The 57,382-nt window shown below is 42.1% G+C and carries 66 protein-coding genes and 2 pseudogenes (1 of these 68 only partly in view); 54 read left to right on the top strand and 14 right to left on the bottom strand.

Annotation, left to right across the window (positions count from 1 at the left end):
- The 6 genes from NST34_RS19325 to NST34_RS19300 form a co-directional block, all read left to right on the top strand.
- Window positions 1-597, top strand: partial view of a glycoside hydrolase domain-containing protein gene (locus NST34_RS19325; RefSeq protein WP_341128586.1) — the 3' portion only. It extends 4,848 nt beyond the left edge of the window; the window shows 597 of its 5,445 coding nt (coding positions 4,849-5,445); its start codon lies off the left edge, out of view; the stop codon is at window positions 595-597.
- Window positions 598-693: 96 nt separating this feature from the next.
- Window positions 694-2,100 carry an alpha-L-fucosidase gene (locus NST34_RS19320; RefSeq protein ID WP_076300652.1) on the top strand — a complete coding sequence of 469 codons (1,407 nt, stop codon included), beginning with the start codon at window positions 694-696 and terminating at the stop codon, window positions 2,098-2,100.
- A gap of 400 nt (window positions 2,101-2,500) precedes the next feature.
- Window positions 2,501-3,178, top strand: coding sequence for a nicotinamide riboside transporter PnuC (pnuC, locus tag NST34_RS19315; protein ID WP_256721747.1), 678 nt, complete (start codon window positions 2,501-2,503; stop codon window positions 3,176-3,178).
- Complete coding sequence (locus tag NST34_RS19310) at window positions 3,175-4,185, top strand: AAA family ATPase (RefSeq protein ID WP_076286218.1); 1,011 nt, start codon at window positions 3,175-3,177, stop codon at window positions 4,183-4,185. Before pnuC ends, NST34_RS19310 begins: the two co-directional genes overlap by 4 nt.
- A gap of 27 nt (window positions 4,186-4,212) precedes the next feature.
- Window positions 4,213-5,106 carry an NUDIX hydrolase gene (locus tag NST34_RS19305; protein WP_341128585.1) on the top strand — a complete coding sequence of 298 codons (894 nt, stop codon included), beginning with the start codon at window positions 4,213-4,215 and terminating at the stop codon, window positions 5,104-5,106.
- Window positions 5,103-5,654 (top strand): NADAR family protein, encoded by a 552-nt coding sequence (locus NST34_RS19300; protein WP_341124818.1) that lies wholly within the window; start codon window positions 5,103-5,105, stop codon window positions 5,652-5,654. Before NST34_RS19305 ends, NST34_RS19300 begins: the two co-directional genes overlap by 4 nt.
- 49 nt (window positions 5,655-5,703) lie before the next feature.
- Here the strand turns inward: NST34_RS19300 and NST34_RS19295 are convergent, their stop codons facing one another.
- Window positions 5,704-6,474: an AraC family transcriptional regulator gene (locus tag NST34_RS19295; protein WP_256716388.1), complete on the bottom strand. Its 771-nt coding sequence runs from the start codon at window positions 6,472-6,474 to the stop codon at window positions 5,704-5,706.
- A 282-nt stretch (window positions 6,475-6,756) separates the two neighbouring features.
- On the opposite strand from NST34_RS19295, the gene NST34_RS19290 reads away from it, so the two are divergent.
- Complete coding sequence (locus NST34_RS19290) at window positions 6,757-8,832, top strand: beta-galactosidase (RefSeq protein WP_341128584.1); 2,076 nt, start codon at window positions 6,757-6,759, stop codon at window positions 8,830-8,832.
- 44 nt (window positions 8,833-8,876) lie between these two features.
- On the opposite strand, the gene NST34_RS19285 is transcribed toward NST34_RS19290, so the two are convergent.
- Entirely contained in the window at window positions 8,877-9,422 is a 546-nt protein-coding gene (locus tag NST34_RS19285) for a GNAT family N-acetyltransferase (RefSeq protein ID WP_339796583.1), read from the bottom strand.
- Window positions 9,419-10,069 carry an NUDIX hydrolase gene (locus NST34_RS19280; protein ID WP_341128583.1) on the bottom strand — a complete coding sequence of 217 codons (651 nt, stop codon included), beginning with the start codon at window positions 10,067-10,069 and terminating at the stop codon, window positions 9,419-9,421. Before NST34_RS19280 ends, NST34_RS19285 begins: the two co-directional genes overlap by 4 nt.
- A gap of 142 nt (window positions 10,070-10,211) precedes the next feature.
- Between NST34_RS19280 and NST34_RS19275 the strand changes: the two genes are divergently transcribed.
- Both NST34_RS19275 and NST34_RS19270 read left to right on the top strand, forming a co-directional pair.
- Window positions 10,212-10,733 carry a hypothetical protein gene (locus NST34_RS19275; RefSeq protein WP_341062067.1) on the top strand — a complete coding sequence of 174 codons (522 nt, stop codon included), beginning with the start codon at window positions 10,212-10,214 and terminating at the stop codon, window positions 10,731-10,733.
- Window positions 10,734-10,738: 5 nt separating this feature from the next.
- Window positions 10,739-11,173 carry a DUF5301 domain-containing protein gene (locus tag NST34_RS19270; RefSeq protein ID WP_341128582.1) on the top strand — a complete coding sequence of 145 codons (435 nt, stop codon included), beginning with the start codon at window positions 10,739-10,741 and terminating at the stop codon, window positions 11,171-11,173.
- A gap of 45 nt (window positions 11,174-11,218) precedes the next feature.
- Here the strand turns inward: NST34_RS19270 and kduD are convergent, their stop codons facing one another.
- From kduD to kduI, 3 genes are all read right to left on the bottom strand, one after another.
- Window positions 11,219-11,977 (bottom strand): 2-dehydro-3-deoxy-D-gluconate 5-dehydrogenase KduD, encoded by a 759-nt coding sequence (gene kduD / locus NST34_RS19265; protein WP_042189303.1) that lies wholly within the window; start codon window positions 11,975-11,977, stop codon window positions 11,219-11,221.
- A 43-nt stretch (window positions 11,978-12,020) separates the two neighbouring features.
- Window positions 12,021-12,776 carry a DeoR/GlpR family DNA-binding transcription regulator gene (locus tag NST34_RS19260; RefSeq protein WP_076286209.1) on the bottom strand — a complete coding sequence of 252 codons (756 nt, stop codon included), beginning with the start codon at window positions 12,774-12,776 and terminating at the stop codon, window positions 12,021-12,023.
- A 132-nt stretch (window positions 12,777-12,908) separates the two neighbouring features.
- Window positions 12,909-13,742, bottom strand: a complete 834-nt coding sequence (kduI, locus tag NST34_RS19255; RefSeq protein WP_076300614.1) for a 5-dehydro-4-deoxy-D-glucuronate isomerase — start codon at window positions 13,740-13,742, stop codon at window positions 12,909-12,911.
- Between the two features lie 235 nt (window positions 13,743-13,977).
- On the opposite strand from kduI, the gene NST34_RS19250 reads away from it, so the two are divergent.
- Together NST34_RS19250 and aspA are read left to right on the top strand one after the other, a co-directional pair.
- A complete protein-coding gene (locus NST34_RS19250; RefSeq protein WP_341128581.1) occupies window positions 13,978-15,654 on the top strand; it encodes a hypothetical protein in 1,677 nt (558 codons plus the stop codon).
- A 297-nt stretch (window positions 15,655-15,951) separates the two neighbouring features.
- A complete protein-coding gene (aspA, locus tag NST34_RS19245; RefSeq protein ID WP_042128747.1) occupies window positions 15,952-17,376 on the top strand; it encodes an aspartate ammonia-lyase in 1,425 nt (474 codons plus the stop codon).
- A 107-nt stretch (window positions 17,377-17,483) separates the two neighbouring features.
- Here the strand turns inward: aspA and NST34_RS19240 are convergent, their stop codons facing one another.
- Entirely contained in the window at window positions 17,484-18,023 is a 540-nt protein-coding gene (locus NST34_RS19240) for a MerR family transcriptional regulator (RefSeq protein WP_076286206.1), read from the bottom strand.
- A gap of 212 nt (window positions 18,024-18,235) precedes the next feature.
- Between NST34_RS19240 and NST34_RS19235 the strand changes: the two genes are divergently transcribed.
- The 5 genes from NST34_RS19235 to ybaK all read left to right on the top strand — a co-directional run bounded on the left by NST34_RS19235 (window position 18,236) and on the right by ybaK (window position 21,102).
- The gene (locus tag NST34_RS19235) at window positions 18,236-18,856 is read left to right on the top strand and encodes a bifunctional transcriptional activator/DNA repair enzyme AdaA (protein WP_341128580.1); all 621 of its coding nucleotides are present in this window, start codon (window positions 18,236-18,238) and stop codon (window positions 18,854-18,856) included.
- Window positions 18,846-19,379, top strand: coding sequence for a methylated-DNA--[protein]-cysteine S-methyltransferase (locus NST34_RS19230; RefSeq protein WP_341128579.1), 534 nt, complete (start codon window positions 18,846-18,848; stop codon window positions 19,377-19,379). Before NST34_RS19235 ends, NST34_RS19230 begins: the two co-directional genes overlap by 11 nt.
- Window positions 19,376-20,194: an SPL family radical SAM protein gene (locus NST34_RS19225; RefSeq protein WP_341062070.1), complete on the top strand. Its 819-nt coding sequence runs from the start codon at window positions 19,376-19,378 to the stop codon at window positions 20,192-20,194. The genes NST34_RS19230 and NST34_RS19225 overlap by 4 nt, the downstream gene beginning before the upstream one ends.
- An 86-nt stretch (window positions 20,195-20,280) precedes the next feature.
- Window positions 20,281-20,532 (top strand): YolD-like family protein, encoded by a 252-nt coding sequence (locus tag NST34_RS19220; RefSeq protein ID WP_042189285.1) that lies wholly within the window; start codon window positions 20,281-20,283, stop codon window positions 20,530-20,532.
- 96 nt (window positions 20,533-20,628) lie between these two features.
- On the top strand, window positions 20,629-21,102 hold the full coding sequence (gene ybaK, locus NST34_RS19215) for a Cys-tRNA(Pro) deacylase (RefSeq protein WP_341128578.1): 474 nt from the start codon (window positions 20,629-20,631) through the stop codon (window positions 21,100-21,102).
- Here ybaK and NST34_RS19210 read toward each other — a convergent pair.
- Window positions 21,091-21,843, bottom strand: coding sequence for a YdcF family protein (locus NST34_RS19210; protein ID WP_341128577.1), 753 nt, complete (start codon window positions 21,841-21,843; stop codon window positions 21,091-21,093). The two genes, ybaK and NST34_RS19210, sit on opposite strands and share 12 nt — an antisense overlap.
- Window positions 21,844-22,210: 367 nt before the next feature.
- Here NST34_RS19210 and NST34_RS19205 point away from each other — a divergent pair, with 367 nt between their 5' ends.
- From NST34_RS19205 to NST34_RS19160, 10 genes are all read left to right on the top strand, one after another.
- Complete coding sequence (locus tag NST34_RS19205; protein ID WP_339241986.1) at window positions 22,211-22,780, top strand: RNA polymerase sigma factor; 570 nt, start codon at window positions 22,211-22,213, stop codon at window positions 22,778-22,780.
- The gene (locus NST34_RS19200) at window positions 22,773-24,254 is read left to right on the top strand and encodes a DUF4179 domain-containing protein (protein WP_341128576.1); all 1,482 of its coding nucleotides are present in this window, start codon (window positions 22,773-22,775) and stop codon (window positions 24,252-24,254) included. Before NST34_RS19205 ends, NST34_RS19200 begins: the two co-directional genes overlap by 8 nt.
- Window positions 24,255-24,423: 169 nt before the next feature.
- Window positions 24,424-24,678 carry a hypothetical protein gene (locus tag NST34_RS19195; RefSeq protein ID WP_341128575.1) on the top strand — a complete coding sequence of 85 codons (255 nt, stop codon included), beginning with the start codon at window positions 24,424-24,426 and terminating at the stop codon, window positions 24,676-24,678.
- Window positions 24,679-24,785: 107 nt separating this feature from the next.
- Window positions 24,786-25,196, top strand: coding sequence for a hypothetical protein (locus NST34_RS19190; protein WP_218640896.1), 411 nt, complete (start codon window positions 24,786-24,788; stop codon window positions 25,194-25,196).
- A gap of 241 nt (window positions 25,197-25,437) precedes the next feature.
- The gene (locus NST34_RS19185) at window positions 25,438-25,887 is read left to right on the top strand and encodes a DUF1569 domain-containing protein (RefSeq protein WP_042189271.1); all 450 of its coding nucleotides are present in this window, start codon (window positions 25,438-25,440) and stop codon (window positions 25,885-25,887) included.
- Window positions 25,888-26,103: 216 nt separating this feature from the next.
- Window positions 26,104-26,625 carry a phosphotransferase-like protein gene (locus tag NST34_RS19180; protein ID WP_341128574.1) on the top strand — a complete coding sequence of 174 codons (522 nt, stop codon included), beginning with the start codon at window positions 26,104-26,106 and terminating at the stop codon, window positions 26,623-26,625.
- 124 nt (window positions 26,626-26,749) lie between these two features.
- A complete protein-coding gene (locus NST34_RS19175) occupies window positions 26,750-27,607 on the top strand; it encodes a GNAT family N-acetyltransferase (protein ID WP_341128573.1) in 858 nt (285 codons plus the stop codon).
- 92 nt (window positions 27,608-27,699) lie between these two features.
- Window positions 27,700-28,500, top strand: a complete 801-nt coding sequence (locus NST34_RS19170) for an aminoglycoside 6-adenylyltransferase (protein ID WP_341128572.1) — start codon at window positions 27,700-27,702, stop codon at window positions 28,498-28,500.
- 16 nt (window positions 28,501-28,516) lie between these two features.
- Entirely contained in the window at window positions 28,517-28,657 is a 141-nt protein-coding gene (locus NST34_RS19165; RefSeq protein WP_341128571.1) for a hypothetical protein, read from the top strand.
- Between the two features lie 131 nt (window positions 28,658-28,788).
- Window positions 28,789-29,316 carry an aminoglycoside adenylyltransferase domain-containing protein gene (locus tag NST34_RS19160; protein WP_341128570.1) on the top strand — a complete coding sequence of 176 codons (528 nt, stop codon included), beginning with the start codon at window positions 28,789-28,791 and terminating at the stop codon, window positions 29,314-29,316.
- A gap of 188 nt (window positions 29,317-29,504) precedes the next feature.
- Here NST34_RS19160 and NST34_RS19155 read toward each other — a convergent pair whose 3' ends face one another.
- The gene (locus tag NST34_RS19155; RefSeq protein WP_341062081.1) at window positions 29,505-30,521 is read right to left on the bottom strand and encodes a phosphotransferase; all 1,017 of its coding nucleotides are present in this window, start codon (window positions 30,519-30,521) and stop codon (window positions 29,505-29,507) included.
- Window positions 30,518-31,591 (bottom strand): ribosome small subunit-dependent GTPase A, encoded by a 1,074-nt coding sequence (rsgA, locus tag NST34_RS19150; RefSeq protein WP_341062082.1) that lies wholly within the window; start codon window positions 31,589-31,591, stop codon window positions 30,518-30,520. The genes NST34_RS19155 and rsgA overlap by 4 nt, the downstream gene beginning before the upstream one ends.
- A 667-nt stretch (window positions 31,592-32,258) precedes the next feature.
- Here rsgA and NST34_RS19145 point away from each other — a divergent pair.
- The 9 genes and pseudogenes from NST34_RS19145 (at window position 32,259) to NST34_RS19105 (ending at window position 39,582) form a co-directional block, all read left to right on the top strand.
- Window positions 32,259-33,251: a phosphotransferase enzyme family protein gene (locus NST34_RS19145; protein WP_341128569.1), complete on the top strand. Its 993-nt coding sequence runs from the start codon at window positions 32,259-32,261 to the stop codon at window positions 33,249-33,251.
- A gap of 126 nt (window positions 33,252-33,377) precedes the next feature.
- Entirely contained in the window at window positions 33,378-33,860 is a 483-nt protein-coding gene (locus tag NST34_RS19140) for an NUDIX hydrolase (RefSeq protein WP_076286190.1), read from the top strand.
- Between the two features lie 243 nt (window positions 33,861-34,103).
- A complete protein-coding gene (locus NST34_RS19135; RefSeq protein ID WP_341128568.1) occupies window positions 34,104-34,553 on the top strand; it encodes a hypothetical protein in 450 nt (149 codons plus the stop codon).
- 234 nt (window positions 34,554-34,787) lie between these two features.
- A complete protein-coding gene (locus tag NST34_RS19130) occupies window positions 34,788-36,254 on the top strand; it encodes an amidase family protein (RefSeq protein WP_341129572.1) in 1,467 nt (488 codons plus the stop codon).
- 25 nt (window positions 36,255-36,279) lie between these two features.
- Window positions 36,280-36,459: a hypothetical protein gene (locus NST34_RS19125; protein WP_076286188.1), complete on the top strand. Its 180-nt coding sequence runs from the start codon at window positions 36,280-36,282 to the stop codon at window positions 36,457-36,459.
- Window positions 36,460-36,603: 144 nt separating this feature from the next.
- Entirely contained in the window at window positions 36,604-37,518 is a 915-nt protein-coding gene (locus NST34_RS19120) for a phosphotransferase (RefSeq protein WP_076286187.1), read from the top strand.
- 21 nt (window positions 37,519-37,539) lie between these two features.
- A pseudogene (locus NST34_RS32165) lies at window positions 37,540-37,934 on the top strand (DUF6678 family protein).
- Between the two features lie 163 nt (window positions 37,935-38,097).
- Complete coding sequence (locus NST34_RS19110) at window positions 38,098-38,556, top strand: NUDIX domain-containing protein (protein WP_076286185.1); 459 nt, start codon at window positions 38,098-38,100, stop codon at window positions 38,554-38,556.
- Window positions 38,557-38,706: 150 nt separating this feature from the next.
- Entirely contained in the window at window positions 38,707-39,582 is an 876-nt protein-coding gene (locus NST34_RS19105) for an aldose 1-epimerase family protein (RefSeq protein WP_042189247.1), read from the top strand.
- 208 nt (window positions 39,583-39,790) lie between these two features.
- Here the strand turns inward: NST34_RS19105 and NST34_RS19100 are convergent.
- Window positions 39,791-40,147 (bottom strand): annotated as a pseudogene (locus NST34_RS19100) (transposase); the annotation flags it as partial.
- Window positions 40,148-40,300: 153 nt separating this feature from the next.
- On the opposite strand from NST34_RS19100, the gene NST34_RS19095 reads away from it, so the two are divergent.
- From NST34_RS19095 to NST34_RS19085, 3 genes are all read left to right on the top strand, one after another.
- A complete protein-coding gene (locus NST34_RS19095; RefSeq protein ID WP_341061118.1) occupies window positions 40,301-41,068 on the top strand; it encodes a nucleotidyltransferase domain-containing protein in 768 nt (255 codons plus the stop codon).
- A gap of 651 nt (window positions 41,069-41,719) precedes the next feature.
- Window positions 41,720-41,968, top strand: coding sequence for a hypothetical protein (locus tag NST34_RS19090; RefSeq protein ID WP_076287095.1), 249 nt, complete (start codon window positions 41,720-41,722; stop codon window positions 41,966-41,968).
- A 71-nt stretch (window positions 41,969-42,039) separates the two neighbouring features.
- A complete protein-coding gene (locus NST34_RS19085) occupies window positions 42,040-42,291 on the top strand; it encodes a cold-shock protein (RefSeq protein ID WP_340970662.1) in 252 nt (83 codons plus the stop codon).
- Window positions 42,292-42,447: 156 nt separating this feature from the next.
- Here NST34_RS19085 and NST34_RS19080 read toward each other — a convergent pair whose 3' ends face one another.
- On the bottom strand, window positions 42,448-43,260 hold the full coding sequence (locus tag NST34_RS19080; RefSeq protein ID WP_340970660.1) for a class I SAM-dependent methyltransferase: 813 nt from the start codon (window positions 43,258-43,260) through the stop codon (window positions 42,448-42,450).
- Between the two features lie 311 nt (window positions 43,261-43,571).
- Here NST34_RS19080 and NST34_RS19075 point away from each other — a divergent pair, with 311 nt between their 5' ends.
- From NST34_RS19075 to NST34_RS19005, 15 genes are all read left to right on the top strand, one after another.
- Window positions 43,572-43,919 (top strand): VOC family protein, encoded by a 348-nt coding sequence (locus tag NST34_RS19075; RefSeq protein WP_341128566.1) that lies wholly within the window; start codon window positions 43,572-43,574, stop codon window positions 43,917-43,919.
- A 57-nt stretch (window positions 43,920-43,976) separates the two neighbouring features.
- Window positions 43,977-44,543, top strand: coding sequence for a MarR family winged helix-turn-helix transcriptional regulator (locus NST34_RS19070; RefSeq protein WP_340970658.1), 567 nt, complete (start codon window positions 43,977-43,979; stop codon window positions 44,541-44,543).
- A 108-nt stretch (window positions 44,544-44,651) separates the two neighbouring features.
- Window positions 44,652-45,155: a hypothetical protein gene (locus tag NST34_RS19065; protein WP_341128565.1), complete on the top strand. Its 504-nt coding sequence runs from the start codon at window positions 44,652-44,654 to the stop codon at window positions 45,153-45,155.
- A 3-nt stretch (window positions 45,156-45,158) separates the two neighbouring features.
- Window positions 45,159-46,025 carry an SDR family oxidoreductase gene (locus tag NST34_RS19060; RefSeq protein ID WP_341128564.1) on the top strand — a complete coding sequence of 289 codons (867 nt, stop codon included), beginning with the start codon at window positions 45,159-45,161 and terminating at the stop codon, window positions 46,023-46,025.
- 590 nt (window positions 46,026-46,615) lie between these two features.
- Window positions 46,616-47,356 (top strand): class I SAM-dependent DNA methyltransferase, encoded by a 741-nt coding sequence (locus NST34_RS19055; RefSeq protein WP_341128563.1) that lies wholly within the window; start codon window positions 46,616-46,618, stop codon window positions 47,354-47,356.
- 172 nt (window positions 47,357-47,528) lie between these two features.
- Window positions 47,529-48,146, top strand: coding sequence for a hypothetical protein (locus tag NST34_RS19050; RefSeq protein WP_341128562.1), 618 nt, complete (start codon window positions 47,529-47,531; stop codon window positions 48,144-48,146).
- Window positions 48,147-48,353: 207 nt separating this feature from the next.
- A complete protein-coding gene (locus NST34_RS19045) occupies window positions 48,354-48,662 on the top strand; it encodes a GNAT family N-acetyltransferase (RefSeq protein ID WP_341128561.1) in 309 nt (102 codons plus the stop codon).
- Window positions 48,643-48,990 (top strand): GNAT family N-acetyltransferase, encoded by a 348-nt coding sequence (locus NST34_RS19040; protein ID WP_341128560.1) that lies wholly within the window; start codon window positions 48,643-48,645, stop codon window positions 48,988-48,990. Before NST34_RS19045 ends, NST34_RS19040 begins: the two co-directional genes overlap by 20 nt.
- Before the next feature lie 72 nt (window positions 48,991-49,062).
- Window positions 49,063-49,356, top strand: a complete 294-nt coding sequence (locus tag NST34_RS19035) for a hypothetical protein (protein ID WP_341128559.1) — start codon at window positions 49,063-49,065, stop codon at window positions 49,354-49,356.
- 384 nt (window positions 49,357-49,740) lie between these two features.
- Window positions 49,741-50,679 carry a CHAP domain-containing protein gene (locus NST34_RS19030; RefSeq protein WP_341128558.1) on the top strand — a complete coding sequence of 313 codons (939 nt, stop codon included), beginning with the start codon at window positions 49,741-49,743 and terminating at the stop codon, window positions 50,677-50,679.
- Window positions 50,680-50,800: 121 nt separating this feature from the next.
- On the top strand, window positions 50,801-51,229 hold the full coding sequence (gene fabZ, locus NST34_RS19025) for a 3-hydroxyacyl-ACP dehydratase FabZ (protein ID WP_076287072.1): 429 nt from the start codon (window positions 50,801-50,803) through the stop codon (window positions 51,227-51,229).
- Between the two features lie 277 nt (window positions 51,230-51,506).
- Window positions 51,507-52,010 carry a DinB family protein gene (locus tag NST34_RS19020; RefSeq protein ID WP_341128557.1) on the top strand — a complete coding sequence of 168 codons (504 nt, stop codon included), beginning with the start codon at window positions 51,507-51,509 and terminating at the stop codon, window positions 52,008-52,010.
- A gap of 334 nt (window positions 52,011-52,344) precedes the next feature.
- The gene (locus NST34_RS19015) at window positions 52,345-52,635 is read left to right on the top strand and encodes a hypothetical protein (RefSeq protein WP_341128556.1); all 291 of its coding nucleotides are present in this window, start codon (window positions 52,345-52,347) and stop codon (window positions 52,633-52,635) included.
- Window positions 52,636-52,792: 157 nt separating this feature from the next.
- On the top strand, window positions 52,793-53,770 hold the full coding sequence (locus NST34_RS19010; RefSeq protein ID WP_076300859.1) for a phosphotransferase enzyme family protein: 978 nt from the start codon (window positions 52,793-52,795) through the stop codon (window positions 53,768-53,770).
- A 128-nt stretch (window positions 53,771-53,898) separates the two neighbouring features.
- A complete protein-coding gene (locus NST34_RS19005; RefSeq protein WP_076300860.1) occupies window positions 53,899-54,393 on the top strand; it encodes a GNAT family N-acetyltransferase in 495 nt (164 codons plus the stop codon).
- A 125-nt stretch (window positions 54,394-54,518) separates the two neighbouring features.
- Here the strand turns inward: NST34_RS19005 and NST34_RS19000 are convergent, their stop codons facing one another.
- Window positions 54,519-54,920: a VOC family protein gene (locus tag NST34_RS19000; protein ID WP_149647094.1), complete on the bottom strand. Its 402-nt coding sequence runs from the start codon at window positions 54,918-54,920 to the stop codon at window positions 54,519-54,521.
- A 154-nt stretch (window positions 54,921-55,074) separates the two neighbouring features.
- A complete protein-coding gene (locus tag NST34_RS18995) occupies window positions 55,075-55,935 on the bottom strand; it encodes a LysR family transcriptional regulator (protein WP_341061106.1) in 861 nt (286 codons plus the stop codon).
- Window positions 55,936-56,118: 183 nt separating this feature from the next.
- Here NST34_RS18995 and NST34_RS18990 point away from each other — a divergent pair, with 183 nt between their 5' ends.
- Window positions 56,119-57,288 carry an MFS transporter gene (locus NST34_RS18990; protein ID WP_341128555.1) on the top strand — a complete coding sequence of 390 codons (1,170 nt, stop codon included), beginning with the start codon at window positions 56,119-56,121 and terminating at the stop codon, window positions 57,286-57,288.
- Window positions 57,289-57,382 lie beyond the last annotated feature (94 nt).

Below are 57,382 nucleotides of genomic sequence, written 5' to 3'. Positions count from 1 at the left end.
CACGGAGAATGGGTGGCCGATATTCACCATTTCAGTAAATATGCGGTGCTCGAATTCAAGAAATTATTTACCGATGTTAAGTCCACTCACTGGGCGGCCGATGCGATCGAACAGCTAGCAGCGAAGCAATTTATTGAAGGCACTAGCGCGGCAATGTTCGAGCCAGAGCGTTCTATAACACGGGCCGAATTTACGGCGATGCTTGTCAAAGCGTTGAACCTGACATCAGTGGGCGAATCGAAATTTACGGATGTATCGAAGGGTGCCTGGTACGAGGGAGCTGTTTCCATGGCGGTCAAAGCAGGCATTATTAAAGGAATTAGCACAACGTCTTTCAATCCCGATGCTAGCATCAAACGCGAAGAAATAGTCACTATGCTGATGCGGGCGTATGTTATCTTGAAAGACGTCGAGTTGAACGGAAAAACGGCTTCTTCCTTTACCGACGAATCCGCTGTGGCAATCTGGGCGCTTGAGTCAGTAAGAGCGGCGGCGGCACTTCATTTAATTAACGGTCGAGAAGCAAACAAATTCGTTCCGAGCGGGATCACTTCCCGTGCAGAAGCAGCAGCTTTGCTCAATAGAGTTATACACTAGCCGGGTAAACCCCCAATTTCTATATTTGGGGTTTACAATTAATAATTTTACTTTGATGTGACGCGGAGAACCGAAGGAGGCAACCCGATGAACGATATGGAAATCAAGGAACTTCAGCAAGCAGATGTGGCGGAACTGAAAGAAGGCGTCCACGGTTACAGCAGCGAGACGAATTGGGTGAAGCCGGAAAATCCAATTACGCTGGAAAGGTTGGAATGGTTCAAGGATCAGAAATTGGCCCTAATGATGCATTGGGGACCTTATTCGCAGATTGAGGTTGAGTCCTGGATTCTCAGCGACGAAGATGGTGATTGGGCGCGTAAAGATGTCGATTGGACGAGCGACTACGAAGAGATGAAGCGCGAATATTTCGGACTCAACCGCACGTTCAATCCGTTCCGCTTCCAGCCGGAGCTATGGGCGGAAATCGCTGCCGAAGGCGGGTTCAAATATTTGATTTTCACGACCAAGCATCACGACGGATATTGCATGTGGGACACACATACGACGAATTACCGAATTACTGGCTCCGAAACGCCGTTTCATGCACATCGCTATGCCGACGTTTGCAAGCATGTGTTTGACGCTTTCCGCAGCAAGGGGCTTGCGATCGCCGCATATTTCTCGAAGGCGGATTGGCAATCGCCGTATTACTGGGCGCCAGGAATGGAACGGGGCAGCAATACGTGGAGAGGGCCTTCGTACTCCCCCGAGGAATATCCGTGGCTGTGGGAGCAATTCGTCGATTTCACCCATGAGCAAATCATGGAGCTGATGAGCCGTTACGGCCGGATCGATATTTTGTGGCTGGATGCGGGCTGGGTTAAAGATAGTGATCAGGTAAAGCAGGACATTCGATTGGGCGAGGTTGTCGAGCGCGCCCGTCAAACGCAGCCGTGGCTGTTATCCGCGGATCGTACAGTCGGAGGGCCTTACGAAAATTACGTGACGCCGGAGCAAACGATTCCGGAGCGTCCGCTGAACGTACCGTGGGAAAGCTGCATTACGATCGGCACACAGTGGGCTTTCAAATACGATGACCAGTATAAATCGGGGAGAGAGCTCGTTCGCATTCTGATGGAAGTCGTATCCAAAGGCGGCAATTTGGCGCTTAACGTAGGTCCTCAACCCGACGGACGATTGCCGGCTGGGGCGGTTAAGAGTATCAATGAGCTGGGCGGATGGATGAAGGTTTACGGTGAAGCGGTATACGGCACACGCGTGTGCGGACCGTATTTTGCCGGTTCCTGCGCGTTCACCTCGAAAGGAAATACCGTATACTGTACGTACTTGTATGAAAGCGCAGATCAAGCCGTAGCTAAGCTCGTTCATATTCCTTATAAGGAGCCCGTTTCAGGCATCGAACTTGTCGGAAGCGACGCTTTGCTGCAGGTTGAGCGTACGCCGGAAGGAATCTCGATCACACTTCCGGATTGCGAATTGAACGGGCAGGCTCCGATCGCCCATGTTTTCCGCATGCAGAAGGGCGAGGAGGCAAAGTGAACGATAAGATTCTTAGCTTTAAGTTATTATACGATGGGGTCTGTGGGCAATAATGCGAGCGCAGAGGTGAGAAGAAGAAGTAGCCGGATGACAAATACATGTTCGAACGCGAACCCGCGTAAATCGCGGGTTTTTTCCTTTGTCAGCGTATATTCTTGCCAGAAATCATTGTCAAGAATAAGTACCGTTAGCTGATTATAGAAATAGGCTTATGCTAAGGAAGAGGATACCGATCATGGACTGGGGCTAGACTTAAGTTGGAAATTATTCTCACCTTTTTATTGCATCTTCCTCGCCTTTTTGCTATATTTGATATTAACAAGTTGTTATTATCAAAAAGTTACTAACAATAAACTGAATGGTGAAGATTAGGGGATTTAATGAAAGGGAGCGGATGAAAGTGGATAAAACATGGGGTGGTTGGAATCTGTTTGAAATCGTCTGGCTAGTTTTATTTACCTCTATTGCTGTTGCGTTTACGGTTATTTCTAAAGATTCCTTATTTGGATTTACGGTCTTTATGACCGGGGTGCTGTGTGTGGTGCTCGCGGCGAAAGGAAACCTGATGAGTTATGTTTTCGGAATGTACAATACCGTTGGTTACGCGTACTTGGCTTATATAAACGGTTTGTTTGGAGAGGTCATGCTGAATTTGTTATTCTTTGTACCTATGAATGTCATTGGCTTCTATATGTGGAAAAACAACCGCCAAGACGGCAAGCTATCCATGCGACAGATGGATCTTAAGTGGCTGTTCCTTGTTGGAGCGGTCTGCGTAATAGGCTGCCTGTTACTGGGAATCGGGCTATCGTTCATCCCAGGGCAGAACTCACCTTATATAGATGCTATTACAACGGTATTATCCATTGTGGCTACCTTTTTAATGGTCAGAAGATTTAAGGAACAATGGCTGGTCTACATTGTTTTGAATATGTTTACGGTGCTGCTGTGGGTAATTCGGATGCTAGAAGGCAGTAGCGAAGGGGTGCTAATGATCGTCATGTGGAGTGCGTATCTGATTAACGCGGCATATGGCTATTACAATTGGAATAAAGGGGCTAAGGAGGTATCGGTATGAAGACGCTTGGATTAACGCTGGGGAAGTTTGCCCCGTTGCATAAAGGACATCAATTCATGATCGAGACCGCGTTGCAAGAGGTCGACGAATTGATTGTGGTAATCTACGAAACGACGGTGACCCCGATTCCGCTTCATATCCGGGCGAACTGGATCCGCAAGCTCTATCCGACGGTCCGGGTAATCGAAGCTTGGGACGGTCCAGACGGGTATTCGAACGATCGGGAGCATGAGATTCGAGAGGAGCAGTATATTTTAGGGCTGTTGAAGGGCGAGCAAGTGACGCATTTTTACTCTAGTGAGTTTTACGGTGAGCATATGAGTGTCGCATTAGGAGCGGCGGACCGGCGGGTGGATGAAGCCCGTGAGCGGGTGCCGATTTCGGCCACGATGGTACGTGCCGACCCTTATAAATATCGCAGATTTGTAAGTGATGTCGTGTATAGGGGGTTAATCACGAAAGTGGTTTTTGTGGGAGCGATGTCGACTGGAAAATCTACAATCACCGAAGCGCTGGCGCAGCGGTATCGCACAACCTTTGCGAGCGAATATGGGCGTGATTACTGGACCGAGCATCAAGTGGATCGTAGAATCAGCCTAGAAGCGTTCGATGAGATCGCTTTGGGCCATATCGAACGTGAGGAGCAGGCGATGCTGGAAGCTAACCGATATCTCTTTGTCGATACCAATGCAATTACCACATATATGTTTGCTTTGGATTACCACGGCCGGGCCCCTGAATGCTTAGCCCGGATCGCATTAGAAAACGCGCAGCGCTACGATCTGTTTTTCCTGTGTGACGATGATATTCCTTATGAGAATACATGGGACCGTAGCGGGGATCAGAAGCGTCATATTTTTCATAAGCAAATCATTGCCGATTTGAAAGAGCGGCGGATTCCCTATATCACGTTACGAGGAAACCTAGAGGAACGAATGCACAAAGTAAGTGAGGTCTTGGCAAAGTTCGAGCCCTACCGGAATTATTTCGGAGAGTTGAATGGCTAGAATAAAGAACAAAGGAGGCAAGGATACATGAATATGTTGGATCGCGATGGACTTACGGAACGTCAATTTTTAGAGCAGTACCATGTCGGGGATTTCGAGCGGCCTTCGGTGGCGGCGGACATGGTCATTTTCACCGTTACGAACACGGAGGCGGACAGCTACCGCAAGCTTCCGGAAAAAGAGCTGCGAATTCTGCTCATTCAGCGGGGAGGTCACCCGTTCCTGGGCAATTGGGCACTTCCAGGCGGTTTCGTCCGGCCGGACGAGACGACAGAGCAGGCGGCGGTGAGGGAGCTGAGTGAGGAAACCGGTGTGGATGACGTTTATTTGGAGCAGTTGTACACCTTCAGCGATGTTGGAAGGGACCCTCGTACCTGGGTGATGAGCTGTAGCTACATGGCCTTAATCAACAGTGATCAGGTACAGCTGAAAGCAGGAGATGACGCTGTCCATGCTGCCTGGTTCAAGGTAACCTATCGGCTTCTGCGCGAGCGGAAAGAGATTATTGAGGATGGGTATGTGAAAACGAAGGAATACGAGCTCAAGCTAAGTAGCGATGAAGAAGAGTTTACGGCAGTTGTGGGTCGGACGATGACATCAAAGTCGGCCTCTACGTCAACCGCATACTCCATTGTATCAAATGACGGATTGGCTTTTGATCATGCGAAGATTATAGCTTGCGCTATTGAGAGACTGCGGGGAAAAGTGAATTACACCGATATTGCGCTAAACTTGATGCCGGGTCTCTTCACTTTGACGGATCTACAGCAGGTTTATGAGGTGATCTTAGACAAAGAGCTGCTGAAAGCCGCATTCCGGCGTAAAGTAGCGGATCTCGTAGTGGAGACCGATCATTATACTGAAAATGCGGGACACCGTCCTTCCCGCTTATATCGGAGAAATATGGAGGAATATCAATGATATACAATATAGAGCAGTTAAGAAAAGCTTATATCGCGGGCAAAACGTTCAAGTTTGTGTTCTTCTGGGGCCATACACCGCCAAAGCACGACGGCGTCGACAAAAGCTGCTTCAGCCAATGGTGGATGAGTCCTTTCGTGGTAGAGGGGATCGAGTATTCCTGTGTCGAGCAGTTTATGATGTCCGAGAAAGCAAGACTGTTTGGAGATGACGATATGTTGGACGCGATCCTTAAAGCTAAGCATCCCAAGGAGATGAAAGCCTACGGGCGTGCAGTAAGAAACTTCGAAAATGACACTTGGGATAAAGAATGCTATGACATTGTCAAAAGAGGAAATATAGCCAAATTTTCGCAGAATCCGAAGCTTGGCGAATACCTCAAGTCAACGAAAAACCGTATTCTCGTCGAAGCTAGCCCACAGGATCGCATTTGGGGAATAGGCATGAGCCAGTCCAATCCGGATGCGGAGAATCCTATAAAATGGCGGGGTAGGAATCTACTTGGATTCGTGCTGACCGAAGTGAGGGACGAATTGCTACGGGATTAACTTCATCCTATATTTAAATGAAAAGATAACGATATCCCTTTGGATTTCGTTATCTTTTTTGTTCACCCTCTAAAAGCCGAAGCTTCATCACCCCAGGTGTACAGCCATAAGTATTTCGGAAGATTCGGATAAAATAATTCGTCTCCATTCCCAGTTGAATCGCAATATCCTGAACGAGAATATCAGCATTCTCTGTCATTAACTGTATCGCACGTTCTAGTCGCAGATTCTGTAGATATTTATGTGGAGTTACGGCATATTCCTGTACGAATAGACGCTGGAAATGCTGAACGGAATACCCCACAGCAGCTGCTAGATTGGAGATAAGGAGTGGCTCAGTATAATGTTCGTTAATAAGTTCAACCGCTTTAGCCAACGCTTCATTACGCACAGACTCAAGTTCTAAACGACTGCCTGAGGAGTGTATGGATTCAGAACGACGTAACATCAGAAGTAATCGATATAGGGTTATAGATAGATCCTCCATCCCTTGCTCGTCTTGACGACTAGCCGTCTGCGTATGCCAGATCTTTCCGATTTCCTCCCAACATTGTTCAAAACGAGCAGGATGATAGGGGAGAGAAGGGAGAAGGCCAATCCCCTCCAGCATTCCTTGCGATTGACTCCCTTCGATTCCGATGAAACCCACATGCCATGGTTCATGTGAGGTAGGATAATATTCGTGTCCTCGATCCGGTGGGAAGGCGAAAGCCATTCCAGGTTCTAGTATGGTTTCAGAACCGGTCTCCAGATCACGAAACAACCCAGTTCCGGTACGAATCAGAAAAACTTGATGAACAGGAAAACCTGTAGGGCGCACATGATGAAATTGTATATGACGACCTACAGAGTAGGGATATAAGGGAAGCGTCTCAGCGTCGCGCGGTAGTTCTATCAGTGAAAAAGGAAGCAGGATGATTCACCTCATATTCATTTTGTACTATCACTTCGAGAGTATATTCCTACTGATCGGTATGAATTTTCTTATATTATAAATAGTATAAATGATGATTCGTGAATTTGATAGCTTAAGCATCTAGCGTCTCATCAGAGAATAGTCCCATTTAAGAAATGGGCAGAATTGAGAGGATGATCTTACATTATGACTAAAAAACACTCCCCGATTAGCAGCAAAGCTCCAGTGATGCTGCACGGTGCCGATTATAATCCTGAGCAATGGCTGAAGTACCCAGAAATTTTGCGTGAGGATATTCGTCTGATGAAGCTTGCGAATTGCAATGTGATGTCTGTCGGGATTTTTTCTTGGGTATCCCTAGAGCCTGAAGAAGGTGTGTTCACTTTCGATTGGCTCGATAGTGTTTTGGATTCTTTTGCAGAGAATGGGATTTATGCTTTCCTGGCAACTCCTAGTGGAGCACGACCTGCTTGGATGTCTGAGAAGTACCCTGAAGTTCTAAGAGTGGAACGTAATCGTGTTCACAATTTACATGGCTTCCGTCATAATCATTGCTTCACCTCGCCTGTGTATCGGGAAAAGACTGCGATTTTAAATGCGAAGCTAGCAGAACGTTATAGCCAGCATCCTGCGGTTATCGGTTGGCATATTTCGAATGAGTTCGGTGGCGAATGTCACTGTGATCTTTGTCAGAATGCTTTTAGAGATTGGTTAAAGGTCAAATACAATAACAGTCTGGATGAGGTGAATCATGCTTGGTGGGCTACTTTTTGGAGTCATACCTACACTTCATGGACACAGATTGAATCCCCGGCTCCACATGGAGAGACGCAAGTACATGGCTTGAATCTCGACTGGCGGCGGTTTGTCAGCGAACGGACGATTGATTTCTGTCAGCATGAGATCAATACTGTTCGCCCATACAATCCAGCGTTGCCAATTACGACGAATATGCATATGATCGATGGCATTGATTATCGCGAACTAGCCAAAATTCTGGATGTTGTCTCATGGGATGCTTATCCAGAATGGCATTATACTGAAGACGGTGACGATGCTAGATTAGCGGCATGGACGGCAATGCACTACGATTTAATGCGTTCTTTTAAAAAGAAACCGTTCCTCCTCATGGAAAGCACGCCATCTCTTACGAACTGGCAATCGGTCAGTAAGCTGAAGCGTCCTGGTATGCACAAGCTGTCTTCGCTTCAAGCGGTAGCACATGGTTCGGATTCTGTACAATATTTCCAATGGCGTAAAAGCCGGGGCTCTAGTGAGAAGTTCCACGGTGCAGTTGTTGACCATAGCGGCCACTCCGAGACTCGTGTGTTTAAAGACGTTACAGAGGTAGGAAAGACGCTGGCGGGAATGACAGAAGTAGTAGGTACATCAACTCCAGTAAAAACAGCGATTATTTTCGATTGGGACAACCGCTGGGCGATCAAGGATGCGCAAGGCATTCGTAATTCCGGATTGCGTTATGAGGAGACTGTACTACAGCATTATCGTGCCCTTTGGGAGCTAGGCATTCCAGTTGATATGATCGGATCGGGGGATGATCTGTCCGCTTACAAGCTGGTGATCGCACCTATGTTATATCTGATCAGTGAAGAGAATGGAAAGCGTATCGAGAAGTTTGTTGAGCAAGGCGGAACTTTCCTTGCAACCTATTGGTCTGGTGTCGTTAACGAAACGGATTTATGTCATTTGGGTGGATTCCCAGGACCGCTACGTAGAACGCTCGGCATTTGGGCAGAAGAGACCGAAGGGCTGCATAGCCGTGATTTGAATGGTGTTGTAATGCAGGCGAGCAATGTACTTAAGCTTAGTGGAGATTATGATGCGCATGAAATTGCTGAGCTGATCCACTTGGAAGGTGCGGAAGCATTAGGCACTTATCGCAGCGATTTCTATGCTGGCCGTCCAGCGCTTACGGTAAATCGTTTCGGTGAAGGAAATGCGTATCATCTCGCTACTCGTGTAAAAGATGCCTCTTTCTACGTTGAATTGTATGCTGCAATCACTGCAAAAGCGGGAATTACTCGTGCGCTTGATAGTGAGCTTCCAACTGGTGTGACAGCGCAGCTTCGTACGGATGGAGAGAGTGATTATATTTTTGTGCAAAACTACAGCGGCAGTCCGCAAGCGGTACAATTAGATGGAGCGGATTATACGGATTTGTGCTCAGGCACTGCTGCTCCGTCTGTGTTAAATCTAGCTGTAAATGATCTCGCAATGTTGAAGCGTAAATCGTTAGTATAAAAAGAAGGCAGGACCTGAGGGATTCAGGTTCTGCCTTTTTACTATCAATCCATAAATCGTCCCATCATAATAGTGTTATAGAATTTTCCGTCAGCAAGAATCTTATCATTTTTTAATATTCCCTCGATCTCAAAGCCAAGCTTCTGATAAAGGGTGATAGCTTTGTCGTTCGTTTCGAGGACATTTAAAGTGATTTTTTGGATACCGTTAGCGTCGGCCCAAGCAATAGATTCTGCTAAAAGATTCTTTCCAATTCCATAACCCCAATAATTCTGCAGCACACATACTCCGAACTCGACTTTATGAGCGAATCTTGCTAATGAATGGCCTTCGCATCTAGAGAACCCAACGATTTGATTATTAACTACCGCGATTAGAAATAAGTTTCTTAGTTTCTCTGAATCAGATAGAATAAGCTGCTGAAACCCTATTTCGTCTATAAAAGCCTCCCCTGGTTCTCTGTCTAAATTCTCGGTCTCACCATCAATTTGTACTCTTAATTTGGACAATGTCATAGCATCCGTAGTGATTGCAGATCTTATGGTGTAATGGATGCCTTTCACGGTAAATGTTCGTTGATCAATAATCATTTGTCCTCCGTTACTACTAGTGATTTTAGAAATATAGCTTCGATACCCTCTATAATACGAGTATAATAACCCACTTCATGGGGTACAAAATGGGTCTTGTCTACATCCTGCTCAATGGTAATTCTATGTCCATGCGGATCGATTTGAAAACCGTTGACTTGTAGACTATGTATTTCTCCCTGCCAAAATCTGCGGAAATCAGAGAACTTAGCTTTGACAATGCCGGCGACCTCTTCTTTTTGTAGCTGAAAATCTTCTAGACGATAGGGATTGTTATAAACAAAGACATGCGCTCGTTCATTATCGATAAGTTTTTCTTTTTTCATACTATAAGGAATTGTCCCTAGCGGGATCAGGTCTTTTAAGGATAAATCCAGTCCGAGCTCTTCATGAACCTCGCGTGTTCCATCTTCTACAGTTTCGTTTGCCAGCAAATGTCCGGCTGCCGTGATGTCCAGTAGTCCCGCGTAATCTTGTTTCTGTTCACTCCGAAGTTGTAAATAGATATAGGGTATTTCCTGATCTTTGCTTATAAACCAGCAGTGGAAAGTCTCATGCCAATGTCCTAACCGATGTACCTCTTCACGAGGAGCCGTACCTGTTCGGTTGCCTGCTTCATCAAAAATGGTAAGTATCTCATTATGCATAGAAAAGCTCCTTTGTGATGATTTCTTCTTTCTAAAGCCTATCATAAAAACGTTCGAATTACCCTAAATGTTAGGGAGGTTCTTATTGACAACCGCTAGAATGAAATGTATATTTTTGGATGTTAATCAAAGGAGGAGTTAAATGAATTTAGTAACCATGAAGCAGAAGGATTTGGACACTTTAAGTGATGAAAGATTAGGATGGGCCTGTATGGAGCCTACCTTTCAGCAGATTCGCGCAAAATCACCATCGATCAAATCCGAAGTGATCTCAAAGCTCACAGATGGACAGAAAGCACTTTGTATGTTCAGAGTAATGCATGATCACAGCCGTAATTCCGAAGGGGAGTATTATGCTTGGATTTCTTACATGCAAGACCTGCCGGGGTATTGGACAGGGGTGATGGGAGGCATACGATTTTTTGGCGATGATCCGATGATTCTTTTGCTTCAGGAAACAAAGGCATTTCTCGAAGAAAGAAACAATCGACTTGGAATACAGTGGGTTGATGCTACCATCACGGATCTCGATCGAGATCCTGAGTTGTTGAATGAGATGAGTGGTTTATTTGAACGATTTAAGAACATAGCCGAAGATAGCCACAGGTTGATTGGCGAGTATATTCGGGCACATCCGGGAGAATTTGTGGAGATAGAAGGCTAATAATTATGAAAAAAAGTAAATTATTTTTATTGTTTCTTATAGTAATAAATCTGCTTCTTTATGGAGTTCCCTTATATCACAGTTATAATTCATTTCAAAATCTTGTACTGGATCGAATCGATGCTACTCAAATCACCTCCATTAGAGTTCTTAAGAGTTCTAATGAACAAGAAATTAAAGTGGATGACCTGAAAGAAATTGAAAAGATCATACATGAGTTTTCTGACGTGAAATTAAAAAGAAGTGATGCATCAGAACGACCTGCGGAGACCTATTGGATAAGAATATATGTAAATAAAGATCAGCGCTTTGGAATGACACTCTATGGCACAGATTACTTGTATTTCAGCGATCGATCTAGTAATAGTAAGTATCACTCTGGAAATTTTAAGATTACTAGTAAATTTGATGGGGAATCCATTACAAGCTTGTTTAAGTAAAAATAACCCGCTGCCACAGGCAGCGGGTTAAATATTTCAGGTTATTTATCTAGCCATCCATCCGCCGTCAACATTAAGAATATGACCATTCAAATAGTCGGAAGCTGCGGAAGCTAAGAATACAGCAGGGCCTTTAAGGTCATCAGGCGTTCCCCAACGTGCAGCTGGAATACGATCTAAGATAGCATCCGAGCGACTTTGGTCAGCACGGATCGGAGCTGTATTTTCAGTCGCCATGTAGCCTGGTGCAATCGCATTGATGTTTAGACCGGAGCCTGCCCATTCATTGGCAAAAGCTTTAGTAAGACCTGCAACCCCGTGCTTACTCGCGGTGTAGCCAGGGACATTGATTCCGCCTTGATAGGAGAGCATAGAAGCGATGTTAATGATTTTGCCGGATCCTCTTTCCAGGAAGTGGCGGCCAGCGATCTGAGACAGAAGGAACACTGTGTTCAAGTTCAGGTTAATAACATCGAACCAGTCTTTTTCACTATGGTCTTTTGCAGGAGTACGGCGGATCATTCCTGCACAGTTCACGAGAATGTCAACATGACCAGTCAGTTCAAGTGCTTGGTCAAATGTGTTTTGCAGGTTGCTATGATCACTTAAGTCAGATTCGATGCTAACCGCTTTTACACCAAAAGCTTTTGCGGCGTTTACGGTTTCTTGACTTGTATTAAGCGATACGGATGCAATATCCGCACCTGCTTCTGCGAAGGCAAGGGCAATGCCTTGTCCAAGACCTTGAGCAGCACCGGTTACGAGTGCTGTTTTACCTGCCAAGCTGAATAATGATGATGACATTATAAATTACGCCCCTTTGATTTAAATGGATTTGATTCCGTTATTACTCACATTCAATGGCAATGCCTGCACTGCGGAACTGTTCTGCTGTTTCGGGTGAGAGTCCTTTATCTGTCAAGATAACGTCAACTTCCTGCAGAGAAGCGAATGTACGCAGCGCAGTTTGGCCGAATTTATGATGATCCACAACCGCGAACACTTTACGGGCAGTAGACACAAGGGCTTGCTTAAACTCAATTAAATCTCCTGTATAAATAGAAAGTCCATGTTCGATATGAACAGCTGTCGAGGACAGAAATGCTTTTTGAATATTAAGTTGTTGCACATAGGAGACGGCTTCAGGGCCGGCCAACATATTGCGGACACGGTAACCCCCGGGAACGACGAGACGAATATGATCTTTGGGAACCAGTTCGCTGATGATGTATACATCATTGGTGACTACCGTTAGAGGCATATTGTCCAGGCGTCGGGCAATTTCAAGCGTTGTGCTCCCGCCGTCAAGAGCTATAATATCGTCCTGTTCAATATGAGCAAGCGCGCGCAAGGCGATCTCTGTTTTTTCGTCGGAATACTTATCCAATGGATCCTTAGAGGGCAAAATACCAAACTGGTCGCTTTGTGCCAGCACAGCTCCGCCATGTACACGTACGATCAGTCCTTGCTCCTCCAGCTTGCTTAAATCCTCACGAATTGTTTTTCCCGTAACTTGTAGCTTATCGCTCAGTTCATTCACCGTTACATCTTTTTGGTTCAGCATAACTTCCATAATCATCTCATGTCGTCGTATCGGGTTCATCCGCTTGCCTCAGCTTTCCGTAATTGATTAAAATTATAAGAAAGTTTAAGTTTCACGCTAGACTCTTCCTTATAATTCTCGCACAAACGCTTATCGTCCTTAAAAGGACGCCGAAGGCGTTTTAGCTTGTCTCTATTGTAGTTCTTTCATGGATACGGGGTCCATATCATCATATCTTTTATTATCGCCAGCCATACTCCAGATAAAAGTATAGTTATGAGTACCAACACCACTGTGGATGGACCAGCTTGGAGAAATAACCGCTTGTTCGTTTTGCATTACGATATGGCGAGTTTCATTAGGCTCTCCCATCAAGTGGAACACAACGGAATCGTCCGGTAGATCGAAATAGAAATAAGCTTCCATCCGGCGTGGATGTGTATGTGCTGGCATCGTATTCCACATGCTACCTGGCTTCAGTTGAGTCATACCCATAACTAGCTGAGCACTTTGCACGCCGTTTGTATGAATGAACCGGTGAATGGTACGCTCGTTGGAGTTCTCCAAACCGCCCATCGCACCAGATTCGGATTCAGCCAGAGTGGTTTTGGTAGTTGGATAGGACTGGTGAGCAGGCGCAGAATTCAAATAGAATTTAGCGGGCTTGGAAGCGTCTGCACTTTTGAAGATAACATCTTTAGAACCTTGACCGACATACAGACATTCTTTGAAATCTACTTCATATTCTGTACCATCGACAATAACCGAACCTTTACCGCCAACATTGATGATCCCCAGCTCACGGCGTTCCAAGAAGTAAGTAACTCCAAGTTCTTTAAGGTCAGTTGTAAGTGCAACTTCTTCCTTAACAGGATTAGCACCGCCAACGATCATGCGATCCTCATGGGTAAGTACAAGTTTCAGTTCATCTGGTGCAAAAATGACAGGAATGTGGAATTCCTTACGGAGGCGATCAGTGTCAAACTGCTTAACTTCATTAGGGTGGGATGCAAAACGTCTTTCCATGGAATATTCAATCTCCTTCACAAGCATATTTTCGTTCGTATAAGTACAATTTACTCCATTTATGTTCATATTACAAGTGTTTGTTTTTATATGTTGGTTCATTTTAGTTTATTTTTAAGTTTTAATAATTGCCAAATGAACGAAAAGTGTGCACAATAGATCTAAAATGCTTAGTTCTCATTTATAGGATTGTTATCATACTATTGAAAATTGAGATGTGGGAGGTTGAACTTGAATGCTGGAGTCGAATGGTATTCAGAGTACTTATCAGGACCGTCAACAAGAAATCATTATAAGTATAGCGCTGGAAGCGCAGAGACGGCCTCTGCTTGAGAGTGGACTCTGGTTCCACGATGATGTGCGAAATAACTTTTATTATGCCTCATATCTTTTTGCAGCTGCAGTAGATGATTCTTTGTCGTTGCCTTTTGACCGGGAAGAAGCGAAACAGAAGGCACAGGATGTGTTACTAGAGACATTAATGCTACAGAATCGTCAACCTGGCACGGAGCTATACGGGCACTGGCCGCTTGGATTGAATCCGGTTCCACGTGAGGCTTCGCCGCATGAATTGCCTGTGGAAATTATGGGCAGTCTGATGGCCTACTTTTGCAAAAGATATGGTGGAGCACTAAACGCTCAACTTCGCATTGTCCTGAATACAGCATTTGGACACATTTATCGGAGTGATTTCTACCGTAAGCCGGTAATCACTTTTGGACATCATGAAGCGAAATATACAGCAGCAAAGCTGATTTTTGGCACTATGTTTGCAGATGATGTGCTCGTTGAGGATGGTCGGCAAAGTTTGAAGGACACATTGACATACATCCGCTCTAAGGGTATGCCAGAATACGGCAGTCTCCCGTGGTTCTGGCATTGGATACAAGCGTTTACCTGCGCTTTGGAGCTTGTCCCAACAGAGGATACGGATTTAATAACTACTCTTAAAGACATGCTTGATCATCTTTGGAAGGTAAGAGCAGAGTTTTATTTACATGGTGCTTGGGTGGGTGCACATTCTAGAGGTTGGCCACATGATGTACCAGGGGATGCTAATGTGCTTCATGACTATGTTCAGTTCGGGGACTTCAAGCTTTCAGAGGCAATGCCACGCACGGAATACGCTGGACTCCTATTCTATAAAGCACCAGATGAGGCTTTAACAGCTGCAATGAATCGGCGGACGCCAGTGGAAACCACCAAGATTACACAGAAGGTAGTCCCAGCAGATCCGAACGCTCAACCGTTGCTTCATTCCTATGCCTATATTACAGAGGATTTTGCAGCAGGCGGGATGTGGGAACGAGTAGAGGAATTTGATAATGAACAGCTCCGTTGGACTTTCTCTCTGCCTGTGAATGGAGAAGGAGGGTCCAACCAGCTATTTTTCTTCCATCCAGGTCAAGGCTACAATGAGGGAGATCCTCGCCATCAGAGCCGTTATATGGAGGTCCTCTATCACAAGAATGTAGTTATTTCTTTATTTCCCATTCCTCAGGGGGAAAAGAATACGATCATCGGTGTTCTTCCTCATGGGGATTGGATGCAAGACCCGAACGCCTTATTCGGTCAGGTTGGGGATGTCTATTTCGCAATATATTTATCTCAATCGTACCAGCTACAGGAACGTCCGGGATACATTGAGGTAACCGTTCAAGGGATGCCGGGTGGGGTGATCGTTGAGGCGATCGGTGTTAAGGAGTCTGCAGAGCGTGGCATCATCGGACTGGATGCATTCGTAATAGCAATGGCCCATAATGAACCCCAATTTGAGATGGAAGGCGGCTTGGCGGCTCATTATACGACCAGTAATGGCGATAGATTGCATTTGAGTATGAAGAGCGAGTCAGAGCAACCGCGAGCTTTGCTGAATGGTGTGAAGATCTCTTTGGAGAACTATACGGTTTAATAAGAACTCAACATAGTTGTGAGTTAAGTTTGGATGGAGTCGACCTAAAGGTCGGCTTTTTTATATTATAAATGCGCATACTATGCTATAGCTTCAATTGGAAATTTACTCCTAATAAAAACCAGCTTTCCTTTAAGGGCAAGGCTTTCGTAATCTTATTTGAAATTAATTACATTAATCTCTAATTTTATGAGAGACATTTATCACAATAAAGGTTAATATCTAAGTGAGACATATGAATGAATGCGCTTTCTTAAATCCGTTCAAACCTAACTCAAAGAATGCGAGGGATTTACTGTGACAGGAACTGAATTTCGTGTAGAAAATGATTTTCTAGGCAGCAAACAAGTAGATAAGAACGCATACTATGGGATTCAGACATTACGCGCAGTAGAGAATTTTCCAATTACGGGTTATAGAGTGCACAATGAATTAATCAAAGCGATGGGGATCGTAAAGAAAGCCGCTGCGCTTGCAAATATGGAAATCGGCAGGCTCTATCGTGGGCTTGGAGAAGTTGTTGTGAAAGCAGCAGATGAGATCATCGAAGGTCAATGGCACGAACAATTTATTGTAGACCCTATACAGGGTGGTGCAGGTACCTCGTTAAATATGAATGCCAATGAAGTCATTGCTAACCGAGCATTAGAGCTGCTTGGTCATGAAAAAGGAGACTATCGTCATTTAAGTCCCAACTCTCATGTGAATATGGCGCAGTCTACAAATGATGCATTCCCGACGGCTATTCATATTGCGACGCTTTCTCTTCTGGAACAACTGCTTGTTACAATGCGCAGAATGCATGAGGTGTTTGCAGACAAAGCCAAGGAATTCGATCCGGTTATAAAAATGGGACGCACGCATCTACAAGATGCGGTGCCGATTCGTCTGGGCCAAGAGTTCGAGGCTTATCGCAGAGTACTTGAGAGAGATATCAAACGTATTGAACATACACGTCATCATTTGTATGAAGTGAATATGGGGGCAACGGCTGTAGGAACTGGATTAAATGCTGACCCTCGATATATCGAAGTGGTTGTAGAGCATTTGGCTGAAATAAGTGGATTGCCGCTAGTTACTGCAGATCATCTTGTGGATGCTACGCAAAATACAGATGCATACACAGAAGTATCTGCTGCCTTAAAAGTCTGCATGATGAACATGTCAAAGATTGCTAATGATCTTCGACTCATGGCCTCCGGCCCGCGGACAGGGTTTAATGAAATTTCACTACCTGCTCGCCAGCCTGGTTCCTCCATTATGCCAGGTAAAGTTAATCCGGTTATGGCAGAGGTCATCAATCAGGTAGCTTTTCAAGTGATAGGAAATGACCATACAATCTGTCTGGCTTCCCAAGCGGGTCAACTGGAACTGAATGTTATGGAGCCAGTTCTAGTGTTTAATCTCATTCAGTCCATCAGCATCATGAACAACTCCTTCCAAGTCTTCACAGATTTCTGTCTGGCTGGTATTGAAGCCAATAAAGAGAAGCTAGAGCGGGATGTGGAGCGGAGTGTCGGAATCATTACTGCGGTTAACCCACATTTGGGCTACGAAGTGGTTTCACGTATTGCTCGTGAGGCGATTTTGACAGGAGAATCTGTTCGTGAATTGTGCCTTAAGTATAATGTGTTATCCGAGGAAGAGCTCAATCTGATTCTGGACCCATACGAAATGACGCATCCAGGAATCGCAGGCTCAGCTTTATTGCAGAAGCAATAGGGGATTACCTAACCGTTAATCGCTGACTTTGTCATCCATGTCCAACGATATTTAAAAAGAACCTACTTCAACGTTAGTTAGAAGTAGGTTCTTTTTGTGTTTCAGGCTTACAGGAAAAAGAATGAGCGTAATAGACCACGTTTTCTTGGTGGAGAGGGCAACCTTGCAGTAGTAACGGGATGGGAAGCTTCATTAGATGTGAAGGCGTTGCCTTTTGAAACTTGCATTGGTTCTAGGGTTGCCGCTAATTGTTTGATCATTATCCGCAGATCTTCAAGCTCCTCACGCTGCTGAAGCAACTGTATCATGACTACTTCGTCAGCTTTTTGATCGAGTGTACGTTCAATATAATGAATCCGGGATAATATATCTTGCATAGGCTCAGCGTCTGTGGGATGAAGTGGATCTTGCGGTGACGTGGACATCTGCTTTTCATTCGAGTCAGTTAATTGAATACTCTCTAGTGGTTCTCCGTGATTAATGCGGTCTTTAATATGACTAAGCAAGCTGATTTGCTGCTCTGAGAATGTATAGTGGCCAAACCGGTCTTTTGGGAAAAAATCAGGGAACATAGCAGCCCAACGTTTGATCGTAGTCTGGCTAACGGACAGCAGCTCTGCGGCATCCTTTGTTTTCAGAATTTCCATTTTGATTCCTCCAGTTCAGGTAGTCATGTTATGAGTAATTCGTTGTTCAATTGCTGCTCCCTGCAAGGTTGACAAAGGAAGTGCGGATTCGATAAACAAAGTGTAATTACGAGCAATCTCACCATTCTTGTATTTCACTATCTTGCTTTTACATTCTAGAATGAGTACAGATGACCCAGTAGCGGGGTATACTTGGTTTAGAGGTGAATCGTATGGATAAGAGTGGAGAAGTGGAAAAGATGACTGAGGAGCAATGGCAGGCTATTTTGCAAAATGATGCAGCTTATAACGAAAAATTCTTTTATGCTGTGAAGACTACGGGAATCTTTTGCCGACCTTCCTGTAAGTCCAAAGCACCTAATCGAGAGAATGCACGTATCTTTCAAAATGCAGAACAAGCATTAGAATCTGGATTTCGTCCCTGTAAAAGATGCAAACCGACGGGTGAGCGGCTACCGGATAAGGAATGGGTGGCTGTAATGACTGAATATATCGACAAACATTATCATGAACCTCTTTCTCTTGAAACGCTGGCAGAAGTCTGTCATGGAAGCCCTTATCATCTGCATCGAACCTTCAAGAAAGTAACGGGAATCACTCCAGTGGATTATATACAGCAAAAGAGAATCGATCAGGCATCTGAATATTTGGTTACCACGGCTCGGGATGTAGCTGATATTGGATTACATGTGGGTCTGCCAAATACGTCGTATTTTATTACCTTATTTAAGAAAAAGACGGGGCTTACCCCAATGAAGTATCGACAGCTTAACAAATTAGAATTAACGAATCATTCTGAATTATTCTTGGAGGTACAGAAAAATGGAGAGTAGACCAAGTGCAATCCTATACTGGACATTGCTAGCTTATAAGGAATGGAGTTTCTATATCGCAGCGTCGGAGAAAGGATTAAGTTATGTGGGGTCGCAGCAGAAGCCATTCGAAGAAATGAGTGACTGGATCAGCCGTAGATTTCCTGAAAGTAAACTGGTGCAGGACGATGAGAAAATGGTTCCATTTGTACAGGAACTGATCGAATATTTGCAAGGGGTACGGCAGGCATTCAGCATTCCTTTTGACTATCGGGGGACTCCATTTCAACTCGCGGTGTGGAAAGCGTTATGTGAAATCCCATATGGACAAACGTGGTCTTATTCGGACATCGCCACACATATTCAAAAGCCTGCTGCAGTGCGCGCGGTAGGGACGGCCATAGGTGCAAATCCGATACTAATTACGGTGCCCTGCCACCGAGTCATTGGCAAGAATGGAACTTTAACTGGCTACCGCGGGGGATTAGAGATGAAGACTAGGCTGCTTAATTTGGAAAGTGGAAAGAGTGCTCTAGAATTATGAATATTGAGATCCAGTACAAAACCCCAAAGACCTTACTAAATAAAGGGACGGGTTATCTGAACGGATATAGTCATTCTTTAAACCCATATACCGGCTGTACTTATGGCTGTTCTTATTGTTATGTGCGTCAAATGCCTGTTTCACTGTTTCGCCAAGAGGAATGGGGAACGTGGGTAGATGTCAAACAAGAAGCTGCAGCTATCTTACGCAAAGAACTCCTGAAAGCAAAGTCCAAAGGAACGGTCTCCATCTTTATGTCCTCTAGTACAGATCCATACCAACCGATAGAGCACAAGGAGCAGGTAACCAGGGCTTTGCTGGAGGTTATGGTGGAGACCCCGCCCGATTTTCTGTTCGTGCAGACGCGCAGTCCGCTCGTACGCAGAGATATAGATTTATTATTACGCTTAGAAGACAAGGTTCGCGTGAGTATGACTGTAGAGACGGATCGTGAAGATATTCGCAAAAAATTCACACCAAGTGCTCCGCCCATTTCAGCAAGATTAAAGACACTGAAATTACTGCGTGAAGCGGGCATTCCTGTTCAAGCAACCATCGCTCCGGTATTGCCAAGCAGCACTTCTTTTCCAGAGATCCTAAGGGGTTTGGTGGATAGGGTCTGTATCGACGATTATTTTATGGGAGATGGCAGTGGGGGCAAACGGACACGGAGATTAGGTATTTATTCCCTTTATGAAGAGCTGCAATTGGAAGAATGGTACGATCCGGCGGCTTATCGCAGGGTGTACGATGGACTCCAGAGTGTTTTTAATGAAGATGAGCTTTTCTTGAGCCAGAAGGGGTTCGAGCCTTAAACTGAAACATGATATAATAAACGAGAGCATTCATACTTAGTATTTTAAAATACTTAATACCTGTAATCGCTTATTGGAGGAGTAGAGTGGCAAAAGCAAAAGTGGCCAAGCGGCCCACAAGAGATGAATTTGTACTTGAGGAGCTAGGCAATCAGTTAGTTGAAGCCAAGCAAGAAGGTTCTGAGATTTTATTGACCGTATGGGGAAAAGAAGAACAGGTGCGCGGAACGATTGTAGAAATGGACTCGCGGACAGGAAAAGTACACATCAGTAAAAACGAAGGTATCGAAAAAGTTCCGTTTATGGATATTATGCAAGTTAATTATCCCAGAGATTAATGGGAACGCAGCAATAAGAGGTCCTGTGAGCCATGTTGGCTTTGGGGCCTCTTTGACCATATAGTATCGAATAGATTAAAGAGAGGTAGATCAGATATGGCAGTAACCAAAACCAACGCGATGCGAATGCTAGATGCGAAGAAAATTGGATATGAAGTGTTTTTTTATGACAACGAGGATGGACTAATCCATGGTACGGCAGTTGCGGAGAAGATTGGAAAGGCGGCAGAGACGGTTTTTAAAACTTTGGTCGCTCATAGCGGAGCAAATCTTTATGTATTTGTTATACCGGTTGCTGAGGAGCTGGATCTCAAAAAGGCGGCCAAGGCCGCCGGAGAGAAAAAGATTGAGATGCTGCCAGTGAAGGACTTGCAGAAGTGGACGGGTTATATCCGTGGTGGATGTTCACCAGTCGGTATGAAAAAGCTATATCCAACGTTCATTGATAGCAGCGCAGAAAGTCAGGAAACGATAGCCGTTAGCGCCGGAAAAATTGGTCAACAAATGGATGTATCACCGCAGCTTCTTGCAGGGGTAACAAATGCGAAATTCACAGATCTAATTAAATAGATGAGCAACAAGAAGACCTAAATACTCCTTCAAGGCTGTGCCTGTAGTGGAGATGGCTCCTGGCGAAGGAGTGAACTTTGAGGGTTGCAACGAAAATTGTGCGCTGGCGATATAATCTGTAGGAAAAGCTTGCGCTGTTAGCCCTGCATTCTTGAAGTGCTGCATCGAGCGGGGCATATGAAACCCTGAAGTGACTAGTACAGGACGCTTAAGTCCCATCTCTTGTAGGATTGCGGCGGTATTTACAGCATTCTGCTCCGTGTTAAGAGATTGATTGTCGGTCAGGATATCCTCTTCGGGGACACCGAGTCCAAGGAGTTGTCTTTTGGCGATATCCGCTTCATTGCCGCTGTCGGAGAAGACTTGTCCACCAGAGAATAGGATGGGTAAACCACTTGCATTATGTAGTCGTACAGCTGTAATTAGCCGATTCGCTGCTGATCCATATAAGTTGCCCTCGCCATCAATATCCGGTGTCCCAGAGCTTGCACCTCCACCAAGCACAACGATGACATCTCCTTGCAATGTATCCGGTTGAGGATATTTTCGTTCTAAACCTCCGATTAACGCATCGCTGACTAAGGAAGTCATGGAGAAATACATAAGCAGTGTAACGCCAAGCAGGACAAGCGCAGGACGACGGTTCTTTTTCCATAACCAAATGATAAGACCGAGCAGAAGTAGGATGAAAAGTCCTGGAGGAAGCACAAAGCTGTATACAAATTTGATGATGTAAATCAACAGTATCAACCGCCTTCGTAAAGTATGAGTTCAGGTTGTATTGTAACATGAGTTGGGGTGTTCGAAGTTGCACAAAAGACCGAAACGGTCTTTTTTTATTTGATGAGAAGCCTAATCTAGAACTAGATTGGGAGCGGCATTAAGCTAAAGAGAAGGATAGCTGAATAAATTTTCCCTAAAATCCCCAACCTTTTTCATTTTCGCTGCAGTATATATTTAAGTGCCACCGATAAGAAGGAGGAATTTATTGATAACCTCGCAAGTAGCAGTTCACCCAAGTGAGGGAAAAGTTTTTTCCTCTTTTTATGAACCAAAATACGAGAACTGGTGAATAAGAAGTGAAAGGAAAAACGAGGAGGTCTTTTAAGTGAAAGAAAATCATCATTTTCCAATACCCAAGGAAGGAGGTCCAGTTGATTTTGAAACACTTGTTCAACCTCACTTAACTAGTGCATTTCGAGTCGCTTTTTTGATCGTTCATGATTATCATCTAGCTCAGGATGCCGTTCAAGAAGCACTATGGGAAGCGTATAAATCACTTTATCGATATGATAAACGAAAAGGGACATCGTTTCGAGCTTGGTTTATAAAAATTGTGACACATCGTGCACTTAATATGGTGCGTAGAAAGAAAAATACGGAAGAATATTTGGACTCTATTGACCCTGGGCAAAACCCATTGGAGAGTATTCTTCAAAAGGAGAAAGAGCAACAGATTTGGCGAGCGATTCAGATGATGACGCTGAAACATCGCTCAGTAGTTATCCTTTACTATTATGAGGAGTTTAGTATAGCTGAAATTGCAAAAATCCTTGGTGTATTTGAGGGAACGGTAAAATCAAGGCTACATAAGGCCAGAAACTTAATTGCTGAAAAAATACAAGTTAACAAAGAAACACAAGTATTTACCGAGATGGGAGTGAACATGCATGACTAATCTTGACAAACAAATTGCACAGACTCTAAAAAATGTTGCTGGAGAATTGGATCAGCCTAGTTTTGTGATTCCTGACCAAGTGGTAGCCTATAAAAGAAAAAGGTCGCGTTTACTAGGCACTTTGGTACTTCCTGTCTTAATCAGCTGCGCTTTGCTTTTAACGATATCGGTGAGTCCTACCTTTGCGGCCTATGTTAAATCGTTATTTAATGGTTCTGATAAAGAACTGCAATATGCAGCACAGGAAGGTTTTTCACAGAAGGTAAATGCCTCTGTTACTGATCGGGGCTATACTCTTGAAATAGAGGAGATATTAGCTGATCCGATGAGAATTGTGGCTGTTTATTCGATCAAGGATCAGCAAAAGAACTTTATTCATCCGGATAAGCTTCACATAAGTAACGTAGAGGTAACAGATTTGAAAGGGAATGTAATTAAAAAAACTAAAACTTATATGGTAGAAATCCAAGAAAATTACGGATATCTCACTCTAAAAAAACCGGGGGAAACAGAAGAACAAAACCTTTTATTACAGTTCGAGGGGAATCAGATCGACTCTGTTAAAGGAAATTGGGCCTTAAAGATTCCTATTGATTTAGAAAAAGCAATTAAGGCATCCAAGGTGCTACCAATCGATAAGACGTATACCACACCACAGGGACTGCAAATCAATCTAAATAGCATTATGCATTCACCGACTGCTGCCCGTGTGGATTATGAAACGAAATGGACGGAAGAGGCAAAGAAAAGATTAGTAGAGGAAAGTAAACAAGTGAAAGGAAAACTAGATTCAGTTGATCCTTATGTTCGCTATGATGATTATAAACTGAATTTTCATGTTGAAAATGAAAAAGGAGAGAAAGTAAAAGATTTAACTAGGGCGCTTGATATTTCACGCAAGGCCGTGGGAGAATACGGTCATTCTAATCGGAAGTATGGATTTGCTCCCCTGTCTCCTGATCATCAATATACACTAGTATTGGATTCTTTAGAAAAAACAGAACCGTATGCGCTAGGCGTATCATTTGAGCCAAAACAGCTTGCTGAAAAACCTGTAAGAGTAGATGAGGGTGGCAAAACGATTGAGATCATGTCCGTAACCTTTGACGAACCATTAAATGAAGCATCTCCAAAGAATGAGAAGCACGCTACTATTTTACTAGAGGCTTATTTAAAGGATATATCATATATTAATCTAGCAGATACGATCTTAGTGGATGATGACACAGATAAAATTATTAATCGTTTTGGTTGGACTATAAAGGATGAAAAGGACAAAATATACAATGTAACAGGTGGAGATTTTAAAATGATTGGAAAGGATGAACAAGGCAGAAATCATATCCGAATAAAACTGCAAAGTGATGAAATGAAAGAACTCCCTCAAAAGCTCAGTCTTACTTCAGAATTGGCAAAAAAGAGCTATGACCTGGATTGGAAAGTACCATTGCCAATGCCAAAAGAAGATAAATAAGAAAAGCGAAAGCGGAAAATCATGGCCTTTTAATCGTTTAACAGTGTCTGGTAGCAGCCGTTCGAGTCTGTTCAACTAACGGGGAACGAAAGTTACTTAAAACAAGGAGCAGATCGCCGCGGCAGCTGCTCTTTGTCTTATTGAGCGATAAAGGAGACGGGTGAATTATATGCCAAATGATTATGTTTGGGGGATTTTCGTTGCTGATGCTTCAACTGATTTTCCGAATTTCTTTCCAATCGGTATTTATACCACGCGTGAGTTAGCCATTAATGAAGTCGAAGCTTTACCAAGAGATCACAATTATCAATTACTTCGAATGCCGCTAAATAATAACTTCGCATATTACCATAGAAAGAGTAGTAAGTTGGTTGGAATGAATACGATCCATCATGAACATTTTCATTTCAAAGATGAAAGTTAACCGATAGCGGTTGCTTCGGCAGCCGGTTTTATTTGTTCAACTAACGGCAGGTTAGTTGAACTAAATTTTTATGTTAAAATGTGAATAAATCTGTTTATCGGGGTTGAATGATGATTAATTCGGCTGAAGAATTTGTAAGGTTAAGGCTTAGTGATAACATGGAGGAATATCTGAAGGCTGCATGGGATGAAGCACCTTTTGAGGTTTGGTTACAAGTAATTGAAACGTACCCTGAAATGCGTGAATGGGTAGCACATAATAAATCAATTCCTATTGAGATTATGGAAATTCTAGCTGACGATGCAGATGAAAGGGTTAGATTTAATGTTGCTACAAAAAATCGACTACCAGAAAGTTTACAAATGAAACTGGCAAAAGATTTAGATAGCTCAGTTAGAAAACGAATTGTCTATAACAAAAAAGCGACATTTCGAGTTTTAACTATTTTATTGAACGATGATGACGAAGATATAAGAGTACTGGCGAAGAATAGGGTTGATGAGGGACGACATAGGTAAACGTTAGTAGAATAGCGGTTGCTTAGGCAGCTGTTTATTATTTGTTCAACTAATGGGCAGGTTAGTGAGCCAAGGATAGATTGATGGAAAATGGTAAATATTAGATTGACAGCATGCTGTCGAATTGTACTGAAGCAATTATGAATATAATAGACAAACCAGAAGGTTCTAGATTATGCAGGAAATCGTATTGGACTACACCATATGTAAACTTCCTCAGAAAAATTAATGGAGTGTATCAATGGAAAATATATACAATGAATTGCATACAGCAGAAATACTGAACCGTATCGAGAATTTAAGTCCAAATTCAAAACCACAATGGGGAACAATGAATGTTGCTCAAATGTTGGCTCACTGCTCAGCATTTCAAGATATCGCATTGGGAAATTCCTTTCCCCCTAGATATTGGCTAGGAAGGTTAATAGGAAGGTTTGTGAATTCTATTTTCTATAATGACAAGCCGGTACCACACAATATGTCAACAATTCCGACCATACTTATTGTAGATGAAAGAGACTTTATGACAGAAAAAGAAAAACTGAAACAAAAGATTTTAACTTTCCAAAGAAACGGTCCGGAGAAATGTTCATCCCATCCGCATCCTTTTTTCGGCAAGTTTACTCCTGAGCAATGGGGTAAAGGGATTTATAAACATCTAGACCATCATTTAAGACAATTTGGTGCTTAGTATTTTTTTGCAATGATTAATAAATGTTCAGTTTTGTGCAGTAACACGGCTTCGCTGTACTAACGGGACTCGATAGAGGAATAGCGGTTGCTTCGGCAGCCGTTTTTTATTTGTTCACTAACGGTAGTATAGTTCAATTATAGTTGTTTTTTATTTCCAGACTTACAGTTTAAATATTAAAATGAGATTAATTGAATTAATAAGGGGCTTATCAGGATGAACAAGGGTAGAATCGTATTTTTGAACGGTGTTACGAGCTCTGGAAAAACATCAATAGTAGATGCTTTACAGTTAAAATCGCATGAATTTTTTTATGTTGTTGCCAATGACCTTTTTGAAGAAATGGTAGGTGAACGTTATCTTCGTGAAGATTATTGGAAGTATTTAAGTGAAGCAATTATCATGATGTATCATACAGCAAAATTATTTTCTGACCATGGTAAAAATGTACTTATTGATGGCATTATGGTAGAAAGGCCTGAGTTGAAACCGCATTATGAAAAAGTGAACAATATATTTTCTGGTTACCCATTATACATTGTTGAAGTGTTTTGCCCTTTAGACATTTGCCGTCAGAGAAATATTGCACGAGAAAATAGAACCGAGGACCATTCTGATTGGCAACACAAAATCATGGCAAAAGATATCCGGTATAATTGTAAAGTCAACACACATTTAAACACTTCCGAAGAATGTGCAGATTTGATTTTAAAAAGTATATTTGAAGATGAAGTTTGAATTACATGCTCGAGATGACACATTCCGGTAACGGGGAAGGTTAGTATAATAGCGGTTGCTTCGGCAGCCGTTTTTATTTGTTCAACTGTCGTCCAGGTTAATTTAACAAGGAACTTATATAAAGATGAAATTTGAAGGGAGAGATGAAATGATAGAATTATCTAAAGAAAACTACGCTCACGTTCTGCCACTGTTGAAAAATCTAGCATATGAACCTGTGTTTGCATATTCCGTAATTGAGCGAAATCAATCTGGAAAAGTGTTCGTTGATCACAACGAAAATCCTACCTGCAGTCTTATTATCAATTCATATGGACAGTATCTTTTGGTTAAGAGGGGCGACAATGAGTGCTTCATGAGCGATGTAGTTGAATTTTTGCGAAATAATCAAAATCATTCAAAATACTACGATCTTTATGCTTCAACACCTGAACTACTGTTTCAAATTAGCGAAAGCTTAGCGGGAAAGACTCTATTATTGCACCGTTCTTCTTTTACATTCGATCTATCAAAATTCCAACATCTAAAAAAACTTAACGCATTGCAAGAACAATTTGTTATGAAACAGATGGATAAAGCGCTATTCGATAAATACAAAAATGAAATGGACGCTTCTTATGATTCGCTATGGAGTTCGGCACAACACTTTTCGGATCGAGGATTTGGTTACTGTCTTATGGTGAATGATGATTTTGTAAGTGTTTGTAATTCTTATTTTGTAGGTGGAGGGTATGCAGATATCGATATCGTAACCGTGGATGAATACCAGAATAAAGGGCTAGCAACACTCACGGGTGCAGCATTTATCGAACATTGTCTGAACCATAATCTAGTGCCGAATTATAATTGTGACGCTGGCAATGAACGATCGATACAGCTAGCGAAAAAGTTAGGGTTTGCAAAAAAATATGATTTTCCAATGTTATGGTGGCATCAGGATCAGAGTATAATTAGTGATTATTTGAAAAGATTCAATTATTAAAAAAGAGAGTTTAAAACGAAAACTTTCCAAAATGACAGGAGTAAACCGGTGATAAAACTATTATTATATGAAAATACATGGGAGGTTTAGCTATGACGATTAACCGTGAGACCATTCTAAACGCAATTGTATCAGACCTTGGAATTGAAAATTATATTTTAGCTATCTGGCTAGAGGGTTCAGATGGTACTAAAACTTTGGACGAGTATTCTGATATCGATTTGGTGTGCTATACAAAAGAAGGCTGCATAGATGCTGCATTCACCCGGTTGGATGCCTGTATGCATCGATTAGGAAAAGTAGATATTGCCTATGAAGAAACTGGTCGACCCACAAATAACCGCTACAAGGTTTACCACCTACAGGAGTCATCAGATAGTCTCTTAGTTGATGTGACGATCCAAAGTGAGAGTGTCCCTGTTTTATTCATTAACGAAGACAAAACTGTCGTACCCGTTATATTGATAGATAAGACAGGTATCGTGAAGTATCAAAACGTTGATCACACGACTCACCATTCACAACTTCAATCACAATTGATACGTGCTCAGGGTATTTACAGTCAAAGGAACCGAGCTGTCAAATATACAAAACGCGGACTTTTTTTAGAGTCGTTGATTTACTATCATAAGTTTGTTGTGAATCCACTTGTAGATGTACTTCGGATAATCTATACACCATTCCAAGCTGACAGCTTCTTGGTTCATGGGTCTCGGGATTTTCCTGTCGAAGTGGTACTAACCTTGGAAAAGCTATATGGTGTAAGAACCGTAGAAGATATAGTAGATCGCATCGAATTGATAGACAAGTTGTTTCGTAATGCCGTAGCAGAGGCTCATGTCATGCTATTACAATCTAAAGAAAGCGAGAATTTAGCGGATACCAACCCATAAGCATTACTGGGTTATTGTGAGTGATCGCAGATACATAACTACGGGAACCCTACTAAAAATAGAAATTCAAAATGGAGCGATTGAATTGTTTATCCAATCATTTGAAGACGAAACACTTGAGCAATCTTTGTCCATATTTGTGGATACGGGGATTTAGATTTTCTCGTCTTAATTGGAGAGGACCTTAACCAAAATGAAATCGAACTTTTAAACAAACAAAGATCCAATTATAGATCATCCCTTCTTAGAAGATCCGTCGATAGACAAATCCCCAACCTCTATACCGATATGCTTGAGGATGCCTTTCTTACGATTAATATGCTGAATGGTGAAAAGGGCAGTGGCTTATGGTGGGGAACAAAGCGCGAATCCGTCTGGACGGAAAATAAATTAGACCTGTTCACCCTGTACACGATTAAGGAGCAGAGTATCTTGTTGTATGGTGAGTCCCATCTAGACAATATTCCATCGTACTCGAAGGAAGAGTTCATTAGTTTTTTTATGGAATATGCCAATTGCATGCGGAAGTTTGGCAAGGGGAATAGTCTATATTCCGTCGACTGGCTCTTATTAGCTTCTAAATTTATTGCTTGGTGGCAGGAAGGTGTCATCTTGTCTAAAAGCCATGCAGCAGACTGGGGGCTTTTACATCTTAGTAGCGGATGGAAAGAGAATTTGAAGAGATGCAAGGAGCTAAGGAAGGATCCATCCATGGTAACACGTTTAGAGTATTCCGAATGGTTGAGTAATTTGGAGCCAGCCATTATTGAAGCATCAAATGATCTGGACAGAGTTCTCGAAACAACAATTCATTAAACTAGAATCTTTTTAGTCCTATAAAAAAGACTGTTAATAATAGATTTTTCGCTAACAGAACACGTTAGTTAAGTGAAATAGCGACAGTCTAGAACTTTATTTCCATTGTCGATCGACCGAATGAAAGTAATGAAAGAAACTCCGAAAACCCACTATATTCAAGGGGTTTCGGAGTTCTTTTTTTAGAGTCAACCCTGCGCAGGGCTGCTCTTCATTTCATGGATTTTTTGGAGCGTATGAAGACACTTTGTTTTCTCGTCATCGTCCTCTGTGTGGAGATACCACTCTACAAGCCTGTACCCGAATATGAGAAGGATCAATTCGAAGACGCAATGATCGGCGATAGGGGATGCATCTGCATACTCCGAAAAACCTTTGTAATACGCAGGGACACATCGTTGGTAGTATTCGACCATGTGATCGATATCCGCTTCATCCGCAATCAAGCTTGCGAGATCCTCACCCATGTAGCCCCATCCGCATGTATCCCAGTCGATGAGCGCGATTTTCCCGTCGGCATAGATCAGATTGGTCACCCAGAAGTCCCGGTGGCATAGCACTAGGGGCAATTGCTCGATGCGGGCGAGTATCTCATCTGCGTGCTCATCGATGTCGATGAGCATTTGCCGCATGTGCTGCGGGAATTCACAGTCCTCCGAGCGTATATAATCGTAGACGACTGGCCACGACCGGTAATGCAGATACGTATTCTTCATGAGATCCGCATGACTCAGGTTTGTCAGGCTCTGCAGCACAGCGGGCTTTTCCGCATACAGCTTGCCTTGATAGCGTCCTAACTCCAGCGCCGCCTGTTCATACATGTCACCGGTTAAGTCTAAACCGGTTACGCCATCGATATATTCCAGCCACAGCTGGAATTCATTTTCTTCGGTATTCATCTCCGCATGGTAACATGTTGGCCAGCGGAAGATATCCGAGAACGTCATTCCCAAGTCAGACATATAGAGATCATATTCCCGGCGCCAGGAATCCGGATCGTTGTAACGTTCCCATTTCTTTTGAATTTTCAGCACGATACGGTACGGCATTTTTTCACCATCCGCGGTTTCGGCGATCCCGTTTACCAGGTGCACATTTCCCACAGTTCCGCCCTGTAACGGCATAGTTTGGCAGTCAGCCGAGATAATATCCTTCTTGAACTGTCGGCTTAAGGCATAGATCAGCGTTTCAAATTTAATATTCATTTCTTCCATCCTCCGTTTTTCTTCGTTTGCTTGCTTGACATAGCTATCGTTTTATTTCGAGCCCTCTTGTCGATGAGGTAGCTTGTTTTATCCTGGACATACTTGTGCTCATGCTGCTGGGCAACATAATACTCCCACCGTTCACGCGGCAACGAACCGTCGGCAAGCGCGGCGAGAACGGCACAGCCCGGCTCGCCCTGATGGCGGCAATCTGCAAACCGGCATTGCGGGAACCATTCCTCCACATCGGTAAAGCTTGCACGTATGCCTTCGCCGGCATCAAAAAGCCCAAGCTCACGCATTCCCGGCGTATCGATGACCATCGTACCGGAGGGGAGCATGAACAGCTGACGGTGCGTTGTCGTATGCCGCCCCCGGCTATCAACCTCTCGGATCGCCTGAACCCTCATTACGTCCTGTTCTATCAATGCATTGAGCAGAGATGATTTACCGACGCCGGACATGCCGAGAAAGACGACTGTTTTACCAGGCATCAAGTAGGGGGCGAGTTCGTTCAGCCCCAGGCCAGTATGACTGCAGACCACATGAACTGGCACATCAGGGATGCTTTGTGTAACTTCTGCGAGCGGGAGATTATAATCTTCAACGAGATCAGCCTTGGTCAGAATGACGACTGGCTGACTTCCGCTCTGTCTGACTTGTGTCAGGTACCGCATGAGGCGGGTAACGTTGAAATCCCAATTCAAAGAAGAAAGAATAAACACATAGTCAAAGTTGGTTGCAACGACCTGTTCCCGCACGGTTTTGGCGTAGCCTACGGCATGCCCTGAGTAATCTGCGCGTGAGAACTTGGAACGGCGGGGCAGTACCGTAACGATGAGCGAATCTCCGCTCTCGTTGTATTGCAGCAAGACGAAATCTCCGACGCATGGAAAATCTACGCGTGTTTCCACGCTGTGATAGAATGCTCCTTTGAGCACCGCCGTTACGTCGCCGCGCTCGGTCATGACCGTGAAGCGCTCGCGCCGAAGCTCCGTCACCCTGCCGGGCAATAATCCGTCGGGGATTGCTTCTATTTCTGTGTAGCCATAGGTTTTCAAATTCATCATAGTTTTTTTGTTAGCTCCTTTAATGTTGTTTTTGGACGCAAAAATGCCACGGACAAGCAGCCTCTAAAGAAGCTGCTGTCACGCGGCATCAGGACGCGAAAAAGACACGACCTTCATCGTATCTTGCAAACAGCAATATTCACGAAAGGTTACTTTGGATGGCATACCAAATAATAGGGGAGTTTCCCCGCTTTTTTCGTGTATGCCAACTATTAAGTTTTAAGACCAAACCACCATATAAGTAGTTGCCACTAAAACACATCTCCCTTCGTGTCAGGAACTTGCTTATCGCTAAGCTGTCTATAAAATAACCTATTTTGGAAAAAAAATCAATTCTTACTTTTCTCCAAATCGTAGTGGAGTACGAAAGAAAGTACCTACTGATGTTAAGTCAATAATCTATGGGAGGGTATATGAAAGATCGGCGAAATTGCAGGAATTGACAAGAAACTCATTGAATACTAGTAATTAATCATTGAACTAATCGGCAGGTTACGTGGCAGTTATTTACAAATAAAACCTAATGTCTATCTTCTTTTTATGCATATATGGAAATAGGTAGAAAAATGGAAAATACTATCGTGAAAAATCTTCGAGGAAAGAAGTGCTAATAGAGAATGAACTAGAATGGAGATAACACTTTGAATTAAAAATAATGAGGTGAAATATGAATCCAACAATTGAAGCCTTTTTTACGGATAAGATTGTAGTTGAAGCAGCAAAAAGGTATGGGTTCATACCTGAAGAGTTAATTTTATTGGGGAAGAATCAAAACTTTACCTATGGTAGTAAAAACAAAGCACGTAATCTCATCATTCGGATAATACATGAATCTCACAGGACGCTGGAGCTTATACATGGTGAATTAGAATGGATACAATATCTTGCGAAAAACGGTGTTCCAGTATCCACTCCAGTGAAATCAAGTAACGGCGAGCTAATTGAAAAGATGGATGGTTTTTTTGTTGTAGCATTCCAAAAAGGGCTTGGTGCCTCATGGAGTGATGAAATATCTCAAAATGAAGAGTTTAATAAATTGGGAGAAATTGCAGGGAGAATGCACGCACTAGCTAAAAAATATGTTCCTAGTACAGCCGAGATAACACGATACGACTGGCATGAAAATAGTTATCTTCAAGAATTCATAACATATATTCCTTCTTCCCAGAGCCTTGTAATCGCTCATTTTGAATCCTTGATGCAGAGTATCCATAAATTATCACGTGATAGTGAAAATTTCGGACTTATTCATGGTGATTTTTGCTTTGGTAACTATACAGTTCAACCAAATGGAAGCATCACTGTATTTGACTTTGATGAATGTCAATACGGATGGTTCACGCAAGATATTTCTATTAACTTATTCTATGGTATTGCAGTGCCTAGTCCTGATGAAGATGTTTCAACTTTTGTGAAAAGGTATCTAATTTCGTTCTTGGAAGGTTACGAAAAGGAAAATACGATTGATATAAGATTATTAAGAGACTTACCACTATTTATGGATTTGAGACAAGCTATCCTTTACTCAGCTCTCTATCGAAACGGAAATATTGAAGCACTCGATGGTTGGTCTAGGGAGTTCTTGAAGCGTGCCCGATATAATATGGAAAACAATATTTCACTAATTGAACCCGATGATATTTTAAATTTTATAACTTAAAAGAGCAATAACATGAATAAACGGCAGCCAAGTTGATGGGCTGCTGTTTCTCAACTAACGGGCAGGATAACGCAAAGCTTATATGGAATATATTTGAAAAATAAGATACTATGAGGAGTGAAAAATTTGCGATATAGAGCTTGTTCACTTTGCATTATTAAAAGAGGAGAATCAATATTACTTGAACAATTCCCGGAAGAAGATGGTATCATTACATTTCGCCCAGTTGGTGGCACGATTGAGTATGGGGAAGATAGCAAATCAGCTGTAATACGAGAAGTAAAAGAGGAAATTAATATTGATATTATTGAACCAAAATTGATAGGGATTATCGAGCACATCTTCCCTTGGTATGGAGAAATTGGACATGAATATGATTTTATTTATGAAGCGAGCTTTAGTCGAATGGATAATTATAACAAGAATGAATTTGAAGGGATTGAGGGGGAAAAAAAGTTTATAGCTGTTTGGAAGAACTTAGATGATTTTGAAGAAAACCTTCAGTATAAACTTGTTCCTGACGGTCTTTATGAGATGCTTACAAGTGGGCAAATTTCTGATATTAAACATATTAACACAAAAGATTTATTGGCTTTTAAAGGGGCTTGATTTAACCTAGCGGGACACGTTAGTGCAATAGCGGTTGCTTCGGCAGCCGTTTTTTATTTGTTCAACTAACGGGCAGGTTAGCTGAGTAACAGAAATGTTGATATTGGATTATATACCATTAAATTGAAATTTAAAAAATGTCTAACGTCTATACTGTCATAGCGTAATAAAAAAGGGGTTTCTAAGTGTATTGAACCTGTGTGGTTCGGTAGGATATTTATATTTTTTGAGAGAGGTGTTAACTTGAAGAAAACATTCATAATCATTTTAATAATTGCAGTAGGTGCTCTTGTTTTACTAGTCGTATCCACTCCATTTATTAACAATTATATTGCATATTCCATAAAAAAAGATCTAGTAGAAGTATCTTTGCCAGACAAAACTGAATTGATAGATGATTTATCATCAGCTGGAAAATTAATTGGGAATGGAAATGGAATGCAATTTTTTGGCGCTATTTTAATCAAATCGGAACTAACTTTAGAAGAATTAAATCATTTTTATTCAAAGTATCGCGAGAATGAGTGGAGTTACATCGTTGAAAAGCAAGTGAGTAATAACATTGATTTTCTTAATGGTAACTTGAAATTCAAAGCATTGAAAGCAGATGAAAAACTAATTAACAAATATATTGTTTATACTTGGGGCAGTAGTAACTATCCATTAAGTGATCTTGACATCCGTGGGCATTAACACTCTGCACAAGCAAGATTACGTGCTAGAATATTATAAGCAGTGAGGGTACTTTATGAAATTAATTCACCGCGCCATTAAGTAGAACCGTACCATAGATGACAGATCATCATTACGCTAACGGGCAGGGTAGTTTAATTATATTTGTTCTATCCTGGTAGTGATGTCTTCACAACGTGATACTATTGAACGTAATAAACAATATAAAACTTGTGATGGGTCGTGTACATGAATATGAAAGATCCCTTTAAGCTGAATCACATTGACGTAGAAGAAGCAAGTATATACGAATTACAAAACGCGATGGAGCAAGGTAGATTGACTTCAAAAGAATTAGTGTTCTGCTATTTATCACGTATCGCAAAATATGATCAGGATGGTCCCCACATAAATTCCATTATGGAAATTAACCCCGATGCCATTTTCATTGCCGAAGCACTCGACATAGAACGTCAGCGCAAGGGGAGTAGAGGACCTCTTCATGGCATTCCGATTCTCGTGAAGGATAATATCGAGACCAGTGACAAGATGCGCACTAGTGCGGGGGCCTTGGCACTGGCGCAGCATGTAAGTGCGAAGGATGCTTTCCTGATTAGCCGACTAAGAGAATCCGGGGCCATCATATTAGGAAAGACGAACATGACAGAATGGGCCAATGGTATTTCCTCGACGATGTGGGCGGGTTATAGTTCAAAGGGAGGGCAGGTCGCGCACCCGTATGGTGATTTTTTCGTAGGCGGATCCAGTACTGGGTCGGCAGCTGCAGCTGCCATGAGCTTTGCGGGGGCGGCGATAGGCACAGAAACTTCTGCTTCAATTCTAAGTCCGGCCATACAAATGTCTATCGTCGGCATTAAACCGACCGTCGGCTTAATCAGCCGCTCAGGAATTATTCCTTTCTCTTATTCACAAGATACAGCAGGGCCGATGGCAAGGACGGTTTCAGATGCGGCAGCTCTGCTTAGTGCATTGGTTGGGAGGGATGAGCACGATCCAGCAACCTGGCGTAATGACCATGGTATACAAGATTACACTGCATTTTTGGACAAGGAAAGACTACAAGTAGCGAGGATTGGGGTCTTTTGTGAAGTACCGGATTACGTACGTGAGTCTGGTGAATATAATAAGGAGTTATTTGATCAAGCAGTCTCCGAATTGAAAAAAGCAGGAGCCACAGTGGTAGAAAATATCGAGATTCCTTCGTTCCATGGGCCATGGCAGTGGAACAAGATGAATTTTGAATTCAAACATGGGGTGGAAAATTATTTGCAGCGCCTTCCGGCACACATGCCGATTCATTCATTGTCCGAGCTTATCGATTGGAATGAAAAGCATGCTGACGAAGCTCTAAAATACGGTCAAGATATGTTGAAATTCCGGGAGGGCTTAACCGAGCCGTTGAAAAATAAGGACTATATCTTGGAATCACTTATGGATTTATATCTAGCCCAGAACGAAGGAATTGATTATGCGATAAATAGTCATCAGTTAGATGCGATCATGTTTCCTGCTTATATTGGAGCGGATATATGTGCCAAAGCTGGTTATCCATCGATTGCTATCCCCGCGGGGTATGGGGCGGATGGCAGACCATTCGGCGTTACTTTTGCCGGAAAAGCATTTACCGAACCTACTTTAATTCGTATAGCTTATTCTTTTGAACAAATAACGAAACATCGCAAAAAGCCTGTATTTAACTAACGGGTACGAGACAGAGGTGAAAATAATGTGGATATGGTCTCTGGTAACTCAGAGCGGTTCCTTAGATTTTGAAGAACAATATCAACTGAACGAATACATAAAAACATTGAGCGATGATGAATTAAAAGCATCCAGGGTTTATGACCCAGATAGAAGATCGATTGACGCATTTGTATATGCTCAAATGAAAAAGTTGTTGAACTAACGGGACACGATAGTTGAATAATACAAATTGAAGAGCAGGAGCTAAGGTATCCTGCTTTTTTCATTGAACTAACGGTCAGTTATGCGTAACTTCCAGGGAATGTAAACATCTAAATAACGTAAGGAACGAGGAGGCAGACAATTCATGGGAGGAACGAATGTATGGGATGCGGAGTGGGAGGTTAACGAAGAGCAGGCGCGGACGCTGATCGGCAGACAATTCCCTCAGCTGTCATCGAAGCAAGTGAAGCGATTGGGCTGGGGCTGGGACAATACGGTTTTTCTCATCGGTGACGAGTACGTGTTCCGGTTTCCAAGAAGAACGATTGCAGTTGGCTCGATTCGTATGGAAGGGAAGCTGCTGCCGAAGCTGGAGGCATATATGACCATCCCCTATCCGAAACCGTTGTTTTATGGCGAAGCAAGTGACGAATACCCGACACCATTTCTTGGCTATGCCTACGTGCCAGGAGATTTCCCAATCGGTTTGACGGAAGAACGCCGGGCTTTATCGGCAGAGACGCTGGCGAAATTTTTGCGGAGATTGCATGAGTTTCCGGTGCAGGCGGCGCTGAAGTGCGGAGTTCAGCAAGATCATCGAAACTTGACGGACATAGCATCGCGCAAAGTGAAATTGGAGGGCTTTCTATCGAAGGTGGTTGAACACTTGTCGCCGGAGGAGTCCGGTGTGATCGAAGCGTATATTAGCAGGCTGCAAAAGGACCGTGTCGAGGCGGTGAATGCACTGCTACATGGCGATCTTCATTTCAAAAATATGCTTGTGAATGAGAACGGGATCGTTTCCGGCATCATTGATTGGGGCGATCTGAGCGTAGGCCATCCGGCTTGCGATTTGAGCGTTGCTTATAGCTTTTTACCACCTTACGCTCGTGGCGTGTTTTTCGAAACGTACGGAGGAGCGGACGAGGAAACGAAGCTGCTGGCGCGGCTGATCGCGGTATACATCCCCATACTGATCTTAATGCAAGCGGTCGATGACGGGAATGAAGCGATTGCGGCAGAGGCGAAATCCAACATCATGCGGGCACTGTCGGATTAGGCTCATTATTTCGTTGCGGCTATGGGGCTATGGCTATCGGCACCATTTTGTAGTTTAAAGGCCGCGATAAGGTACGATCCGCCTTCTCTGATGCCGCTTTATGTTGTTTATTCAGGAGGGTTTTTTATTGTGGGTTATGAACTGGATTTTAAAAAAAGGGTACATGAAGTTATTACACAGAAACAATTATGTTCAGTTATGAATGACACTAAGTGGGGAAACTTACAAAGTGATGTAATAAATAAACTCCCTTTTACCCCGCCATATCAAGCTAAGCTCCTGAATTAATTGACATAAGTAAAGAATTTCTTTCGATTTTACATGAATTAAGAATTCCGTATAGAGAAGAAAACAATACATTTTTCATTTATGGATACATTTCAAATACTTCTCACTTTTCAAAGGTAATCAATTAGCTAACGGGACACGATAGCACAATAACAACTGCTGCCGGCTTTATCTGAAGCCTATTAAAGTAACGGGCAGAATAATTCAACAATTCAATTCTTGAAAGGACTTTACCTTAAAAGCCTAGAATAATCAACTTATGTATTTCTACCAAGTAAGGAGCTACTATAAATGCGGATTGTTGTAACTGGCGGAGCAATTATAAGAGATAGTAAAGGAAGAATTTTATTGCAGCAAAGATCCGATTACGGAGACTGGGGATTACCAGGCGGAGGCATGAATCCAGGTGAGACTATCCAAGAGACAATGATCCGGGAAGTTATTGAGGAAACAGGATTAACTGTTACGGATTGTGAATTTTACGCTGTATATAGCGGTCCAAGGATGGAATACTCCTATCCTGATGGCAACAAGGTTGTTTTTGTTATGTTTCTTTTCAATGCCTGGACTGATTATAATCAGTATTTATCTGAGGATGGGGATGCGATAAGATATCAGGACGATCTATGCGAATCGTTGAAATTACAGTTTTGGGATATTAACGATATCTCACTGGATCAAATAAACAAAGTTCAACGACCAGTTTTTGAAGATATGCTAAACGGGAATACAAATATACTTAGATCTTAATACACCAGTTCGCTGAACTAACGGGACACGATAGCTCAATAAGCACGAAGAAACGGCAGCTGATGAATTAGCTGTCTTTTTCTCAACTCCCTCAAGAACTTTGATATAATATGGGTATCTGGACTATAAGTATGAAAGGGGAGTACAACAATGAATAAAATTTTGCGCAGCAGCTCGGCGGAAGCTGAGATTAATACCCTTGGGGCGGAACTGATCAGCTTCAGAAAGCTGGATCCGGAAGCTGAATACATCTGGAGCGGTGACGCCACGTATTGGACAGGCCGTTCTCCGGTGCTGTTTCCCATTATTGGTACGGCCCGGAATGGAGAGATTAAGGTGGACTGCAAAGCCTATAAGATCGGCAATCACGGATTCGCCAGACGCAGCGAATTTACGCTGGTCCAAGAAAGCGACACCCACGCGGTTTACCGCCTCTCTTATGATGAGAAAACCCTGGCCAGTTATCCTTTTAAATTCAACCTATATATTACATATAAACTGAATGCAAGCACACTGGAACTTAGTTACCGGGTGGAAAATAGCGATGAACAGGATATCTTCTTCCAGCTCGGAACCCACCCGGCGTTCAATTGTCCGCTTGATGACAACGGTAGCCTGAACGATTACTATCTGGAGTTCGCTGAATCGGAAAACCTTGAAAGGTTGTTCTTGAATTCGGACGGCCTGCTGATCAGCGGCAAATCGGAGCCCGTTCTGAAACAAGAGACCATCCTGCCTTTATCCCATGAAATGTTCGCCGAAGGCGCATTGATTTTCCGAAATGTGAGCTCTCGGCAGATTTCGCTTAGAAGCAAGCACTCCTCCAAAAGCGTAGTTGTCAGCTATAAGGGTTTTCCCGACCTCGGCATCTGGCAGCCTTTGAACGCTCCCTTCATATGCATCGAGCCTTGGCAAGGAGTAGCGGATATGGACGTCTTCGAAGGTGAACTTCAAGCTAAAGAGGGAATAATCACCCTGGAGCCGGGGGCGAATTTCACAAGCTCCCTGACCATAGAAATCAACTGACGATCCGAAGGGATCTGCAGGGTTCTCAACTGGTTAAGCTCGGCTCCATACCATTGCAAAAAGCATCAATCTATTGGAGAGGGCACTGAAGAACTTACGATTTTCTTAAGGAGTATGTATAAACTTCAAAAAAGAAGACATTCAACCCCATTTTTAGGAAGAATGTCTTCTTTTTTAGCTCTATTTTATTCAATTTATCCCTATGTTTTCAATCTGTTAACTTTAATATCCGCTTTAAGTTCACGGCGAATATCGTCATCGCACCTTGTAATTCCATACCAATCAGACCCGAGGATGTAGCTACATCATACCCGTGCCCATGTTTAAGTTCGTTATTCTTCGCTTCAATTTTGTAGCGTTCCTTAGATTTTTCTTTAAAGTACTCTGTTTCCTGGAACGCAATCTGTTCCGAATGTTCTTCAGATTTAATCGTTACAGAGTAGGTTTTGCTCTTCGATCCTTCTTTATAACAACCCTCTTTAAACGGACAACGCTTGCACTGTTCCACGTTAAAATAATAGGTGTCTGCTTGGTTTTTGTCGATGCCTTTCTTGCCCTGTTCTCTTTTTTATTGAAGTAGGCGTCAAATCGTGGATGCCGTTGAGCTAACGGGCAGGATAGTTGAATGATTTCGCGAATAACTTAAGTCATGACGAATTTACGAAGTTCGCAAAAAAGACGTTAGCCGAAAGAAGTTCTTAGTTTAGGAGGAGTCTATATGATATTAGAAAAAGTTATAAATAGAATTGTAATACAAAGTGAATATAAGGATTTTGTTGATAAGTATATAGAAAATATACTTACCGAATTTAAAGGTAAGATTCATAGCATTTATATGTGTGGCTCGATTCCAAAAGGAACTGCTAAACCTTTTAAGTCAGATGCAGACTTTACTATTGTATGTGTAAATCCCAAAGATATTGATTACGAAAGATTGTCAAATATTAAAGACAGGCTTTTGGAAGAATATCCAGTAGTAACTAAGATTGATACGATAATTTGCTCGATTGACGATGTATTAAGTAAACCAAATGAGTGGGGTTTTTGGGTAAAGATAATTTGTGTTTGCATATATGGTCATGACGTTGGTGAAAAAGTACCACCGATAATTATTTCTCCAGAGTTCATTTTAGACTTAAATACAGAGACCAAGGAGGAAGTAGATCGTATACATAGTTTACTTTCTAATGCTAATGATAACACAATGAAAACTAGATATATTAAAGGTTACTCTAAGAGATTAATTCGTGCATTATACTCTTTGGTTTTAGAAGATACAGGTGTATGGCAAGATGACATTATTAAGATGAAGAATGCCATATTAAACTATTGTGAGATTGACTCCGCTTTAGTTGAATATCTGTATGCTTGTTACTTGGATAGTAATGTACTTGTTGAAGAGTTTCTGGGAATTGCAGATGAAGTATATAGCTATTTTGAGAACGCCTTAAATGCAATGGCTGCTTCCAGAACTTCCTTCGGCTAACACCATATTGACGCTCCGGGTCACTCTGAGAAGCGAGTGACCACATCCAGCCCCCTAAGCCCGTCGGGACGTCACTGCATTAGGTGTTCGGCAAGCCTCACAAGTATAAGCAGCGACTCTAATTAAAACATAAGACTATTGAACTAACGGAGAACTTTAGTTGAATGATACACATTAATGAGCAGGCGCTACGGTAGCCTGAAATGAAAAGACAGGTTTGATTTTGGATTAAGGATGGTATCCAGCTATGCGTTCAGAGGGTGCGTATACATTGCATTTAGTGAAAATAGGTGATGAAGAAACTGGACCCGAATATTGGGCTAACCCTATTTTAAAATATTGTTCCCGCAAAATTAACGACATAACAAATATAATCCATGAAGTTCTCAATAAAGAGCAATAGGATTCGTCCGAAGCAAAGTAAATCATTAAGCTCACGAAGAACGACAGTAGAATAGCGGCTGCTTCGGCAGCCGTTTTTTATTGTTCAATTAGCCGGCAGAATACTTACAATTTGTGGCGCTATAGCGTCACATTATTAGCATTAGGTTATGTAATGATATTCTGATACTCAAAAAATTGGAACAATGTGGTAAAGTGGGATGATGGAAGAAGTACTCAATAAAAAATAGAGGAGGAGACAAATATTTCATGGGCAACGACTTTTACAGAAAACTAGGTGCATCCTTTCTAATTTCCGCTGGAGTAATCTATGCGATTGAACGAGTAGGCTCTTTGATAGCTCGCAGCCATGAAATTGCAGCGTTGTACGAAGCAAACATGTTCAATGCCCTACCTGAAACTCATATTACAAGCTTCTTCGATAATATCTTTGTGCCAATCCTTGCGTTCCTCGGTATGATACTTTTTGTATATGGGTTTCCGAAAAAAATCAAATGAGATAACTCATTCAACGCGATGTGAGCACATAATGAGTTGTACCATAAAGTTACAGTGGAGGTGCTTAGGTGGTGGAAAGAAGATGGGGTATTGTCAAATGGTACAAAGAAGATAAAGGTTACGGACGGATAATGCTAGACGGGCAGGAAGGTAACCATGTTTTTGTACACTTCAGCGAAATACTACCAGACCCTATTAGGTTACCGAACGGCTTTCGGTTCCTTAAAGAGGGTCAAAAAGTTGAATTCGACCTATTCGAGTTTCCGAATATAGTTGATTCTCAGCGTAGGACAGCTAAAAATGTGCAAATATTAGAGGAATGAAGGAATCGAGACTTACTTGATGAATGTATGGACTTTCGGGAATCATAATTAAGCTAACAGGAGACGATAGTTCAATAAACGCGATAAGGCAGCCAATCAGTCAACATGATCGGCTGCCTTTGTTCAATTAGCGGGCATTTATCTTCAACTACTAAATTACAGTTTTCTTGCTTTGATTACGAAAGTTACAGGAAGCATCTTTGCTTTTTTTGCAAAATCGTCGTTATCGTCCCGCATTTGAATAATTTCATCATCAGATTGCTCAATCATTTCTTCAATAACAAATCCCGCTTTTGAGAGCGCATTCACATAGGTTGATAGTTTACGGTCAGCTAATGTTAGCGTACTTTCGTCAAGAGTTACCGAATACCAAGATTCATCGAAGTAACATTTTTTAAAAACAAGCATATCATTTTCTGCAACAACACATTTGTGTATAGGGTGAGACCAACTGAAAATAAATACGCCGTCTTTTTTTAGGTAAGAAGCAATCCTGCTAAAAGTACCCTCAAGATCGGTTGTCCAGCCTATAGCATAAATCGAATAAACAAAGTCAAAATAATCCTCAGGTAGGCCACATTTTTCTTCCATTGGAGAACAGATTAATTTTGCTGAAAGTCCGTGATCTGACAAATATTCTCTTGTTTTTTCGATTTGGTTTTCTGATATATCCATACCCCATAGTTCAGATGCTTTACGTTCCCCGAGATATTGCAAGGATTGACCGCTTCCACAGCCTATCTCCAACATCTTTTTTCCTGAAATATCGCCAAAAAGCTGGCATTTTTCTTCTGAGACGAATGCTCCATATAAAGGAAGTGCGGTTGCTCCTAAAATATCATTTCCTTTTGTATCCCAAAATAAGCTGTTAGTTTCATGAATAACATTCTTGTCCATATCGACCGAGATTGCGCTACCAACCTCGCCAGCGCCTATAATATTTGTTCTATAAACAGAATTCTTGTCCATGCCAGTACCATCCCCCAATATAAAAATATTAGTCTAAATGTATATCCTGACTTGCGCGCTATTGATTCCAAAATAATGTACCATTTTTCTATGAATACATCCACATAAAATCTTCCATACTGCATCCATTGGATCTAGTAGACTCATTACGCTAACGGGACACGATAGTGGAATAGCGGTTGCTACGGCAGTAGTTTTTTATTTGTTCAATTAATGGGCAAGATAGTTGAAAAAGGAACTTAATTTTAAATCTCGAATATTTATTGAGAACGGATAGCTAAAAAATTGATGACAGACAGGAGATAAATACGATGATCAAAGGTTTCGGAGGAATCTTTTGGAGAACTAAGAATCTTGAAGTTATAAAAAAATGGTACAGTGAGGTCTTGAAGATTGAAATAGATCATTGGAATGGGACTGTGATAAAGCCCCAATCAGGAAATGAGACTATCTTTTCTTTCTTTACCGAGGATGACAGTTATTTTCCAACAGAACAACAAGTGACGTTAAATTTCCAAGTACATAATCTAGACGAGACTATTAAGCATCTTGAGCATATTGGTATACCACTTGCAAAGAAAAAAGAAATTAGTGAATTTGGAAAGTTTGTTTGGATTGAAGATCCTGAAGGTCGACTGATCGAGCTTTGGGAGAAATAACGAGTTGTGTAATAAAAATGAGTTGACACAAAAGTAGTTAGGGACCATACTACATATATGAACAACAATAATGAAAAAATAAATGACATTGAGGCTATTCCCTCGCTTGTACAATCCAAGCGTCAGATTGATCGCTATAACCTAGACATAGACGCACAGGCTATACTCGTCGCCTCTAGGCTAATGGCAGCGGGAGCCATGCTTGGACACGCCTCAGAGATTCATTTCTCTAGATTCGGTTTATCAACAGGGCGTTATCGTTTATTGGCAGATCTTGAAGATAACGAAGGAGAAGAGTTGCCTTCGCAATTAGCGGAGCATCTAGGCGTTACACGTGCTACAGTGACTGGTCTTATCGACATTCTTGAACGAGATGGGCTAGTGTCTCGGCGATCAAGCTCAGACGATGGCCGTCAGAAATCAGTCGTCTTAACGGAAGAAGGAGCGAAGAAGCTCCGTGAAATGGCTCCTGAGCATTTCGCTCGGTTGGAAGCAATGGTGGGCTTGCTCAACATCGAAGAACGCAGCGTATTTCTCGACTTGCTAGGTCGAGTTACACAAGGCATCTCAGCACTTACGGGCGAATTAGGCTCGAAACCAAAGGGAAACATCAGTAATGAGTAGAATGGGCTAGTGAAGCTAGCCTATTTTTACTCTTATATAGTTAGGAACCTAATTATATCTAGCTGAACGCAATCATTGAACTACTTCAAAGAAGAAAGGAGCAAGTAAATGAACCAGATGAAATACTCGAATCAGACAGATGATGTTTACGGCATCAAGGCTGCTGGTTCCAAGAAAAAGACTTTTGTACTATGGCGTGAATTTGTAATGGCCTATACTGCTCCTGCCATTATGGCAGGTATCGGGGGATTGGTTACTGCAGATAGGGGGCTTCAAATAGCGGCATTGACCACAATTGGCGGCGCATCGGCCTTGATGGCCTTGATGATTGGCCTTTTGTTGCGCAGCCGAGTGGGCCATTTGCGATGGGTCATCTGTGCACCTCACTTGGTTGTAGTAGGGGTATTCGCAATGGCCGGGTCCTCATTTGGACTATACGCTGCATGGGTGACATCTGTTTTTGTAGAATTTATGATTCCGATTAATTACTTGGCCTGGGTCGATCGTGTATGGATCGATTTCCCGTTGTCTGGATTCATAGCAAGCACGATAGTGACATGGCGGTGGCGACTTGCCGTCACAACTAATTTTTCATCTAAAAGGAGAAGATAAAAAATGATAGTTATTATGGGAGCAACAGGTACGATAGGTAGTGCGCTTTTGGAACGTTTAGTTGATCTTGGCGTTCCTGTCAGGGCGCTAAGCAGAGAGCCAGAGAAGTTGCGTGATCAGATCGGAGAAAAAGGCCGATCAATTATCGAGGTCGCTTTTGTCGATGCTTCTGACCCCACATCGATGCGCCGCGCGTTTACAGATGCTAGCCAGCTCTTCCTTGCCATGTCCAACAGTCCAAGACAAATCGAATTGGAAACCTCTATCATTCAGATTGCCGCCGAATCTGGAATCAAACACATCGTAAAAATATCCAGTCCTGCCTTTGAGCATAGCTCTCCAGTGGCAGTAGCGGGCTGGCATCAAGAAATTGAGAAAACGCTGAGAGAATCGGGTCTCACCCACACCGTATTGCGCCCCTATGCGTTCATGCAAAATTTAATACGCTTTGCACCAACGATTACAACCCAAAATGTTTTCTTCGGCTCCATGGGCGTTTCACCGTGTAACTTTATAGACTGTCGCGATATTGCAGACGTTGCCGCAGAAGTTCTGACCAACCACGAGGTATCAGGCCATATATATACGCTTACTGGTTCGGAGATTTTCAGTTATCCCCAGATCGCGAGTCGACTATCTGCCCTGCTTAATCGGCCAATAAGTTACATCAACTTGGAACCCCAAGAACTACTCCGTAATCTTATCGAGCACGGGAATCTGCCTCATTGGCTCGCGAACCACGTTGTGGAAATTCAAACCATGTCTAGGATGGTGCCAGAAAGTCCAAATAACACTGTAAAGGGCTTGCTTGGCAGAGAGCCACGCACGCTAGACGCCTTTCTACATGAGTGTGTAGAAAATTTCCGGTAGAGGCGGAGCCCACCTATTCTAATATTTGTATCGTTAGCAGCGTTTTACTCCGATTTTAGTTAAGTCATTGAGCTTACGGAGAACGTTAGTGGAGGAGCTTCCTTTATGGTAGCTCTTCTTTTTCATTTAAGCTAACAGCAGGTTAACGAAATGGACCGCAGTCGAAATAATTTTGCGTCATCTGGCTCGGTTTTGTTCCGACACGGTGTCTGCGAACCAGTTTCGGCTTGAAGATGGGAACGAGATTTCGTTTACACGGTCACCTGTAACGAATAAAGAAAGATGCTATGCCGAATACGAAAAAAAGACGACCATTTTGTTGGTCGGCCACTAATTATTCTATTGCGGTCAGGATAAAGTAGTGATTATCGACTTAAAAAGTAGTTATGTAAGGTTCGATAAAAATTGATTATAACTATGAATTACCAAACGGTTTATCGAATAAATAGTAAAATAATACTGTTAAGTACGAGGGTTATCGAGAGGACTTTTATTTTGATTATCCTTTCTGAGTCTATATAAGTACATGTTTTTCCTAATGAAAATTATTTTTTCTCCAATGTAACATTGAAATGAAAGAGGGGATAGCGTTGATTGAACATAGCAATCTTGAAGAATATCTGGATCCGGTAAATTATGATCTTGAATTTGACGGTGAAATGGACAAATATCAGTTCTATCTTGAGCTTGCAAGATCGAGTCCTGGCGAAGTGTTAGAACTTGCTTGTGGTACAGGCTTAACAACGATACCACTGTCAAAAGCCGGTATAACGATGACTGGTGTAGATATCTCTTCGGCGATGCTCGCATATGCGCGGCTGAAGGCGGAAGGGTTGACTGTTACTTTTATGGAAGGCGATGCCCGTACCTTCGAATCGGACAAGCGATTTTCGATGATCTATTTGACTGGCAATGCATTTCAGGCATTCTTAAGTGATCAAGATCAAAGCGATTTACTTACTACCGTTCACAAACATTTACAACCCCATGGAATCTTTGCATTCGAGACCCGTAATCCGGAGGGAACGGATTTATCCGATCAAGAGGAGACAGGATGGGGGGCCTTTATTGATAAGGATGGGCAAAACGTCAAGGTATCAGGCACACAATGTTACGATGCTAGCCAGCATATCATGCATTGGGTCACGATTCGTGATTGGGGAGATAAACGAACGACTTCCCGAATTGCTTGTCGATTCACAGATCAGGCTACGCTGCAATCTTTATTAATCCGTCACGGCTTTCGCGTCGAACATCAATATGCTGACTGGGATAAAAAGCCGTTCTCTCCGTCATCTTCATCTATTATTAGCGTTTGTAGGAAATGTTAGGAGATACGTAATGCATTGCAATAGGAAAAATCCCCTCAGGTCGAGGGGATTTTTGGTGATCCTAGCAGATTCCCCCTTAGAGTCCGCCTTTATTCAACTAGACGGCAAGATAGCGTAATAGCCTGTCTGAAAATATGGTACAATTTGTAATACTAAAGCGAGGTGAAAGAATTTGAGGAATATTGTTGAGGACTCACAGTTTCTCAGTGAAAGAGCTGAGATGATGTACTATTTTCAAGATGAATTTTACATCTCTGAGAAAACTGAAATTATTCATTCAACTTCAGGAAAGTTCAAACTTGAAATCCATCACTATAACCATGTTGAAGGTTTTTACAGACATAATTACACAAAAGGGATTGTTACGGATAGTGAGCATAAAATCATCGACATAATATATAGAAATTATGACCCATTCTTATTCAGTTGGTTGGAGGTAAATGGCACAGAATATCTGTTGTGTGGGTTAGATTATCAGGGGTATTCAATTGTTAATTTATCAAATAAAGAAACCAATCATTATGTTCCCGAAGAGGCTTATAAAGGGCATGGATTTTGCTGGGGGGAAATAATATATTTTCAACAAAAAAAACTAATAGTGATTGATGGATGCTATTGGGCATGCCCCTATGAACTTGTTTTTTATGATTTTTCTAATCCTATGAATGTACCATATAATGAATTATTCCGTGTGGATGTTGATAGCGTATTAAATTGGGATAGTTGGAAAGATTCCTGTAGGGTTATATATCTTGATAATGAAAACAACGAGACAGAATTTGTATTTTAGAAACTAAGCTAACGGAGAACGATAGTGGAATAGCGGTTGCTTCGGCAGCCGTTTTATTTGTTCAACTAATCGGGTAGTATAGAGAAACCTGTTTTTGTAAATTATGGTCTGATTATTATAGAGTACGTATTAGCTCCAGTCCTAAGGATTAAGTAGGATTTATGAAAATTACAGCAAAACTAAACTTATGATCAAAGGTGAATGCAGATGGAACAACTGAAAATTGAACCCTATAAACCCGAAAGGGACGAAGCTTCAATCACAGCCATGTTGTGTGAAAATGAACAATTTAATGTGTTTCAACAGAGTAACAAAATGCTCTCAGACGGTATATTTGTTGCTCGTTACAACGACTTAACGGTAGGTTTTCTCTCTTTTGATGGTTTTAAGAGAAGAGCGTTGACGACGATATTTGTTAACGAAGAATATAGAAGAATGGGTATCGGTGCCACACTTATGGAAAAGACGGATAAAATACTTTCTCAAAACGTAGCGGATGAGATTCGCCGAAGATAGAAGCAATAGATTCGTGATGCTTATTGATGGTGAAATAGCAGCAGTCGGAATTATTGACGGGTTTGAACTGAGTCATGTGTCTGTTCGTCTAGATCTTCAATCACGAGGATACGGAAGAGCTTTTATTTCATTTCTTGTAAATGAAATTGTGCGAAGGGGTGGGGAAATCGTGACACTCGGGGTTGTGAAAGGCAATCCTGCAATAAAATTGTATAAGAGTCTTGGTTTCAAAGCAAAGTCATTAAACCATTGGGTAACAAAATATTATAAGCCGGACACTCGATTGAGCAGACCACCTAGCGATATATATCCTCAAATGACTCGTTGAGCTAACGGTAATGTTGTCTTTTTTATGAATCAGAAAAAGGATAGCAGAAATCAAGAATTGAAATATGAATTATTGAATTCTAATATCCACCGAGATCTTGCTCAACTTGAAGCAACTATACAGTATCAACAAGATCATAATTGGAATTATGAAACTCTTGTTACACAGAAACTAGATGATGCAATCGATTTAATCATCTTACACAGTGGAATGGAAAGAGATAAGGATAAGGAAGATATCCTTATGAAAATGTACGATTACATGAACGAGTTCAAGGTTGGTGACGAGATTTTAGATGTAAACCTAAATGATAAGCAACGCGCCGATTACATCTATTTAGGTGAGAAGCTTCGATCTAACGGGTGAACGTTTAATGTAGGATATGATACAAGCTGGAAGACCTTTGCATCTAAAGTAAAGGAGTTGGTAACGGAGTCATAGATGTCACAAGTCTGTACTGGATTGCACGGATACGGATTAACTAGTACAGCAAGACTCACATGGATCTATACAAACATTTTAAAAAACTTACTTGAACTAATGGGAAACGATAGTTTTATGAATACAGAGAGGCTACGGACATAAGCCTGCGTTAGTTCGGGGATTGGGGAATTAATTATGATATGTGAGAAGAAATCTAAGCGTCTTGGAATTGTTCGATCCCTTGTTTATGAAATGCAGAGCAGCTTCAAGAATCAGAAAGCTTGGGCTCATCTTTCAGGAGTGTCTACCTTCGCTTCGATGCTCGCTATGAGAAGAGGACAAGATTCGGAAATAGCTGCAATCGCGGGGGTGCTACACGATTTTTATTTCTATAAAACTGGAATAAATACCTTTCCTGGTCACAATAGCGCAGACGCGGTAAGACCTATAATACGTAGCACTCAAATCTTTACCGACGAAGAGATCTCAGTAATTCTTAGATCAATCTTTTATCAAGAAGATAGAAATCGAGTTCATGGACCAGATGAGGAAGTTATTAAAGACGCTATTTTATTGCAGAGGTACTTTCAAAATACAGGAAATCATTTACTTAAGACGGATATACATAGACTACAAAATGTATTTATTGAATTAGGGATTCAGGAGGGAAATGTAGATACAGAATTAAACGTAGATGTGGAAGCATTAAATAGAGAAACTAAAGACAGACGACTTATGCTGGCTGATTTTGCGGAAAAGCTCGCAGAGCAAAACATAATCGGGGTACCGGAAGATGAACGTTATCGGGAAATTTGCAAGTATTGGCCGGACTCTGATATCTATAAAGTACTAGAAGGTAACTGGTGTGCTGCATTTGTATATTACTGCTGTATGCAGGTTGGAATACTTCTTCCAATTCGATATCCTAACCGAATGTATCGTCTAGCTGGGGTTGGTGCGTGGTTGGATTGGGCTCAGCTGCACGAAACTAGATTTTTCTATGACGCTAAACAAGAAGAATTTATTCCGGCACGTGGTGATATTGTTATTTTCGATAAGCTTCTCTCCGATAATTCTCACGATCATATCGGAATTGTTTTAGCTTGTGAAGACAATGAAATTTTGATTGCTGAAGGTAATAAAGACAATAAAAACTACTCTAGTGTCTCATTCAGGGGTAGAGATCATTGTATACTCGGATATGTCCGAATAGATAACGGCTACCGTTATCATTTCAATGGAGAGTATGTACCCTTTGGTTATTGATTTCGAGCAGTTATTACGCTAACGGATAGGATAGTTTAATAAGAGTTATGTTGAGTTTTTTTCGGGCCAGTTTAACCCAAAGGCGATAAAATGGTAATAAACCGATTAGGGAGGCAAATCCATGATTGATATTGAAAGAATTAAAGAGATTATTCCTCATCGGAATCCATTTCTCTTGGTCGATAGAATATTGGAGATTAATGAGGGGAAGAGAGCTGTTGGGATTAAAAATGTAACAATTAATGAACCTTATTTTCTCGGTCATTTCCCTGACTATCCCGTAATGCCTGGAGTCTTAATTGTAGAAGCACTGGCACAGGTCGGTGGAGTCGCTATGTCTAACGTTGAAAGCAACAATCATAAAATAGGCTTACTGACTGGTATTGATAATTGTCGTTTCAAACGACAAGTAAAACCAGGAGACCAACTCCTTCTTGTATTTGATGTAATTCGAATCAAGGGACAAATCGTCAAAGGAAAGGGAGTCGCCACGGTAAATAATGAATTGGTATGCGAATCTGAAATAATGTTTGCATTCAGTTCGATTTAGGTTTTAATGTAACGGGAAACGACAATTGAACAATATACATTGATGAGCAGGTGCTTCGGTATCCTGCTCTTTTCATTAAGCTAACGGGCAGGCTAGCGTAAACAAAATGATCAAAAGTATTAACCATACGTAGTTAATTACATTTCGGGATTAGCGCAATGATTTTCGGCAGCTTCGTTTGGTTAACGGGGGTAGTTTAAGTAAATGTAAATATTTACTTACGAACTAGTGTTCGGTATAATAAACTTGATTCCATTACAAAAAGGAGATGTTGGATATGTATAAACACATTAAAGATTTTGCCGCAACTTGGCAGATTGAAACGGAAGCAACAATGCGGACACTGGAGATGCTGACCGACGAGTCTCTTGGCCAACAGATAACAAGCGATCATAGAACGCTTGGACGTGTTGCATGGCACCTTGTACAGACGTTGCACGAAATGCCATCTCGGACGGGACTGTCTTTCGAAGGACCGAGCGAAGATATGCCGGTGCCAGCTTCGGCAGCAGACATCGCGTCAGTCTATAAGAGGACCTCACAAGCGCTCCTTGATGCTATACAGTCCAGTTGGAAAGATGAGAATCTGCTTATCATGAGCGATATGTATGGTGATCAATGGCCAAACGGCTTAATGCTGGATATTCTCGTAAAGCATGAGATTCATCATCGTGGTCAGATGACAGTCCTGATGCGTCAGGCAGGCCTTCGTGTGCCGGATCTTTACGGCCCGACAAAAGAGCAGTGGGCCGAGTACGGAGCGCTACCTCCAGTAATTTAGAGTAAGATTATATCCGCATTTGGCCGTTTGGCTATAGTGGGATTTATAAGTATTTTATCATAGGATTGAAAGTGGTGGCTTGAATCATAGACAAGAGGATACCATCGGACTAAAACTGTTAATTCTATTGAACTAACGGGGAACGTTAGTGGAATAGCGGTTGCTTCGGCAGCCGTTTTTTATTTGTTCAACTAACGTGCAGTAGAGCGTGATGTTGCCTTGTTGAACTATTAGGCAGTTAAATGCGGTATTATATTGTACGATTATCCATAAGAGATGAGGTGCCTTTATCAAGAAGAAATATGCTTTCCTAATAGTTTCCATATTATTATTTGTGATGGCTTATACAAAACCAAGTAGTCAAGATTATGATAATTACCTCCAAAAGGTTCACGGTCTTAAATGTGACAGTTCCGAAAGCTCAAATTGCTTTCATACTATTAATGACTTGAAATCATCAAGTCTCACACATCAGATTATTTTTATGACAGCAGAAACAAAAATTTTTGGAGAGGCAGATAATAAAGTACGAGTAGTAGGTATTTTCAATCATTTTTTTGTAATAGAAAATCGTCTTCATCCTAAATCAGATAATAACAATAATATCGAAGTTCCGTTGAGCTAACGGGACACGATAGTTGAATAATACATATTGATGAGCAGGTTACCTTAATCAACTAAGTGATGGATAAAATATAAATATAAGTGTTCTCTCTCAAACTATTGGAAAATATTATGGTACGATATCCTTATTCGGTTGTTTCAAGGGGAGGGAAGATACCGTGCTGAATACTCAGGATATTGCTATAGAAGCATTAACTTGTTATCCAATTACTTATCAATCAATAGCACATATTGGCCAAAATGCAAACACCATCTATAAAGTGACAGATAAGGAAAGTAACTGCTATAGTTTGCGAATACATCTATCAAAAAATGATTCGATGGAAAGTATTTGGTCTGAGGAAAAAGTCATCCATTCAGAAATGATTTGGTTGGAAACATTAACAAATGATACAAATCTGGTGTTGCCATCACCTATAAAAAATAACATTGGTGAATATGTTACTAAGATAGCTGACATAAACTGTACATTGTTAAAATGGGTAGATGGTGAACAAAAACAATTTGTTCCAACAGTCAATGATGCCGAGTGTGTAGGCGAATTGATCGGAAAGCTTCATAAACATTCATCTTTTTGGAAAATTCCGTCATCATTTACTCGACCGTCATTTGATAATTCTAGAATTTCACAATCATTAGAAAAGCTAAAACAGCTTGCTAACGGTGGTGAGCTCGATAAAAATGATGTGGAAATTCTGCAATTGGCCGGAGAGTGTGCAATTTTAATGATGAACGACATAGAAAGAACACCAGGCAATTGGGGGATAATTCACGCAGATTTGATTCCAAGTAATTTTGTGTTTCATGAACAAGAAGCTAGAGCTATTGATTTTGGAGCTTGTGGGTTCGGATATTATTTATTCGATTTAGGTTGGACACTTTCTTATATCCACCCAGCATTCAGAAACCAGTTGCTAGAATCATACGCAAAACAATTCGACCTGCCTCATAACTATGTTCAACGTTTGGAAGGTTTCTTTGTAGCAGCCCAACTCGAAACAATGAATTTTTGGCTTGGGCTGCCTGAATCTAATGAGTGGTTAACCAGTCACATTAGTAAATTAGCAAGTCGGGAATTTAAGCGATATGTAAATAAAGAAGAATTTCTCTTTAGTGGTACTCCTTACTGGGAGTAGTTTGTTCAACGAACGGAGAATGTTAGCCCAGATACTTTGGGAGCAGTTTTGCTTCAGAAGAATAGAGATCATGATAAGCTTATTGTCGAAAAGAATCTATAACCGCATAAAACAAAAGGAGAGGTACTTTGAAAAAAATTAGGGAAGCAACAAAAGAGGAAATGATCGAAATTTATAAGATGGGCTATGATGTTTGGGGAGATAATCTGCCATATGAAGAATATATAACTATGTGCCAGGCTTCCAAAAAGTATAAAAAGGGAAAGTGGTACGTTCTTGAAGCAACAGATACAAAGCAGCTATTAAGCTCCCTCATCGTATATGAACTAAATCTTTCTGTTGACCAAATTGTAAAAGGGATTGGTTCAATTGCTACCCCTTTATATTTAAGAAAAAAAGGATATGCTTCTTTATTGGTCAAAGAAACGATAAATAAACTTGAACAGGAAGAAAAGTGTAACAACTTTTTCCTTTATAGTGATATTGGAATAGAATTTTACAAAGAATTAGGTTTTATTGTACTACCTAATGAGTTTCAGAAATATAAAGACAGTGTTTGTATGTATTACTCAAAAGAAAATGATATCGACTCCATAGTACTTGATATCCCCGATTACTTTTAAAGCACATCCTTATTGAAGTAATGGGAAACAATAGGCTAACCCAGGTGATTTGAATTACAGATATGAGATTATAGTGGGTGTGAAAAAACGCCGGTCACCTTAAGCAGGTGACCGGCGTTTTCATATTAGCTTTTAGGCATTTTGCTCTCATCCATGTACAGCAGGTTCCAGCGGTGACCGTCCAGGTCGGCAAATCCTGCGCCGTACATCCAGCCGTCAATTTCACTCGGCTTGCCAAAGATTTTTCCTCCGGCAGACTCTGCTTTTTGAATAAAGGCATCTACTTCTTCTCTGCTTTCAGCGCCAATGGAAAATATTACTTCTGCGCTATGTGAAGTATCTGCGGTTTTAGAACCTGTGAATTTCTCAAACGCCGCATCCGGGAACAACAGAATTGTTGTTTGGCCTATGTCAAGCTTGGCTCTCTCGTTACCAACGCTAACTGCATGGAATCCAATCTCATTGAAAAAGGCAGTTGACCTCTCAACATCTTTGACCGGCAGGTTAATCCAGATCTCCTGTGGCATGGCTATAGCCTCCTGGAATATATTTTTAACAACTCCTACTATACTCTAGTTCTGGCAGCAGAAGCGAATCTTACAAAAGAATCCGGAATGACATTTCTGTCATGCATTATGCGGTTTCCTTAGTAACTTCTCTTCTCTATATCGCAACTCACTCTTAATTGAAATACTCGATAGTTTTCTCAATGAATGCCTTGGCCGATTTTGTCAGAAAACGGTCGGACCTATGAATGATCTCAAAGTGACGGTATGGCGGATCGTCTGTAATTCGGATGCAGCGTAGAGTTGGTTCATTCATCGCTTGGATCAAACGATAAGGCAGCAATGTTCCTCCGACGTTGGCTTTAACCAAGCTAATAATGGAAGTAGCCGAACTGGTCTCCATGATCGTATTTAAACTGAATCCATATTTACGGCAATAGCCATCAACCAGTTCTCTGCCTGTAAATCCTTCGGGGAACATCACAGTTTGGATATTTCGCAGTTCCTGGATTCCAATCGTGCTTCGTTCAGCCCAATCATGATTCTCGGAAACGACGAGTACATATTCTTCACTGCACAAAGGAATGCGTACAAGCCGATCATCAGGAGCAGACGTGATCTCGATGCCGATGTCTACTTCATTATCCAGCACTTGATTCAAGACATAGATCGAAGAGATAACCTTCAGTTGTACCTTGGGGAATCGTGCATGAAAATTCACGAGCAATGGGGTGAGCCGATAGTCCAGATCGGAAGGGAGAACACCAATTACCAACCGACCTCGTTGATCATTGCGGAATTCAGCTAACGCATCCTGGGTATTCTGTAAATGCCGAATCATCTGTACACAGTGCTCCAGAAACAGATTTCCTGCCTGGGTCATCACAATCTTTTTGCCGACTCGGTCAAATAAGGGAACACCGAGTTCATCCTCGAGCGCGCGTATTTGTTGACTCAACGTAGGTTGAGATATGCCGAGTTTCTCAGCTGCTCGTGTAAAATGAAGCTCCTCACACACCGCAATGAAGTTTTCCATCTGACGAATCTCCATATGAATACCCTCTAATCATTGGTTTTAGTAATCATTTTAATAGAAACTATAGTATTGTTCAATCATTCTAATGATTCTATACTTAATCATGCACCACCCAACGATCTGTCGTTAACAAATAGGATGATGGGTGAATGTAACGATACTACTACCATGAGGTGATTCATAATGAAACTTTTTTATATCGTCCTGGCGCTTATCCTGGCTTCACTGAATTTACGACCACCCATTACATCCATTTCACCTCTAATGAGCACCGTACAGAATGATCTGGGTATAAGCGGGATTACCGCCAGTCTGTTAACCACACTTCCGGTATTATGTATGGGCATATTTGCTCCGTTCTCCGTAAGATTAAGCAGAAAGTGGGGAAATGAGGGCGCAATTGTTTTGGCTTTAATCCTCATTGGGTTAGGTACGGGATTACGATGGTTTGTGGGTACAACTCCATTGATGATGTTCACTTCTTTTCTGTCCGGAGTAGGAATAGCATTGGCAGGGCCGCTATTATCCAGCTTCATTAAGCAGTACTTCCCTGACCGAGTGGCAGCTATGGTGGGTATCTACTCTACAGCGATGGTGATGGGGGCCAGCATTAGTGTGGGATTATCGGTTCCGCTTCAGCATACGCTGGGTGGTTCGTGGAGGGGCTCGTTGGCTGTATGGGCATTTCTCGCAGCCATTGCATTGCCGATCTGGTTGAGATTAGCCTGGTCTGCGCGCATAGATCGACAATCCGGTAAAATCTCGAGTGTACTTAATGCACCACTTCCGGTGAACAACAAGCGTGCCTGGATGCTGACATTATTCTTCGGGCTGATGGCAGCGATCTTCTACTCGTTGACCGCTTGGCTTGCGCCAGCAATCCAAAGCCAGGGGTATAGTCAAGAGATGGCCGGCAACATCCAAACCTTATTTACATTGATATCACTGCCCTCTACGTTGTTCATTCCCATGCTTGTACACCGTTACCAAAGACGTGTATTCTGGCTTGTCGGGTGTGCGTTATTAGAGTTGATGGGTGTCCTGATGCTGAACATATCCGTTAGCCCCTGGCTAGCGGCGATTCCACTCGGTATTGGAGCGGGTGGACTGTTCCCGATTGCACTGATGTTGCCCATTGATGAAACAAGCAATGCTCAGGAAGCCAGTAGCTGGTCCGCAATGACCCAATCAGGTGGTTACATTCTCGGAGCGCTTGGGCCGCTAGCCATTGGCTGGCTCCACGATGCAACGGGCAGCTTCGTCCAAGCATTCTATGGTTTGGTTGTAATCATCGTGCTTCAGATTATCGTTCAATTGGCTATAGGTAATAAAAAAAGTTCTCCAGCAAGTTAGGATAAGCCCCAGAACTGAGAGGATGTACTATTTTCATGATGAATTTAGAAACGGATTTTGTTGGGGGGAAATAAGTAGAGGAGCTTCCTATATG

This window comes from Paenibacillus sp. FSL H7-0714, from assembly GCF_038003765.1.
GTDB lineage: Bacteria > Bacillota > Bacilli > Paenibacillales > Paenibacillaceae > Paenibacillus_AQ.
The sequence above is the reverse complement of the archived record's forward strand: the minus strand, read 5'-3'. Positions and strand labels throughout refer to the sequence as shown.

Coding starts and splice junctions, on each gene's coding strand:
- NST34_RS19320 (WP_076300652.1), top strand. CDS start 694: ATGGAAATCAAGGAACTTCAGCAAGCAGATGTGGCGGAACTGAAAGAA.
- NST34_RS19310 (WP_076286218.1), top strand. CDS start 3,175: ATGAAGACGCTTGGATTAACGCTGGGGAAGTTTGCCCCGTTGCATAAA.
- NST34_RS19305 (WP_341128585.1), top strand. CDS start 4,213: ATGAATATGTTGGATCGCGATGGACTTACGGAACGTCAATTTTTAGAG.
- NST34_RS19300 (WP_341124818.1), top strand. CDS start 5,103: ATGATATACAATATAGAGCAGTTAAGAAAAGCTTATATCGCGGGCAAA.
- NST34_RS19290 (WP_341128584.1), top strand. CDS start 6,757: ATGACTAAAAAACACTCCCCGATTAGCAGCAAAGCTCCAGTGATGCTG.
- NST34_RS19285 (WP_339796583.1), bottom strand. CDS start 9,422: ATGATTATTGATCAACGAACATTTACCGTGAAAGGCATCCATTACACC.
- NST34_RS19280 (WP_341128583.1), bottom strand. CDS start 10,069: ATGCATAATGAGATACTTACCATTTTTGATGAAGCAGGCAACCGAACA.
- NST34_RS19275 (WP_341062067.1), top strand. CDS start 10,212: ATGAATTTAGTAACCATGAAGCAGAAGGATTTGGACACTTTAAGTGAT.
- NST34_RS19270 (WP_341128582.1), top strand. CDS start 10,739: ATGAAAAAAAGTAAATTATTTTTATTGTTTCTTATAGTAATAAATCTG.
- kduD (WP_042189303.1), bottom strand. CDS start 11,977: ATGTCATCATCATTATTCAGCTTGGCAGGTAAAACAGCACTCGTAACC.
- NST34_RS19260 (WP_076286209.1), bottom strand. CDS start 12,776: ATGAACCCGATACGACGACATGAGATGATTATGGAAGTTATGCTGAAC.
- kduI (WP_076300614.1), bottom strand. CDS start 13,742: ATGGAAAGACGTTTTGCATCCCACCCTAATGAAGTTAAGCAGTTTGAC.
- NST34_RS19250 (WP_341128581.1), top strand. CDS start 13,978: ATGCTGGAGTCGAATGGTATTCAGAGTACTTATCAGGACCGTCAACAA.
- NST34_RS19240 (WP_076286206.1), bottom strand. CDS start 18,023: ATGGAAATTCTGAAAACAAAGGATGCCGCAGAGCTGCTGTCCGTTAGC.
- NST34_RS19235 (WP_341128580.1), top strand. CDS start 18,236: ATGGATAAGAGTGGAGAAGTGGAAAAGATGACTGAGGAGCAATGGCAG.
- NST34_RS19230 (WP_341128579.1), top strand. CDS start 18,846: ATGGAGAGTAGACCAAGTGCAATCCTATACTGGACATTGCTAGCTTAT.
- NST34_RS19225 (WP_341062070.1), top strand. CDS start 19,376: ATGAATATTGAGATCCAGTACAAAACCCCAAAGACCTTACTAAATAAA.
- ybaK (WP_341128578.1), top strand. CDS start 20,629: ATGGCAGTAACCAAAACCAACGCGATGCGAATGCTAGATGCGAAGAAA.
- NST34_RS19200 (WP_341128576.1), top strand. CDS start 22,773: ATGACTAATCTTGACAAACAAATTGCACAGACTCTAAAAAATGTTGCT.
- NST34_RS19195 (WP_341128575.1), top strand. CDS start 24,424: ATGCCAAATGATTATGTTTGGGGGATTTTCGTTGCTGATGCTTCAACT.
- NST34_RS19190 (WP_218640896.1), top strand. CDS start 24,786: ATGATGATTAATTCGGCTGAAGAATTTGTAAGGTTAAGGCTTAGTGAT.
- NST34_RS19185 (WP_042189271.1), top strand. CDS start 25,438: ATGGAAAATATATACAATGAATTGCATACAGCAGAAATACTGAACCGT.
- NST34_RS19180 (WP_341128574.1), top strand. CDS start 26,104: ATGAACAAGGGTAGAATCGTATTTTTGAACGGTGTTACGAGCTCTGGA.
- NST34_RS19175 (WP_341128573.1), top strand. CDS start 26,750: ATGAAATTTGAAGGGAGAGATGAAATGATAGAATTATCTAAAGAAAAC.
- NST34_RS19170 (WP_341128572.1), top strand. CDS start 27,700: ATGACGATTAACCGTGAGACCATTCTAAACGCAATTGTATCAGACCTT.
- NST34_RS19160 (WP_341128570.1), top strand. CDS start 28,789: ATGCTTGAGGATGCCTTTCTTACGATTAATATGCTGAATGGTGAAAAG.
- NST34_RS19155 (WP_341062081.1), bottom strand. CDS start 30,521: ATGAATATTAAATTTGAAACGCTGATCTATGCCTTAAGCCGACAGTTC.
- rsgA (WP_341062082.1), bottom strand. CDS start 31,591: ATGATGAATTTGAAAACCTATGGCTACACAGAAATAGAAGCAATCCCC.
- NST34_RS19145 (WP_341128569.1), top strand. CDS start 32,259: ATGAATCCAACAATTGAAGCCTTTTTTACGGATAAGATTGTAGTTGAA.
- NST34_RS19130 (WP_341129572.1), top strand. CDS start 34,788: ATGAAAGATCCCTTTAAGCTGAATCACATTGACGTAGAAGAAGCAAGT.
- NST34_RS19125 (WP_076286188.1), top strand. CDS start 36,280: ATGTGGATATGGTCTCTGGTAACTCAGAGCGGTTCCTTAGATTTTGAA.
- NST34_RS19120 (WP_076286187.1), top strand. CDS start 36,604: ATGGGAGGAACGAATGTATGGGATGCGGAGTGGGAGGTTAACGAAGAG.
- NST34_RS19110 (WP_076286185.1), top strand. CDS start 38,098: ATGCGGATTGTTGTAACTGGCGGAGCAATTATAAGAGATAGTAAAGGA.
- NST34_RS19105 (WP_042189247.1), top strand. CDS start 38,707: ATGAATAAAATTTTGCGCAGCAGCTCGGCGGAAGCTGAGATTAATACC.
- NST34_RS19095 (WP_341061118.1), top strand. CDS start 40,301: ATGATATTAGAAAAAGTTATAAATAGAATTGTAATACAAAGTGAATAT.
- NST34_RS19090 (WP_076287095.1), top strand. CDS start 41,720: ATGGGCAACGACTTTTACAGAAAACTAGGTGCATCCTTTCTAATTTCC.
- NST34_RS19080 (WP_340970660.1), bottom strand. CDS start 43,260: ATGGACAAGAATTCTGTTTATAGAACAAATATTATAGGCGCTGGCGAG.
- NST34_RS19075 (WP_341128566.1), top strand. CDS start 43,572: ATGATCAAAGGTTTCGGAGGAATCTTTTGGAGAACTAAGAATCTTGAA.
- NST34_RS19070 (WP_340970658.1), top strand. CDS start 43,977: ATGAACAACAATAATGAAAAAATAAATGACATTGAGGCTATTCCCTCG.
- NST34_RS19065 (WP_341128565.1), top strand. CDS start 44,652: ATGAACCAGATGAAATACTCGAATCAGACAGATGATGTTTACGGCATC.
- NST34_RS19060 (WP_341128564.1), top strand. CDS start 45,159: ATGATAGTTATTATGGGAGCAACAGGTACGATAGGTAGTGCGCTTTTG.
- NST34_RS19045 (WP_341128561.1), top strand. CDS start 48,354: ATGGAACAACTGAAAATTGAACCCTATAAACCCGAAAGGGACGAAGCT.
- NST34_RS19040 (WP_341128560.1), top strand. CDS start 48,643: ATGAGATTCGCCGAAGATAGAAGCAATAGATTCGTGATGCTTATTGAT.
- NST34_RS19030 (WP_341128558.1), top strand. CDS start 49,741: ATGAGAAGAGGACAAGATTCGGAAATAGCTGCAATCGCGGGGGTGCTA.
- fabZ (WP_076287072.1), top strand. CDS start 50,801: ATGATTGATATTGAAAGAATTAAAGAGATTATTCCTCATCGGAATCCA.
- NST34_RS19020 (WP_341128557.1), top strand. CDS start 51,507: ATGTATAAACACATTAAAGATTTTGCCGCAACTTGGCAGATTGAAACG.
- NST34_RS19000 (WP_149647094.1), bottom strand. CDS start 54,920: ATGCCACAGGAGATCTGGATTAACCTGCCGGTCAAAGATGTTGAGAGG.
- NST34_RS18995 (WP_341061106.1), bottom strand. CDS start 55,935: ATGGAAAACTTCATTGCGGTGTGTGAGGAGCTTCATTTTACACGAGCA.
- NST34_RS18990 (WP_341128555.1), top strand. CDS start 56,119: ATGAAACTTTTTTATATCGTCCTGGCGCTTATCCTGGCTTCACTGAAT.